60 protein-coding genes (1 of these 60 running past the window's edge) are annotated in these 56,852 nt (G+C 46.5%); 22 read left to right on the forward strand and 38 right to left on the reverse strand.

All coding sequences use genetic code 11. The features are described from left to right. The 3 genes from FC652_RS11850 to FC652_RS11865 all read right to left on the reverse strand — a co-directional run. Positions 1-173, reverse strand: a 173-nt coding sequence (locus FC652_RS11850; RefSeq protein WP_176298736.1) for an NUDIX domain-containing protein, incomplete at its 3' end; no start/stop codon positions are given. Positions 174-311: 138 nt separating this feature from the next. Next, positions 312-809: a DUF2867 domain-containing protein gene (locus FC652_RS11855; RefSeq protein WP_176298737.1), complete on the reverse strand. Its 498-nt coding sequence runs from the start codon at positions 807-809 to the stop codon at positions 312-314. A 135-nt stretch (positions 810-944) separates the two neighbouring features. Beyond that, positions 945-1,184 (reverse strand): hypothetical protein, encoded by a 240-nt coding sequence (locus FC652_RS11865; protein WP_176298738.1) that lies wholly within the window; start codon positions 1,182-1,184, stop codon positions 945-947. Between the two features lie 3 nt (positions 1,185-1,187). On the opposite strand from FC652_RS11865, the gene FC652_RS11870 reads away from it, so the two are divergent. From FC652_RS11870 to FC652_RS11890, 5 genes are all read left to right on the forward strand, one after another. Beyond that, entirely contained in the window at positions 1,188-1,724 is a 537-nt protein-coding gene (locus FC652_RS11870) for a site-specific integrase (RefSeq protein WP_255199162.1), read from the forward strand. Between the two features lie 274 nt (positions 1,725-1,998). Further along, positions 1,999-2,235 (forward strand): AlpA family transcriptional regulator, encoded by a 237-nt coding sequence (locus tag FC652_RS11875; RefSeq protein WP_011080322.1) that lies wholly within the window; start codon positions 1,999-2,001, stop codon positions 2,233-2,235. Continuing rightward, a complete protein-coding gene (locus FC652_RS11880; RefSeq protein WP_085761036.1) occupies positions 2,228-2,479 on the forward strand; it encodes a hypothetical protein in 252 nt (83 codons plus the stop codon). Before FC652_RS11875 ends, FC652_RS11880 begins: the two co-directional genes overlap by 8 nt. Then, positions 2,476-4,020, forward strand: coding sequence for a replication endonuclease (locus tag FC652_RS11885; RefSeq protein ID WP_176298739.1), 1,545 nt, complete (start codon positions 2,476-2,478; stop codon positions 4,018-4,020). The genes FC652_RS11880 and FC652_RS11885 overlap by 4 nt, the downstream gene beginning before the upstream one ends. 121 nt (positions 4,021-4,141) lie before the next feature. After that, the gene (locus tag FC652_RS11890) at positions 4,142-4,966 is read left to right on the forward strand and encodes a restriction endonuclease (protein ID WP_176298740.1); all 825 of its coding nucleotides are present in this window, start codon (positions 4,142-4,144) and stop codon (positions 4,964-4,966) included. A 409-nt stretch (positions 4,967-5,375) separates the two neighbouring features. Here FC652_RS11890 and FC652_RS11895 read toward each other — a convergent pair whose 3' ends face one another. After that, the gene (locus FC652_RS11895) at positions 5,376-5,666 is read right to left on the reverse strand and encodes a hypothetical protein (RefSeq protein ID WP_217904601.1); all 291 of its coding nucleotides are present in this window, start codon (positions 5,664-5,666) and stop codon (positions 5,376-5,378) included. A gap of 131 nt (positions 5,667-5,797) precedes the next feature. Next, entirely contained in the window at positions 5,798-6,616 is an 819-nt protein-coding gene (locus tag FC652_RS11900; RefSeq protein WP_176298742.1) for a tol-pal system YbgF family protein, read from the reverse strand. Positions 6,617-7,174: 558 nt separating this feature from the next. Between FC652_RS11900 and FC652_RS11905 the strand changes: the two genes are divergently transcribed. From FC652_RS11905 to FC652_RS11920, 4 genes are all read left to right on the forward strand, one after another. Further along, complete coding sequence (locus FC652_RS11905) at positions 7,175-7,639, forward strand: DUF2846 domain-containing protein (protein ID WP_176298743.1); 465 nt, start codon at positions 7,175-7,177, stop codon at positions 7,637-7,639. A 171-nt stretch (positions 7,640-7,810) separates the two neighbouring features. After that, positions 7,811-8,458 carry a glutathione S-transferase family protein gene (locus FC652_RS11910; RefSeq protein WP_176298744.1) on the forward strand — a complete coding sequence of 216 codons (648 nt, stop codon included), beginning with the start codon at positions 7,811-7,813 and terminating at the stop codon, positions 8,456-8,458. Between the two features lie 13 nt (positions 8,459-8,471). After that, positions 8,472-8,789, forward strand: a complete 318-nt coding sequence (locus FC652_RS11915) for a YceK/YidQ family lipoprotein (RefSeq protein ID WP_176298745.1) — start codon at positions 8,472-8,474, stop codon at positions 8,787-8,789. A gap of 202 nt (positions 8,790-8,991) precedes the next feature. Continuing rightward, complete coding sequence (locus tag FC652_RS11920; protein ID WP_011080522.1) at positions 8,992-9,129, forward strand: hypothetical protein; 138 nt, start codon at positions 8,992-8,994, stop codon at positions 9,127-9,129. 84 nt (positions 9,130-9,213) lie between these two features. Here FC652_RS11920 and FC652_RS11925 read toward each other — a convergent pair whose 3' ends face one another. Further along, positions 9,214-9,849: an outer membrane beta-barrel protein gene (locus tag FC652_RS11925; RefSeq protein WP_176298746.1), complete on the reverse strand. Its 636-nt coding sequence runs from the start codon at positions 9,847-9,849 to the stop codon at positions 9,214-9,216. A gap of 241 nt (positions 9,850-10,090) precedes the next feature. On the opposite strand from FC652_RS11925, the gene FC652_RS11930 reads away from it, so the two are divergent. After that, a complete protein-coding gene (locus tag FC652_RS11930; protein ID WP_176298747.1) occupies positions 10,091-10,471 on the forward strand; it encodes a VOC family protein in 381 nt (126 codons plus the stop codon). Positions 10,472-10,564: 93 nt separating this feature from the next. Here the strand turns inward: FC652_RS11930 and FC652_RS11935 are convergent, their stop codons facing one another. Then, a complete protein-coding gene (locus FC652_RS11935; protein WP_176298748.1) occupies positions 10,565-11,053 on the reverse strand; it encodes a hypothetical protein in 489 nt (162 codons plus the stop codon). 340 nt (positions 11,054-11,393) lie between these two features. Here FC652_RS11935 and FC652_RS11940 point away from each other — a divergent pair, with 340 nt between their 5' ends. Together FC652_RS11940 and FC652_RS11945 are read left to right on the forward strand one after the other, a co-directional pair. Next, on the forward strand, positions 11,394-11,597 hold the full coding sequence (locus FC652_RS11940) for a DUF1289 domain-containing protein (RefSeq protein WP_158123322.1): 204 nt from the start codon (positions 11,394-11,396) through the stop codon (positions 11,595-11,597). Positions 11,598-11,702: 105 nt separating this feature from the next. Then, a complete protein-coding gene (locus FC652_RS11945; protein ID WP_108654313.1) occupies positions 11,703-12,095 on the forward strand; it encodes an ATP-binding protein in 393 nt (130 codons plus the stop codon). Between the two features lies 1 nt (position 12,096). On the opposite strand, the gene FC652_RS11950 is transcribed toward FC652_RS11945, so the two are convergent. The 18 genes from FC652_RS11950 to FC652_RS12035 form a co-directional block, all read right to left on the reverse strand. Next, entirely contained in the window at positions 12,097-12,738 is a 642-nt protein-coding gene (locus tag FC652_RS11950) for a sugar transferase (RefSeq protein WP_176298749.1), read from the reverse strand. After that, positions 12,735-13,955, reverse strand: a complete 1,221-nt coding sequence (locus FC652_RS11955) for a glycosyltransferase family 2 protein (RefSeq protein ID WP_255199163.1) — start codon at positions 13,953-13,955, stop codon at positions 12,735-12,737. Before FC652_RS11955 ends, FC652_RS11950 begins: the two co-directional genes overlap by 4 nt. A 29-nt stretch (positions 13,956-13,984) precedes the next feature. Continuing rightward, positions 13,985-15,094, reverse strand: a complete 1,110-nt coding sequence (locus FC652_RS11960; RefSeq protein WP_176298750.1) for a glycosyltransferase — start codon at positions 15,092-15,094, stop codon at positions 13,985-13,987. 327 nt (positions 15,095-15,421) lie between these two features. After that, positions 15,422-16,852 (reverse strand): GNVR domain-containing protein, encoded by a 1,431-nt coding sequence (locus FC652_RS11965; protein WP_176298751.1) that lies wholly within the window; start codon positions 16,850-16,852, stop codon positions 15,422-15,424. Next, positions 16,849-17,982, reverse strand: a complete 1,134-nt coding sequence (locus FC652_RS11970; RefSeq protein ID WP_176298752.1) for a glycosyltransferase family 1 protein — start codon at positions 17,980-17,982, stop codon at positions 16,849-16,851. The genes FC652_RS11965 and FC652_RS11970 overlap by 4 nt, the downstream gene beginning before the upstream one ends. Then, positions 17,975-18,799: an acyltransferase gene (locus FC652_RS11975; RefSeq protein ID WP_176298753.1), complete on the reverse strand. Its 825-nt coding sequence runs from the start codon at positions 18,797-18,799 to the stop codon at positions 17,975-17,977. Before FC652_RS11975 ends, FC652_RS11970 begins: the two co-directional genes overlap by 8 nt. 137 nt (positions 18,800-18,936) lie before the next feature. Continuing rightward, positions 18,937-20,253, reverse strand: coding sequence for an O-antigen ligase family protein (locus FC652_RS11980; protein ID WP_176298843.1), 1,317 nt, complete (start codon positions 20,251-20,253; stop codon positions 18,937-18,939). A gap of 47 nt (positions 20,254-20,300) precedes the next feature. Beyond that, positions 20,301-21,767: a lipopolysaccharide biosynthesis protein gene (locus FC652_RS11985; protein ID WP_176298754.1), complete on the reverse strand. Its 1,467-nt coding sequence runs from the start codon at positions 21,765-21,767 to the stop codon at positions 20,301-20,303. Continuing rightward, complete coding sequence (locus FC652_RS11990) at positions 21,764-22,951, reverse strand: glycosyltransferase family 4 protein (RefSeq protein ID WP_176298755.1); 1,188 nt, start codon at positions 22,949-22,951, stop codon at positions 21,764-21,766. Before FC652_RS11990 ends, FC652_RS11985 begins: the two co-directional genes overlap by 4 nt. Then, positions 22,948-24,141, reverse strand: coding sequence for a glycosyltransferase (locus tag FC652_RS11995; RefSeq protein ID WP_176298756.1), 1,194 nt, complete (start codon positions 24,139-24,141; stop codon positions 22,948-22,950). Before FC652_RS11995 ends, FC652_RS11990 begins: the two co-directional genes overlap by 4 nt. A gap of 102 nt (positions 24,142-24,243) precedes the next feature. Beyond that, positions 24,244-25,383 carry a glycosyltransferase gene (locus tag FC652_RS12000; protein WP_176298757.1) on the reverse strand — a complete coding sequence of 380 codons (1,140 nt, stop codon included), beginning with the start codon at positions 25,381-25,383 and terminating at the stop codon, positions 24,244-24,246. Then, positions 25,376-26,884 (reverse strand): sigma-54 dependent transcriptional regulator, encoded by a 1,509-nt coding sequence (locus tag FC652_RS12005; protein ID WP_176298758.1) that lies wholly within the window; start codon positions 26,882-26,884, stop codon positions 25,376-25,378. Before FC652_RS12005 ends, FC652_RS12000 begins: the two co-directional genes overlap by 8 nt. Positions 26,885-27,022: 138 nt before the next feature. Further along, positions 27,023-29,332, reverse strand: coding sequence for an ATP-binding protein (locus FC652_RS12010; protein ID WP_176298759.1), 2,310 nt, complete (start codon positions 29,330-29,332; stop codon positions 27,023-27,025). Between the two features lie 22 nt (positions 29,333-29,354). Then, positions 29,355-30,167, reverse strand: coding sequence for a phosphate/phosphite/phosphonate ABC transporter substrate-binding protein (locus FC652_RS12015; protein ID WP_176298760.1), 813 nt, complete (start codon positions 30,165-30,167; stop codon positions 29,355-29,357). Positions 30,168-30,184: 17 nt separating this feature from the next. After that, positions 30,185-30,877: a chromosome partitioning protein ParA gene (locus FC652_RS12020; RefSeq protein ID WP_176298761.1), complete on the reverse strand. Its 693-nt coding sequence runs from the start codon at positions 30,875-30,877 to the stop codon at positions 30,185-30,187. Beyond that, positions 30,877-32,976 carry an SLBB domain-containing protein gene (locus tag FC652_RS12025; protein ID WP_176298762.1) on the reverse strand — a complete coding sequence of 700 codons (2,100 nt, stop codon included), beginning with the start codon at positions 32,974-32,976 and terminating at the stop codon, positions 30,877-30,879. The genes FC652_RS12020 and FC652_RS12025 overlap by 1 nt, the downstream gene beginning before the upstream one ends. Continuing rightward, positions 32,973-33,818, reverse strand: coding sequence for an OmpA family protein (locus tag FC652_RS12030; protein WP_176298763.1), 846 nt, complete (start codon positions 33,816-33,818; stop codon positions 32,973-32,975). The genes FC652_RS12025 and FC652_RS12030 overlap by 4 nt, the downstream gene beginning before the upstream one ends. A 36-nt stretch (positions 33,819-33,854) precedes the next feature. Beyond that, a complete protein-coding gene (locus tag FC652_RS12035) occupies positions 33,855-34,175 on the reverse strand; it encodes an STAS domain-containing protein (protein ID WP_176298764.1) in 321 nt (106 codons plus the stop codon). A 296-nt stretch (positions 34,176-34,471) separates the two neighbouring features. On the opposite strand from FC652_RS12035, the gene FC652_RS12040 reads away from it, so the two are divergent. After that, positions 34,472-35,320 carry a DNA ligase gene (locus tag FC652_RS12040; RefSeq protein WP_176298765.1) on the forward strand — a complete coding sequence of 283 codons (849 nt, stop codon included), beginning with the start codon at positions 34,472-34,474 and terminating at the stop codon, positions 35,318-35,320. A gap of 71 nt (positions 35,321-35,391) precedes the next feature. Here the strand turns inward: FC652_RS12040 and FC652_RS12045 are convergent, their stop codons facing one another. Then, on the reverse strand, positions 35,392-36,765 hold the full coding sequence (locus FC652_RS12045) for an MATE family efflux transporter (protein ID WP_176298766.1): 1,374 nt from the start codon (positions 36,763-36,765) through the stop codon (positions 35,392-35,394). A 234-nt stretch (positions 36,766-36,999) separates the two neighbouring features. Between FC652_RS12045 and FC652_RS12050 the strand changes: the two genes are divergently transcribed. After that, positions 37,000-37,620, forward strand: a complete 621-nt coding sequence (locus tag FC652_RS12050) for a riboflavin synthase subunit alpha (protein ID WP_176298767.1) — start codon at positions 37,000-37,002, stop codon at positions 37,618-37,620. Between the two features lie 36 nt (positions 37,621-37,656). On the opposite strand, the gene FC652_RS12055 is transcribed toward FC652_RS12050, so the two are convergent. After that, positions 37,657-37,860, reverse strand: a complete 204-nt coding sequence (locus FC652_RS12055) for a CPXCG motif-containing cysteine-rich protein (protein WP_176298768.1) — start codon at positions 37,858-37,860, stop codon at positions 37,657-37,659. A gap of 223 nt (positions 37,861-38,083) precedes the next feature. Next, on the reverse strand, positions 38,084-38,950 hold the full coding sequence (locus FC652_RS12060) for a fructosamine kinase family protein (protein WP_176298769.1): 867 nt from the start codon (positions 38,948-38,950) through the stop codon (positions 38,084-38,086). Between the two features lie 227 nt (positions 38,951-39,177). Here FC652_RS12060 and FC652_RS12065 point away from each other — a divergent pair, with 227 nt between their 5' ends. The 3 genes from FC652_RS12065 (at position 39,178) to FC652_RS12075 (ending at position 41,603) form a co-directional block, all read left to right on the forward strand. Continuing rightward, the gene (locus FC652_RS12065) at positions 39,178-40,143 is read left to right on the forward strand and encodes a response regulator (RefSeq protein ID WP_176298770.1); all 966 of its coding nucleotides are present in this window, start codon (positions 39,178-39,180) and stop codon (positions 40,141-40,143) included. Further along, a complete protein-coding gene (locus FC652_RS12070) occupies positions 40,140-41,102 on the forward strand; it encodes a diguanylate cyclase (protein ID WP_176298771.1) in 963 nt (320 codons plus the stop codon). The genes FC652_RS12065 and FC652_RS12070 overlap by 4 nt, the downstream gene beginning before the upstream one ends. A 156-nt stretch (positions 41,103-41,258) precedes the next feature. Further along, entirely contained in the window at positions 41,259-41,603 is a 345-nt protein-coding gene (locus FC652_RS12075; protein ID WP_176298772.1) for a DUF3802 family protein, read from the forward strand. Between the two features lie 58 nt (positions 41,604-41,661). Here FC652_RS12075 and FC652_RS12080 read toward each other — a convergent pair whose 3' ends face one another. Continuing rightward, complete coding sequence (locus FC652_RS12080; protein WP_237287397.1) at positions 41,662-42,072, reverse strand: NlpC/P60 family protein; 411 nt, start codon at positions 42,070-42,072, stop codon at positions 41,662-41,664. A gap of 185 nt (positions 42,073-42,257) precedes the next feature. Between FC652_RS12080 and FC652_RS12085 the strand changes: the two genes are divergently transcribed. Then, positions 42,258-44,285 carry a methyl-accepting chemotaxis protein gene (locus tag FC652_RS12085; protein ID WP_176298773.1) on the forward strand — a complete coding sequence of 676 codons (2,028 nt, stop codon included), beginning with the start codon at positions 42,258-42,260 and terminating at the stop codon, positions 44,283-44,285. Positions 44,286-44,291: 6 nt separating this feature from the next. On the opposite strand, the gene FC652_RS12090 is transcribed toward FC652_RS12085, so the two are convergent. After that, positions 44,292-45,083: a sterol desaturase family protein gene (locus FC652_RS12090; RefSeq protein ID WP_176298774.1), complete on the reverse strand. Its 792-nt coding sequence runs from the start codon at positions 45,081-45,083 to the stop codon at positions 44,292-44,294. A 144-nt stretch (positions 45,084-45,227) separates the two neighbouring features. Between FC652_RS12090 and FC652_RS12095 the strand changes: the two genes are divergently transcribed. Then, positions 45,228-45,977, forward strand: coding sequence for a tRNA-uridine aminocarboxypropyltransferase (locus FC652_RS12095; protein WP_176298775.1), 750 nt, complete (start codon positions 45,228-45,230; stop codon positions 45,975-45,977). A 181-nt stretch (positions 45,978-46,158) separates the two neighbouring features. After that, the gene (gene nagK, locus FC652_RS12100; protein ID WP_017420132.1) at positions 46,159-47,070 is read left to right on the forward strand and encodes an N-acetylglucosamine kinase; all 912 of its coding nucleotides are present in this window, start codon (positions 46,159-46,161) and stop codon (positions 47,068-47,070) included. A gap of 94 nt (positions 47,071-47,164) precedes the next feature. On the opposite strand, the gene FC652_RS12105 is transcribed toward nagK, so the two are convergent. The 6 genes from FC652_RS12105 to FC652_RS12130 form a co-directional block, all read right to left on the reverse strand. After that, complete coding sequence (locus FC652_RS12105; protein WP_011080421.1) at positions 47,165-47,431, reverse strand: DUF2960 family protein; 267 nt, start codon at positions 47,429-47,431, stop codon at positions 47,165-47,167. A gap of 63 nt (positions 47,432-47,494) precedes the next feature. Next, a complete protein-coding gene (locus tag FC652_RS12110) occupies positions 47,495-49,273 on the reverse strand; it encodes a bifunctional molybdopterin-guanine dinucleotide biosynthesis adaptor protein MobB/molybdopterin molybdotransferase MoeA (RefSeq protein ID WP_176298776.1) in 1,779 nt (592 codons plus the stop codon). After that, positions 49,270-49,857: a molybdenum cofactor guanylyltransferase MobA gene (gene mobA, locus FC652_RS12115; RefSeq protein WP_038963150.1), complete on the reverse strand. Its 588-nt coding sequence runs from the start codon at positions 49,855-49,857 to the stop codon at positions 49,270-49,272. The genes FC652_RS12110 and mobA overlap by 4 nt, the downstream gene beginning before the upstream one ends. Next, the gene (locus FC652_RS12120; protein WP_176298777.1) at positions 49,835-50,554 is read right to left on the reverse strand and encodes an energy-coupling factor ABC transporter ATP-binding protein; all 720 of its coding nucleotides are present in this window, start codon (positions 50,552-50,554) and stop codon (positions 49,835-49,837) included. The genes mobA and FC652_RS12120 overlap by 23 nt, the downstream gene beginning before the upstream one ends. A gap of 8 nt (positions 50,555-50,562) precedes the next feature. Further along, complete coding sequence (locus FC652_RS12125) at positions 50,563-51,261, reverse strand: ABC transporter permease (RefSeq protein WP_011150304.1); 699 nt, start codon at positions 51,259-51,261, stop codon at positions 50,563-50,565. 6 nt (positions 51,262-51,267) lie between these two features. Then, a complete protein-coding gene (locus FC652_RS12130; protein WP_176298778.1) occupies positions 51,268-52,086 on the reverse strand; it encodes a substrate-binding domain-containing protein in 819 nt (272 codons plus the stop codon). Between the two features lie 314 nt (positions 52,087-52,400). Here FC652_RS12130 and FC652_RS12135 point away from each other — a divergent pair, with 314 nt between their 5' ends. Both FC652_RS12135 and FC652_RS12140 read left to right on the forward strand, forming a co-directional pair. After that, positions 52,401-53,855, forward strand: coding sequence for a sigma-54 dependent transcriptional regulator (locus tag FC652_RS12135; protein ID WP_176298779.1), 1,455 nt, complete (start codon positions 52,401-52,403; stop codon positions 53,853-53,855). After that, positions 53,845-55,878, forward strand: coding sequence for a cache domain-containing protein (locus tag FC652_RS12140; RefSeq protein WP_176298780.1), 2,034 nt, complete (start codon positions 53,845-53,847; stop codon positions 55,876-55,878). Before FC652_RS12135 ends, FC652_RS12140 begins: the two co-directional genes overlap by 11 nt. 85 nt (positions 55,879-55,963) lie before the next feature. Here FC652_RS12140 and FC652_RS12145 read toward each other — a convergent pair whose 3' ends face one another. Beyond that, positions 55,964-56,845, reverse strand: a complete 882-nt coding sequence (locus FC652_RS12145; RefSeq protein ID WP_176298781.1) for a mechanosensitive ion channel family protein — start codon at positions 56,843-56,845, stop codon at positions 55,964-55,966. Position 56,846: 1 nt separating this feature from the next. Further along, positions 56,847-56,852 carry the 3' portion of an ATP-binding protein gene (locus FC652_RS12150; protein WP_176298782.1) on the reverse strand. 2,340 nt of this gene lie beyond the right edge of the window, so the window shows 6 of its 2,346 coding nt (coding positions 2,341-2,346); its start codon lies beyond the right edge, outside the window; its stop codon occupies positions 56,847-56,849.

Genomic DNA, 56,852 nt, shown 5'->3' on the forward strand with positions numbered 1-56,852 from the left:
TCTTCTTTCAGCTCTCTAAGCGCACAATCCTCTGGCGTTTCGTTCCCTTCACGACCGCCACCAGGTAAATCCCAGCAATTCGGATATGAAATGGAAGAAATATTATCTCTTTTATAGGTAAGAATTTGCTCGTTACAATGAACAACTAATTTGCATCCCTTAAAATGTTGCACACTGTCTCTCCTAAGATTGCTAACGCCGCGTTAAGGGGCGCAGGCACGCAATACAAAAGTGACCGCATCACACCTTAACCACTAAACCCAACGCAAACCAAAAATGCCACGCGTGCCAAGTCCCTCTTTAACGCTTTGTTATGCCTGTGCCAAAGTTTTCAATGAGCTTGGGACAATAACTTTATGGAGAGGCGCTACGACAAGCATGTATGCTTTGCCAAACAAGTTGTGGACATGCACTACCGTTGTCGCATGAACAGTGACTTTGTCACCTTTCACGTCCAGCAGAAACGACACTCTCACATCAAGATGCTTATCGCAGTCCTCAAGAACAATTTCATGCTCTTCGTTACTTACGAGCGTGAAAATACCTATCCGATCGCCCACTTTGACATTATCTACAACGGCCTCCAAAGTGGCATCCTGAAATCGACCTAAATGCTTCAGGCCAAACATGGATACAATACGGTTTCTCATTTCCATTAAGATAGAAACCCAGCGCGGTGTTTGCTTGGCGATTTCAAGATAAACATCGAAAGCTGTCTGATTCGTGTATGGGATCTCGCGAGAAAAACTGTCAGCAAAATAAGAGCCTTGCGCGTAATCATAAAGCTTGGAATGCTTTGGGATAGTCATGTATTTCTCCTAAAAGGCATAACGCCCGCTTAAGTGGTGAGCAACGCAATGCGATGCTTCCGCATACCACCTAAATCACTAAATTTACCGCAAATCACAAATGCCACGCGTTGCGAATCCGTCTTGAAGCGTTTGTTATGTTTGTTTCTCGGCTTCGATTACTTCCTCCGAGCAATCTTTTACTAAAACAAACTTATAACCACCAAACGACTTCCCAACACAACTTTTAATTATAAAAAACGATACACTTACCACCGCAAGATAAGACACAACGCTAGCGACATTGTTGGATGCATCAGCCGATAAACCAATGCCAAGAGCAATCCCCACGCCAAGCATTCCGCCTGCAAACCCTACAAACAATCCAATCAACATAGTTTGCCAAGTTATGCTCCACCACAACAAAGATACGGTAAGCGCGCCCAAAGGCTGGTGTCACAGCGCTATGTGGATTTCTTAGAGCCGTTGATTGTACTGGCACTCAATACAGGTATGCGCAAAGGCGAAATGTTGTCGCTTAAGTGGTCACACATCAACATGGAAGACAGGTATTTGACCATTCGCTCTGAGAATGCCAAATCGAAAAACAAACGCACCATTCCACTCAATAACACGGTGTATACCATGTTACAGGCTTGGCATGAGCAAAATCCGGATACCGAATTGGTGTTTGAGCGAAATGGCAAACCGCTCGACTCTTATCAGTACCAGTGGGAGTCGTTACTCAAAGAAGCAGGAATAGAGAATTTCCGTTTTCACGACTTGCGCCACCATTTCGCCAGTAAGTTGGTGATGAAAGAAGCGGATTTGAACGTGGTTCGTGAATTGTTGGGCCATGCGGATTTAAAAATGACGCTGCGCTATGCGCATCTGGCTCCTGAACATAAGGCCAGTGCGGTGAATCTCATCGGTTAAATGCGTGATGATTTTTAGAATGTTGCTCTATTGGATTGGGTATCTGTAGGGATTTTATTTAGAAACATTGTGAACATGATTTAGAAAAACGTCTGCAATCCGCAATCTATTTGGTTTTTTATGCTGACATAGTGCTTTTGGGAGCCCCAAAAAGGGTGTTTTGTGATTGGCTTAACAAATCGAAACACGCGATTCTAAATCCGATTTCAAATCCCTTTTTTAAACTGTGTAGTTTCAATGTCACTTCCTAAACAACAAAGTAGGTGACACACATATGAAAACACTTGATAAACGTGCATACACAGAGCAAGAAACCTCGATTTACATTGGCATGAGCCGTTCTTTCTTACGTCAAGCCCGTATGGAAGGGCAGCGTAAAAATCGTACTCTCGCGCCACCGTTCATTAAAATTGGTCGTGCGGTTCGCTACCTCAAAGAAGACTTAGACGCATGGCTTGATAGCCAAACCAAACTTAACCACCTTTCTCAAGGAGGGTGGCTGCATGGTTAATTTAACACCGGAGCAAATCACGCTACTGAAATGGATGAGAGCAGGGCGCACCTTTGAGGTGTGCTCGGATTACTGTCCCCATAATGGCGATGTGCAACCGAAATCCCTTTTACCGATACAGGTGCATCACAAAACCATCCATAAACTGATGAAAGAGGGGCTTATCCACTATACCCCACAACAGTTCAACGGTTTGCGTTGGGATGTCTTTTCCATCACTGAAAAAGGGAAGGGCATTCGATGAGCACACTCGACCTTTCTTGCATTGACCGTGACGACAGAGCCTTTGTTCAGCAAAGGCTTTTGCCATTTCCGGACGTCATTCAGCGTTTGCTACTTAAAGAATATTTGAGCTATCCGACCAAGTTTGAACGCAATACCTACCTTAGAACTGCGGTGGAGGCGATTGCGGCCAAGTTGTCGCTGCCGATTGGCAAAATCACGCTCGACGTCAGTGAAGAAGACTTGCGCGCAAAAGCCAAAATGAACGCTGCGGAAGTGTTGGAGCGCCGCCGCCGTTTTCGTAATGACGAACGCGCCTTGAGCGTGCTGCGTGAGTTTGTCGCCCAAAAAGGGTTAACGCCCTATGAGGGGCAATATTCACTTAGAGGTGAAGTAGCTCGATACAGTGACCGCAAATGGTGGCTGCGAGGATTGCGCAAGGCGTTACGACGTAACATCGAGCTGGTGTTGCATCACCTCAACCAAGTGAACAAACACAAAAGCCTCTATTGCTCGATGCCCACACTGATGGCAAGGCGTCAGCAGAAAGCCTATCAAAAGGCGTATCTCGAAAACACCATCGCCACCAATGAGCTAGGTCAGTCGTTCTCTTTACTGGAACTGTCACAAAAAGGCGTTTCCGACCCAACCATTCGCAAAGGCGAGCTGATGGTCAGAGCCAGAGGCTTTGAAGACTTAGCCAAAGAGCTCGGTCATGTAGCAACCTTTCTCACCATTACTTGTCCGTCAAAGTACCATCGCAGTTACTCCACATCGGGACAGGTGAACCCCAAATGGGCAGGGCATACCCCGCTGGACGGGCAAACTTACCTTAACGACATCTGGAAACTGATGCGCTCAATGCTCAACCGTTTGGGCGTGCGTTTCTACGGTTTTCGTGTAGCAGAGCCGCAACATGACGGTACACCGCACTGGCATTTGCTGCTGTTTGTTGAGCCCAAACACTATGACCTGATGGTGCAAACCATGCGTGATTACGCCATGCGCGAAGATGGGGAGGAAAAGGGCGCAACGGAGCATCGTTTTACCGAAGTCAAAATCGACCCCGCCAAAGGCAGTGCTACCGGATACATTGCCAAATACATCTCGAAAAACATTGACGGAAGTGATCTTGATTGTGGTGTCTATGGGGAAGACCCGAAAGACGCCGCCGCAAGAGTGGACGCATGGGCTTCATGTTGGGGTATCCGCCAGTTTCAACAGCTCGGCGGCTGCTCTGTGACGGTATGGCGAGAGCTGCGCCGCCTCAAAGAAATGCAAGATTTACCCGTAGTGGCAAAAGAGATTGTGGAAGCGGCAGATAAAGGCGACTGGAAGCGATTCACGCAGCGCATGGGCGGTGTGTTCAGTACACGCAAAGCGCAAGTGTTTAAGCCGCACTATGCGTTTTCAATCGACACGGAGACCGGCGTTATCAAAACCACGTTGTACTGTGCCAGTGAGCTGGTTAGAGCGTTGAAAGGGGTTGCCATTGAAGGGCGTGAAATCATCACTCGTCTGTTTAAGTGGCGCATCGAATCTAACATGCGTCACGCTTTTTAACTTGGAGTTCTGTGAATAACTGTATTTATGAAGTCCAAAAAGAGAAGTGAGCGATAAATCAAAGTAAGAACACCGTTGATATGGTCTAATGCTCATATTAAATCAATCAAATCAAGACAGTATGGCAAGAAAGAACGATGGGCTGCTATGGCATCTTATGGATGCCCCTTGGTGGGTAAGTGTGCTTTTCGCAGCAATAGCCTACATTGGCTTGAGCTTTGTGCTACCTGCTTTAGCCATGAGCTCAGAAAATTTTATTTTTAACTCTGTTGCGCCAAATCTGCCGATACTCGCGCCCTATGTCGCGTTTACTCTACTTATTCCGGCTCCTGTTGCACTCTTCAAGCAATTAAGCAGACAGCGCCAGTATTCTACAACAACCAATGAAATAGCCAGCCAAGGTACGACCGCCGCTCTAAACAACCTGTCGTGGTTAGAATTTGAAAGCTATATCGGCGAGTTCTTCAAACAACAGGGCTACGAAGTCAAACAAGCCTTTTCGCAAAAGCCGGATGGGGGCGTGGACATCTGGATGAGAAAAGACGGCCAATTAACGCTCGTTCAGTGCAAACACTGGAAGGCTCGCAAGGTGGGGATCCAAATCTTACGCGAAATGTACGCCGTGATGATAGAACACAATGCCAGCAAAATGATTGTAGTGACTTCGGGCGACTTTACCTCAGAGGCAATCAAGTATGCGCTCGATAAACGGCTGTGGCTAATCAATGGTGGTGAGCTGGTTCATATGATTGAACAAGTGCGCAATCGTCCAGCAGAGCAAGCCGTGGAAGTGACACCACCCAAAAGCGCCACTCCGCTTTGTCCAAGTTGTCATGCGCCATTGATCATGCGCACCGCGAAAAGAGGGCAGAACAAAGGCAATCAGTTTTACGGCTGCTCTTCTTACCCTCGATGTCGGTATACCAAGGATATCAGTGCGGCGTAATGGGTGAGAGGGTGTCGTCTAGCAAGTGTTTGCCCCAAAACGTGTTTAGCCGAGCGTCGCAAATGAGCGAATAGAAGATCTTTGGTCTTTATATTGAGAAGCACTGCAATTGAATATTTACCATGATTCCATTGCTCAGCTTTTTGTCGCATTGGCGCCGGCAACTAAAGAGGGGCTTCTGGACTCTCCCTGCGCCCCTAAAATCACGCTTAATCTTCAAATAATCGATTGATGTGAACATAAACGGCGACATAGGCCATGTATGGCTTAACCCGTCCTTCATTTTTCATGTGAAACCAATTGCTACTAAGTTATTTATTTTCGGGCGTGATAAAAGGGGGGGCGCCTGTTGGTTTTTTTCAATGCTGCAAGTTGCAAGAGACGATCCCACTTATCACTTTCATGTAATCTATTCACCGCTACCTTTAAGCTCTTGCTGATAGTGGACCCACTGCTGTTCAACGATTTCACGGAAGGCTTTGTCTTGTTCTATAGGATGGATATCGAAATCCTTCAGCGTGCCTTGGTACAAGGTTTCACCGCCATCCACTTCTGCTCGTAAAGCCTTCGCAAACACCTGCTCTGGACCTGCAAATTGACCTAATAACGCTAAGGCGTACGCCTTGTTGCCAATATAGATACCAGAGGCATGCTCGCGAATCGCCAATTCAAATTTTTCTAAGGCTTGATTGAGGAGCATGTTAGCTCCGTCAAAATCATTATTCTGCATTAGTGGCTTACTCTGGCATAGCAAGGTAAACCCAACTTGATTAAGAGCCATAGCAACCTGCTCTCGCAAAGCCGGCGTTTGGTCGTCACCCACGTAAGCGATTAAACGTAAGCGATTAAGTCATTGTAGGTTTGGATGGCTTGCTCAGACTGATTTAGCTGGCCTTGGGCTAGGCCTTTAGCAAATAACGCTCTGCAGGCGAATTCTTTCAATCTTGGATCAGTATTAGATCCGATATAACCCAATACCTTTTCAAAAGCTGAAAGTGCAGAGTCGTAGTTTTTGTCATTAAAATCTTCACGTGCTTTATCAAAAATAGTTTGCACATGAATAAGCTTTCCTTGGATTTCTTGTTGCTCGTGGAGCTTTTCAAAGTTAGTCGAATGCTTTTCTAGCTCGTCTTTGAAATTTTGTTCTTGTGCTTCAAGAAGACTCCGACTTTCTGTTTTGATGTACTTTTGCGCTTCTTTTTTTGCTTCTGCAACCGCACGATTTTTAGCCGTAAAACCTAAAAAGATAGCAGCAACTGTAATGATAGTGCCAAAAACAGTCAGGATGAGACCCCACATATTGGTATTCCAACTAACGTCGCCAATCCTACGGTCATAAGACGCCAGTTCTTTAGCTTGGTTTTCAGTCTGTGCGGTTAGCTTTTCTTTCACTTCAACAAGCTGAACTTGCAGCCTATTTAGCTCTGCCTCGACATTTTTTAAATCGCTTCTGCTTACATTCTGTAGCTGTAACGTCGCTTCAAGTTTTGCGCTTTTAGCTTGCAGCTCGATAAGCTGACCAATCAGCCACGATTGGTCTACTACTGTTTGAGATTGTATTGCGGCTTGATTAGCTGCATCAGAAGCAAAACATGTTGAGGGGCTGAGCAATCCGATAGAGAACGTCAAAAATAAAATTACATAGCGCAAGACGAGCATCCTTGTCCGACTACTGATACATTGAAAAAGCGTTAAACGCGCAAAATACGCAGCTCCAATATACAGTAGTTAGGTTTCTTTAAGTCATTGAATTATATAGTTGGTGCATTGACTAAAACAAGCAGTTTTTAGTCTCTAAAAAACCAATAGGTAATCATGGGGTCCATATTAACGAGGTAAGTTGGGCTTTCTTATCATTCTTGTCAGGTGGCGTGTTTTCGCTACTTACCTGACCAATGTAGTTTAAAAAGTAGCATTAAAGAGCCGCTTCTGGCACTGAGCCGTCCTTTCGGCTCAAACTCATTTCTGTCCATAAATTAGTTAGTTGAAGAGATAAATTGCAATGCTACATATGCACTACACATAAGAATGGATTTATCTGTATGATTTGGTTTAAGTTATTGTAATTATGTATATAATTGTTTTTGTCATATCCCCTTAACGCAGCGTTATAGCGCTATATGAGTCGCAATCCTGACAGATCAATTAATCTCTAAATATTCATGCGTAGTATGGTTTGCTTGGTTTTATTATGTATAGGTCAATTTGATGAAAAATAAACTAATTTTATGCTCTGTACTTTTGTTGGGGTTATCAGGTTGTGCGTCTGTGCCTACAGCTGATAGCTCAATATCTAATCAGGCAAAAGCATTTGAAGCACCCACAACAGGTAATGCAGGTATTTATATTTATCGTGAAGATACATTAGTTGGTGCGGCACTAAAGAAATATGTTTACGTAGATGATGAATGTATTGGTGAAACGGCCCCAGGTGTTTTCTTTTACCATGAAGTTGAGGGCAATAAAGAACACAAGATAAGTACTGAATCTGAGTTTTCTGAAAATGATTTGACTATCTATACAGAGGAAGGACGAAACTATTTTATTAATCAATTTATTAAAATGGGCGTATTTGTAGGTGGGGCAGGGTTAGAGCAAGTGGATGAAAACAAGGGTAAAGCAGAAGTTCTTAAAGTTGATATGGCACAAAAAGGAAACTGTACTGTCAAGTGATTATGTGGCAGCGCTATAACAAACGCCTCAAGAGGGACTGTCAAAGCGTGGCGTTAACAGTCCCATTTAGACGCAGTGGTTAGCGTTATTGTTTTGCGCTTTTGGTCATGCGTTACCAGCCCCTTAAGGGGGCGTTTGAGCATCCGCTAGTTTCTAGATAAGGAGTCAATTTTGTTTAAACTCTACTATTATCCGAACAATGCGAGCCTAGCTCCTCATTTCTTGCTTCACCACCTAAATGCAAGGTATGAGTTAGTGTTGGTCGATAAAAAATTGAACTCACAGAAATCGGCAGATTATCTTAGGCTCAATCCAGCAGGTCGCATACCTACGTTAGTTATCAATGACCAGCCAATTTTTGAAAGCCCTGCGATTTGTATTCATATCTGTGAATTGCACCCAGACTCAACGTTAATGCCCTCTGTTGGTGACTCAAAGCGACCTTTGTTTTATCAATGGTTAGCTTTTCTTAATAATACGCTGCAAGCAGAACTCATGGTTCGCTATTATCCACACCGACATACCAACGATGAAGCTAGCATCCCCAATGTTGTGTCTGCGCAAGATGACAGGATTGCTGATGCATTATCAATTATCGACAACCAACTAGCGCACCAAGAGTATTTACTTGGCGATACGCTCACAGCATGTGATTACTTCTTATTTATGCTCGCTCTTTGGTCGTTACCAATAGAAAGGTCACCACTGACTTTCAAGCACCTAGCGGCGTACTTGAAGCGACTTTGCTTAAATCCAACGATTCAGGCGGTTTGTGACATTGAAGGTATAGATATTACCCCTTTTAAATCATACTCATAACTAGGCGGTTGTTATGAAATTAGTTAACATACTTATTTTGGTCATTCTACTTTCAGGTTGCTCTTCAATTGTAGCACGCAGTAATGGCGGTGAGTTTGGTCATCCTTTTTCAGGTCCAATACAATCAATTCTACTTCAACCGTGTGGGTTTGTAGCTTCTGGTGCTGGATGGTTTATTCCATATCCATTGGTTTTAGCTGATATACCGATATCACTAGTGACTGATGTGGTTCTACTTCCTATTGATTTGGTCATGATGTCAAGCGCCGGACCCGCATATAGTAATATCCAGTATTACCCTGCATCGGACTGTATGTTTGGCGGCCAATAAACATAATTGAAGCCAGCTTTTTTCATTTTCAGCTATCTACGCCCCAGAACTCATCCTATAATTAGCGTGCATATGGAGGATGTTTAATATTTAAACATCCTCTATTTTTTGAAACCGCCAACATGGAGTCGATTCGTTTGTGAGTCGATATTGTTAAATGCTTACCGGGAAGGTGATTTAAATTACAACCGAGGTTCTTAAGATGACTATTAATAAGTACTTTGTATTTGTTCCACAAGCAGTTGAACAAACTCAGGAAAAGGAAAATAAAGTGGTAACAGATAAGGAAACTCAACGTCAGGCATTAGTAAAGCAAGCTCAGCAGGAAGGCGGGCTATAACGGCTAGGTTTCATAACGAGAGAGCACCCATCGAGGTGCTCTTTTTTTGTCTGTCGCGTGCGAAGAGTGCGTTGGATCTTGCCGCTAAAAAGCAAATTTTACCGCGGTTTGCCCATTAAACTGTTCAGAATCTCGGTAGGTATTGTAACCGGCAGAAACTTCAAGAGAGAAGGTTGAGCCAAACATAAACTGTCCAGTAAGTTTGTAGTCATTCATCACATCTTGGTCAAGATAAGAAATTCGATATCTTGGCGTGAGAGCAAAGAATGGGGCGAGCTGAAAGCTGACGCCAAGATCGGCAGCCGGGCCAAACTCTCGAAACCTCGCAGAACCTTCACGGGAGCTGTATTCACGCTCTACGTCGTATTTACTGACACCAAGTGTGTAGAAAAGCGAAGTGGTATTGAAATTATTGTAACCGCCTAAGCCAGCAAACGAGCTGGAGATGTCGGTATTTCCTGATGTGGTACCTTCAAACTCGTATTTGACATAAGCATCCATGGTAACGGGTGAATAGCTACCAGTGAAGTTAACACCAAAAAGATCTCTTGAGCCTTTACCATCGAACTCAGAGCCTAGAAATGATCCTAGACTGTCATTTTTCTGCTCGCTGTATTGCAGACCGACACCGATGTAAGAGTATTTGCCAAAAGAGTTTGCGTGTGCAGCTGCGCTAAGAGTCAGTAGCAGTGCTACTGTGGTCAATGTTTTTATTTTCATTGTACTTTCTATTAAGATGGTGAATCGAGAAGGCGACCTTAACAATTAATAAAACGATGTTCAATTGCAATATTCATAGCGAGCGTAATTGTTCTAAGCAGCGCTTTGTTGATGATTATATTAGTTTAAGTGAAAGTATGAATGTAATAGGCGGGATGCTCATTCTTAAGACGTCGAAAACTGGCAATTAGGCCCTCATCGACTAGTGTTATGGCGAACATAACAACGTGTAGGAGGCAGAATGGATAAGAATCCCATTGGTTGGTTTGAGATCTATGTTGATGATGTAGAGAGAGCCAAGCATTTTTATCAATCGGTTTTTCAAGTCACTTTTGAACAAATGCTGGATCCGACAGGAGCAGATATAGAAATGTGGTTCTTCCCATCGGATATGGAAAGCTATGGCGCAAGTGGAGCATTAGTGAAAATGGACGGCGTTAGCGCCGGAGCTGGCGGTACGCTGGTGTACTTTTCTTGTGAAGACTGTGCGGTTGAACAGGAGAGAGCAACGCAACACGGTGGCGTTGTCGTTCAAGCGAAAATGGCCATCGGCGAGTACGGCTTTATCTCGTTAGTGCAGGATTCAGAAGGCAATATGATCGGCTTACATTCTATGCAGTAGTGGAATTATTTTGCGTTCTCTTTAAATAGAAAAGGCATCTAACAAGATGCCTTTTTGTCTTTGTGATTCGTTTATTGACGAATAAGGCGTCGCTTAAACACCTGCACGTTTAAGTAGGCCGGCCATAAGCGCAGAGCTTGAGCGCGCTTGTTTGCCTTTGCCTTGTAGGGATTTTGCTAGTGAGACGTTATCAATGCTCTTAGCAATGTACGCCATTGAGTTGTACAAATCCGTTGCGGATTTGATCTTTGACTTGTCATTCATAGGCGCAAGCAGTTGCACCATCTGAGTACCACTCATCTGTTTCTCTGTTGCGTATTCCTCAACGGCATCCAAAAGAAGATCAAGGTCGACCATGGCTTCTGCGCTTTCGATACCTTGTTTTTTCATCTCTTTTTGGTTGCGTCGACGCATTTGCTTAATGATGAAAGCAGGCTTGTTGAGCTTTTTGAAGCCGAAATAGCCGATCAGCGCGACAACCGCGATACCGCCAATCACATAACCCCAAACTGAACCTGCAGATTCAACAACAGGTTGAACAGTTTCTACTGCGTATTCAACGGTAGTAGGTGCATCAGACATAAAATTTACCTTTGAAAATGGCTTCTAAAATGAAGCGTAATACTAAATCTGGCTAGCGAAGCACCGCATTGCGGTGAATCAAAAATCGTTGGATAAGCTACTTTTACTCAAGTAGACAATGCATTTGTTTTATCTCGCTTGCACATGTTATTGGGGCCACATACTGAAATACAAGGCATGAGGAGACGCTATCTTTTAAAGTGCAGCCATTGATCACACTTTTATTGAGCATTGAGACAGTATTTGAGCAATGGCTTAGTTCGAACTGGTGGATGAAAAAGACGTGGTGCCAAAATTGAACGATACTTTAGTGAGGTTTTGCAATTGAGGTGGCGCGCATATGGAAGAGCGACGATTCGATAATCCATGCATTCGGCACTGTTGTTTGAATGAGGAAGATGTCTGTTTAGGTTGCGGTCGACACCTAAACGAGATCTTAGGCTGGACGCAATCGAACGCAGCACAACAGCAGGAAATATTGGCGCGCAGCCAAGCGCGTTTAGCCGCACTGAAGGCGCGCGTTTATCTCCATCACCCCAAATGAACTTCACAGCGGTACGCTCTCTGCTTGTTAACGAGAATACCGCGACAAAAACTGATAATATGTCCGCCTTATGCTTTATTTCTACTCTCTGTATCTCTAGTCGCTATGTCTCAACAAGCCAAATTGACACTCATTCGCGGATTACCTGGTTCTGGTAAAAGTACGCTGGCGCAACAACTCGCGAAGCAAACGCACGCCGTTCATCTCGAGACAGACATGTATTTTGTCGATCAGCTAGGCCGCTATCAATTTGACCCAACGCGCTTAGAGCAAGCCCATCGTTGGTGTTTAAACAAAGTGTGCCAATACCTCAAACAGGGCAGAGCGGTGATTGTGAGCAATACCTTTGTTCAGCACTGGGAAATGAAGCCCTACTTGCGTTTTGCAGAGCGTCATGGATTCAGCGTGGCGATTCTTGTCTGTACGGGTGAATATGGCTCGATTCATGATGTGCCAGCACAGACGATAGAAAAGATGCGTCAGCGCTGGCAAAACTAGCTCAACGACCTCGTCCATCTACCATCACAATGATGGTTTTGACGATAATGGCTATGTCTGTTTGGAGCCAATTAGAGAAGGAATTGAGGCTCAACGCATAGCTATGATCAAACCCCACTTTTCGGCGCACATCTTCAATACTGGTGTCGTAGCCTTGATTGATTTGTGCAAGCCCTGTTATTCCGGGTAAGACCCCATAGGTGCGATCGGCAAAATAGGGTATCTCTTGTTCAAGGCGCTGATAAAAATCGGGTCTCTCAGGTCTTGGGCCAATCAGAGACATCTCACCTTTTAAAACATTAAATAGCTGTGGCAATTCATCTAGGCGCGTTTTGCGTAAAAATCGGCCCACAGGGGTAATTCTTGGGTCGTTTTCCGTTGCCCACACTGCGCCAGAGCGTGATTCTGCATCGCAGTACATGGTGCGAAACTTCATGATCTCGAACAGTTCCATTTTCTCGGGGGTCGAGCGTCCGACACGCAACTGTTTATAGATGATGTTGCCTTTCGAGGTGATTTTAATAGCCATCGCGATCAGCGGGAAGAGCGGAAGCGTGATGAGCAGTGCCAATAACGCGAAGAGGATGTCAAACAGACGTTTTGCTCGGAAGATATTTGATTCAAACAAGCCATAGTGTTTCATAACTGTTCTCCATTTTGATTGATGCGTGACCACTGGCCATTTTCCTTGCCAAGCAAATAACGAAGACCACCGGTGAGGTTGGCAAAATGGCCAACGACAAGATAGTGAATCAGGTTTACCGGTTTAAGTTGCTTGCTTTTTGGCCAATAGTAACCAATAAGCGCAGTACCATAGAGTGCCCATTGAGCAGTAAGCATCAGCGCAAAGAAAAAGTAGTGGCTAAGCAGCAGTGAGCTTAACAGGCACAAAAGCATTAGATACGGTGTCAGCAGTCGCAGCCCTTTCCCTGAAAACAAGGTGAAAGCCGTCCCACCAAATTTAGGGTTCAATAGTGAGGCAAGTTGAATCAACTGCTGCATGTTTCCCGCAGAAATGCGCAGACGGCGAGCAAAGTCTTGTTGAGTGGAACTTGCTTCGAGCTCAATCGCAACCATCCTTGTTTCATAGTCTGCCTTGTGTCCTTTCTTAACAATTAACATTGGTAGGACAAAGTCATCATTAATGGTATTGAGTGCAAGTGGCGTAAACAGTTCGGTTCTGAACAGGTAGAAAGCACCATGCGAGCCGATGCTGGAGCCGATTGATGCTTCAGTGGCTTTGATTTGAGTTTGGTAACGCCAATACGCTTCTTCCGATGATCCACCGTTACACAACATGCGGTAGCAAGCATTTACCACACCGGTTTTAGGGTCATCAAAATGTGCTGCCGCGAGCAAGAGGGAATCCACTGATATCAAAGCCGAAACATCACTGATCGCCGTAATGTCGCTACAAATTGACGCCATTTCATGATTAATGACCGCAACCTTTCCTCGGTTAATCGGGTGGTCGTGAATCTCAAACAGAACTTCAGAACAGATGGCTTCTTGGATCGTATCTTGCGCAATCTCTACGGTATTATCACAGCATCCGTCGCACGCGATCACCACTTTCAGTTTATCTGTAGGGTAATCTAACGCGGCAAGATTGCGTATTTTTTCAGCTATCCATGCGGCTTCATTGTAAGCGGGCACTAAAACGGTAATAGTGGGCAAATCAGCATCACCCAGCTGATCTCGATAGTGTCGCTGGCTTTTGGATTCAATGTGAGCGCTAAACCCCGTCGATTGCTGTTGTTGGCGTTTTGCCAGCCATTTGAGCAAGAGCGGGTAACCGGCATGGTGATAAACAATCAGCACCGAGGAGATGACAAAGGTGAGTAGCAAAGTTAACTCCATCGTGTTCATCGAACCAACCAACGCAACGTTCATAATAAAACCCCCAATGTCAGTTGATGATATTGTTCAACCACATGACGAATATTGTGATGACGTACCACGTAGTCACGCAGTGAGTTGGGATACAAGCTCTTGTCCAGTTGCAGAAGTTCACGGAGTTCTAAAGCCAATGCGTGTTCATCTCTAGGTGGGCAGAGCCGGCTCAAGTGAGGACACAAAGTTTCATGTGTTCCTCCTACGCTGGTTGCAACAACCGGAATGTTGCATGCTTGCGCTTCTAAAGTTGAGAGTGGAAAACCTTCATTGAGAGAAGGGAGACAAAATAGATCCAGTGATTGGTAAAATTGAGGCATGTGGTTGCACAAACCCAAGAAGGTGACGCGCTTGGTCAGTTTAAGCGTAAACACTAAAGACTCTAAACTCTGTCGATGAGAGCCATTACCCGCGATGACCAAATGAACATCTTCGGGAAGGTGAGGCATTGCACGAATCAACCACTCTTGCCCCTTAACGTACTCTAATCGTCCAGCGCAGCCTACGATGCGCCTGTCGAGGGGTAGACCGAGTTGCTCACGAGCGGTGTGCATGTTACCTGGAACAAAGTAGTCGCAGTCGATACCATTTTTAATGGTCACGATGTTTTCTCTATGAAGATGTCGCTGGATGCTCATTTTCACTTCGGTTGCATCGGCAACCAAAATGGGATTGATCACGTTCAATGCCGCTGCTTGAAGCCATGCATTTTTCTGTTGAGAGAGGTGCCAGCCGTCGTGCTCAGTGTGAATGCGACATCGAACCCCCGCAAAACGTGCAGCCAAGCCCGCGTAAAGTAAGGGACCAATATGATGTGTGTGGACGACATCCGGTTTGAACTGTTTAAACAGGCGTACCAAGTGGACGAGAGCGTGCCAATCCGTGCCATCTTCCTTTTTATCGAGGAAAACACATTGTCTGGCGTATTTTCTCAGCTTGGGCCAGCGCATCACGGCCTCCTGTTTATTTCCTTCCAAACTCACGATGTACACCTCGTGTTCAGCGGAGCAAACCTTCACCATATCCAGCACTAATGTTTCTAACCCACCAGGAGCAAGGTGTTGTACAACATGGAACAGCGTTTTTCTCTTCTTCTCTGTACTCATTTTCTTATCTCGCTACTGTGATGGTCTAAAATCCACCATTTGGCTACCACATACCCATACATCATGGACGAATGGACCTCTTTGAATGGGATAAAGCAGAAGCCGTGCCAAATAAATAATTACTTTAAATCAATGTCTTGAGAGTGCTTTTGTTCTGGTCAGGTCCGATTCTCAATATGAGAATCGGATTGAATCCCAAGCGTGAACCACAAAAAGAAAGCCCATTTTTTATACGGAAAAATGGGCTTTTCGGTTTTCAACAGTTGGAGCGTTGCCTGAGCGAGGTAAAAAGTTGTTCAACCTCACTTAACATGAGAGGCACACCTCTTAGGGCTCTTTGATCCTAGGAATCACGGTCAGTACAGGGGTGTTGAGTAACGTCCTTAACTGTTGTTGACTGCGAATGGTCGAGTCAAATATTTCAAAGAACATCGCTAATCCGGCCCCCAATGCAACGCCAGCAACAATCCCAACCAAAATGAAAAGGATCACAGGCAAGTTGGAGGGGGCTGAGGGAGTGAACGGCACGTCAATCACTTTTACGCGTTTGTTTTGTTCAAAGATGCCGAGTGAACCCGTCAGTTGCGCCATTTCGTAGCGTTGAACGAGCTCTTCGTAGAGTTGACGTTTTACTTTGACTTCACGCTCTAAGCGATTGATGTCTTTCGCCGTGTTGCCAAATTGATTGGCTTTTTGTTCTAACGCATCAATCATGGTTTTTAAGCTCACGGTTTCTTCATTCAATGCCTCATAGCGGCCGCGAATGACTTGCAACTGTTGCAGTTGGGTAACGAGTAGCGGCTGGTTGTCACTGCTGTCACCTAATGTGCTACTGCTAGCGATATCCCAAAGTTGATCAGTGTTTAATGTGGTTGTGCGATTGCTTAGCAAACTGTGTCGTTCTTGTTCTAAACGAGAGAGTTCACGTACTTTGGCTTGTACAGCGCTGTGCTGCTCAGTGTACTTAGCACTCAAAAGTGCCAGTTCGCTGCGTATGGAGATGATTTGTTCTTCTATTTTGCCGATCACAGGGTTGGTTTTGGAAAGCTGTTGATCAAGCGAACCAAGCGTTTTTTCCACCCCAGCTAATTCAGCCTCTTTTTCCGCTAAGCTTTGTTTGAGTGATGCAAGACGGGTGAGATTTTGAGCTTGCATCGCGGGCGTGTCGGCTGAAAATTCATTTTGAAAATCGGCCAGTGCTTGCTCAGCGACAAACAGTTCTTGGCGTCGTTTTTCGATATGCACAGTTAAGAACTCACTGGAGTCACGGATCGATGAGCGTTCTGGTGCGAGCAGTTGTTCAATAAAATGATCGCTCACTGCAGACAATAAGGATGCCATTCCTTTTGGTGAGCTTGCAAGGAGTTCGATTTGAATGAAATCTTTGCCAAGTTGCTGGACGTTAAGTTTGCTAGCCAGTTGATGGATGACACGATCTTGTTCAGCCACGCTCATTTCATCGGTGATCAGGCCTTCTTGTTTGCCGACAGAGTAGAGCACATGACGACTTTTTAGCAGGGTACTAAGGGCGCTTAAGCGATCTTTGAGCATGGTGGAAACGGCAATGTCTTCGAGGAAGGGATTCATTTTCGCCGTTTCTTGGATCAGCATACTGGTGTGAGAGCGATAGACAGGCGTTGCGCTCATGCCAATCAAAGCGCCGACAACCGGCAGAACCAAAATCGGAACAACGATGACATAACGTCTACGCCACGCTGCGACAAGAATCGAGTAAAGCCTCAGTTTCAAACCCATCATAATCGTTCCACCAATTGTTCAACGTAATCGGCACGAGCATCCCAACTTTGCTGCGAAAGATCAGGCGCCTCCAATCTGCTAATCGTGGCAAAATTTTGCAGTTGTTCGATCATCTGTTGCGAGTTCTCAGCAATCAAAACATTTGAACGAAACGGCTCCAAGGCCGGAAAACGTTTGGTTAACACAGGCCGACCCGCCGCTAGATATTCGAGCAACTTGAGCGGATTACAAAATTCAATTTGTTGGTTGTTAACAAATGGCAACCAGCTCACCGACCAATGTTGTGAATAGCTAGGCAATAGCGCATGTGGCTTTTTACCCAGATAGAACACATTGCTAAGTTTGGGTAGTGGATTACGGTCAAACTCACACGGCCCAATAAAGACGAACGCCCATTGCGTCAACTGTCGCGCTACGGTTTCAATCATCTGGTAATCGAGCCAATGAGAAAGTGACCCGTAGAAGCCGCAAACGTGTTGGTAATCATTCGGTAGATCGTGTGCTCTTGAACAGGGTTGGGAGAAGAGTTCAAGGTCAACCCCATGGGGTACAAAATGTGTTTTTTCGGCAGGAAACTTATCCATTAACCGCTCGCTTGCGACCAAAACACAGTCAGCTTGTTGAACCAGCTTGGTTTCATGGGCTGTAACCGTTTGATGATCAACACCGGCTAGGGAAGAGAAATCGTCGCCACAGTAATAAACCGAACGCCAAAGCGGGAAGCTGTCGAGCAGATCAGCTGTGGTTGGCAGTGAGCTCCACAACACGGGGTCATGCATACCTAGCTCCCCAATTTTTCTTTTGAGCTGCAGAGAGAGCATTTGTTTAGCCAACCAGCGAGCGAAACGGCTTGAAGGCGCAGGAATAGTCAGCAGTGTGGTGATGTAGATGTTAGCTGGTGTTTTGTCGCTATCTGGCAATTCAAATTGAGTGACAACGTTACGTTTACTAGTCAGACACAGTAGTTTGCTGAGCAGGCGTTTCGCATCTTTAAGCGTCCATCTTGGTTGACGCAAGCCAATGGAGTTGACCCATAAAATACGATGTCGCTTAGCCATACGGCGAATAAGATGTTGGGTTGATGAAGGCAGCCCGCCAAAGTCCTCTGCAAATACGATCAGGTCACTCATCGCGTTCTCCTTTCTTGTTATGAATCTCTTGCTCTTCAGCTGTTTTTAGCGTTGAGAAACGAGATTGAGCATTGGCCGAGATTGAACGAATCACGCGAGCGGGATTCCCCCCTGCAATCACCCCTTCGGGTATGGTTTGGGTGACCACACTGCCTGCGGCAATCACACTGCCTTCACCTATGGTGACGCCAGCCATGATGGTGACGTTGCTGCCGATCCAGCAGCCTCTTTTTAACGTGATCGGGCGAATTTGTGCGGGGTCGTCCCCTTCGCCTGCCGCTCGTCTCTTCGGGTCGAGTGGGTGCCCAGAGTAACCGAAGAACATGCATCGACCAGCAATCGCGACGTCATCTTCAATCGAAACGAGGTCACCAACGGCGATGGTCGTTTGCCAACCGATGGAAACGCGACTCCCAATGTTTAAGGTTGGATTTCGCACTGAGCTACAGCCGGTGATGGTGGATTGACCGGAAATATTGCAAGCGTCTCCAATGCAAATCGCGACATTATCGGTGACTAGGGGCAAACCGCCGTATAGGTAGAGTTGATTGCCACAATGTTTCACCCGACCTTTGAAGGCTGGCGTAGTAACAAAGGTTCGCAGCAAAAATTCGCCTAAGTTACGCAAACCGACAACGAAGCGGTAAAGGAGTAAATTGAACCAGTAAGGAGTCGGAAGGTTGGCGCTTCGTGCACGTTTTAAAAACTGGAAAAGCCCTCTTAAAGCGGGATGGCGGTGATGTTTTAGCCAAGACTTTAAATCGCTTCGAGCAAGGTACCGATTGCTTTTTAGCTCCGTTCGATTCTTTACCAACATAACGCCTCCAAATTCTAATATCTAAAAGAGATTGTCTGAACTTTATGGCTCACAGGTCGCCCTATCGATTAGTAATCAACATGCGTGCCACGTTAAAAAGCCTGAAAAATCATTGTATTAGAGAAATCATTACGAAATTAAGAAGTGGTTTTCTCAATTTGAGAATCAGATTTAATGATATGGCTGATGGCGATAGTCAGCGCCGTGAGGATGTAGATAGGCCAGGTAAAACCTTGTGTCAAAAAGGTTCCCGAGACAATCGTACCCAGTAGACCCGCAAACACCGCGTTGGCAGCGATGTCGATGGCGACAGGCATGTCAGGGCGAATTGCAGCAATAGAGCGCAACGACGTTTTGATTAAACAGACGATAAGCGTGACAAACACCGTCAAACCAAGAAAGCCAGTTTCCGCCAGCACGCCGAACCAAGTGCTATGAACCGCATGATTGAGGCCATCCCAGTGAGGGCTATAGAAGAAATAGTTGTAGTAAAAGTTTTGTAAGCCAACCCCCAGTAGCGGGTGGTCCAGCGCCATTTTAAACGCCGCTTCCCACGCGTAAAGCCGCCCCATCGCAGAGGCATCGATACCTTCTTCACCAGCACCGCCAGATGCGCGATCAGAAATCCCAGCGACCGCATACAGAAGCAGACTGCCTACTAGGCCAAGAAGCATAAGCAGCGCCTTGTTGCGAATTGTCTTGTTGGCAAAATAGCCAAGCACAGCCATGGAACCTAATAAGCCACCGCGGCTTTGCGTCTCTAATAAGGCGAGAAACAGCACCAAGCAAGTGACGATGGCAACAGTGCGTGCAACAAAACGACTTTGACGGTGGAAACCGATACTGACACTAAATGCGAATGGGAACATCAGTACCAACGCAAGATCGTTTGGATCACCCAGCATAGAGCCTAACTCTCGTCCAATGGTGACGCGAGAACCTTCAACAAGTCCGATACCTTGAGCTGCATTACTCAGTGCCACGGTGCCAATGAGTAAACCAGCCAATGTGATCACCATGGAAATGGCATTGAGATGTCTTGCCGTGGTGACAAGCCAGGCGATGGCCAAGGTCATCACCATGATTTTCCAGTAAACCCCTTTAAACGCGTCAAAGGCAACGCCTCGGTTTCCGGCAAAGAATAGGCCGATAAAAACGATCGCCCAAAACAGCGTCAGCCATTTCATTGCCGGGTGCCAGTAAGGTTGAATTTGCTTGGTGATCACCAAATGCCAACTCAAAGCGGCCAATGCACCAAAGGAGAGTAACAATGGAATTTTAAGTGAATAGAGTTGCGGTATCGCTTCATGAATACGGAAAAAAGAGAACACCACAAACAGAAGCACCAACCAAAACGTTTGGTTGAGGACATAAAGAATCGCGATGGGGAGAAAACACAGAACCAATATGACCAGCGGATTGGGCTGAAAATACCAAACCACGCTCAACACCATGCATGCGCTGGCGATAAAAACGAGGTGAGGGTATTTCGCTGTGGTGTTCACGCGATTTCTCCTTGTATTTCAGTTTTGCGCGATGACGAGCTCCAATTCAACATCGGGTATGCTAACCAAGTCATGACCATCAGCGTGATTAAGGCAAGAAATAGAGAGGCGAACTCGTTCGCGTTAGCATCCTGTCTCGTAAGGAGATATTGCCCAGCGATCCCCAATAAAGCCGTAGCATAGACAGCAACGAGTCGTCGGCGTTGCCACACTAATGGCAACGCTTGCTGGCTATAATAGCTGATGAACGAAAGTCTCGCGGCTTGGGTAAGGGCTAGGGCCAAACAAATCCCCATCACGCCAATGGGTGACAAGAGGGCAAACAGCGAAAGAGCGATAACAGCGCTCAATAGGTTGATCTTGAACAGCAATGCGGTTTGTTGGCGAAATAAAACCCCGAGATTGAGCAGTTCGTAGCACTCTTTAAACATGGCAGCTGGGATGAGCAGAGCGAGGAAATGGATTGCAGGGGAAAAGCTTTCTGGCAAAGCATGAAGAACAAACACTTTGCCCAATGCAAAGACGATAACGCCAAGGAAAGCGATGTAAACAAGGCCAATTTGAGAAATCTGTGCTGCCTCGCTGTATCGCTGGCTCTGTAAATATTCAAAGCGTTTCGGCATCCACCACATACCAAAAGGTTGCACCAGAATACACATCGCTAAGGCAAATTTAGCGGCAATTGCGTAGATCCCCAATTGTGTGAGCGATGTGTAGCCACCAATAAACCAACGTTCTGCGCCATTTAAGCTAAACGCTAATACACCCGAGAACATCAGCGGAGCGGCATAGTGAAGCCAGCTTTTGAGCTGAAGCCACGAAAGTGTCATCCACTGATAGCGATGTATGACGTGAAGGGCCAGGCACTGGTAAAGCGCACTAATTAGACTGCAAGCAATAATCGCCTCAACTGCCGGGAAAAAGCGCAACACGATCATCACCGCACTGAGTTGTAGCACTAAAGCACTGACGCTCACTTTTACCAAGGTTTTTGCTTTGTCTTCTTGCATCCTTAGCCAAGCAGTGCCAATGGCAATCAGGCACTCTAGGCAAACACAAATAAAAAGCAGCAACAGGGAAACCCTTGTTACCGCTCCATCCAATGCTCGTAACGGTAGGGGCAAGTACATCACGGCTAAGATGCAAAGCATTAGCGACATGCTGGCAATCAATAGAGCAAAACTGTAGATCTGATTGACGATCTGCTTTTTGCCATCACTTGTGGTGTATTGCGCGGCAAAGCGATAAAGCACTTCGTGCAACGAGAAGGAGATCAGGAGAGCACTGAAAGTACCGATAGAGGCGAGCAGTTCTAAAGAGCCCATTTGCTCTGCAGTGAGATGATGCGCCATGATAGGTAACATGATCAAGGCCGCACCTTTTTGCAGTAACAAAGCAACACCAAACAAAGAGATATTTTGGACAGATTTTGCTCGTAGAGCGCTCGGCCATTTGATGGTCATAAGGCACCTTTTTCACTCGTTTTGACGCGGTGTATTTCTTTTGAGGCTGATGCTTTTATTGGGTTGGTTTGGCTTAGCGATTCAACGATGGCTTTGTAACACAGTTCCGAACGATAAAGGCGTGCGAGATTTTTTGCGTTTTGAGATAAACGCTTCCGAGTTGCCGGGGAAGCGAGTAAACGTTCTATTTTGAGTCGTAAATCGCGTGCGCTGTTGGGTTGGTACTTAAGGCAATGTTCACCGTCGACCAATTTTTCAGCCCAAAACGCGCCGTCGTCAGGGATGATCACCGCCATGCCCGCGGCTAAAGCTTCCAGGATGGACAAGCCGAAAGGCTCATTGTGACTGGTAGAAACAAAAATTGAGCAGCGCGCACGAATCTCATCAAGATTACTCGGCTGTTGATACCAATGAGAATAAGGCAGCGAACGGTCCGGCTCACTGACTGGAAGTTGTGTTTGTTGTGGCTGAATGTAACAGATGTGGGCATGTAAATCTTGAGGCTGAATTTTCAGCGCTTCAACAAAAAGATCCAAACCCTTCCATTTCAAAAGCGAAGCTGCCCAAAACAGTTTGCTACCATTGGGATTACAAGGTGTGGGCCATTTTTCTTGGCTGAGTCCGTTGGTAAAAGCAATGAAGTTGTGTCGCTCGAACAGTGCTTGCGCCATCTCGCTATTTGAACGGATGTTTGGCTGTTTTTCGTAGTAACGACACAAAGCACCGAACAGGCTTTTTTTGGTACAGGGTAAGTAAAACACCTTCTCTGCAATGGACAGACAGTAGCCGATCGAACGAGAGCGGGCGACGTTGCCGTGAATCACCTGAACGATAGGTGTATCGAACAGTGATTTGTACAGATATAAGGGCATATCAACCCCTGGGCCAGAAATGCCCATCAACTGATGGATCTTTGGCAAGCGTAGGGCAATGATCATCAACATGAGTAAGTAGAAACCTTGCATGGCCCAATATTTCCAACCTTGCTCAGAGATAAGAAAAGCCATGGTGGGAAGCTTGAAAATGGTGCAGTTGTTTCCTTGTTCGCGCCAATTGTCTGGATTCGCACTGATGATATAGAAATGCATCGGCTGGTTTTGCCCAACTTGAAGCATCTCCAATGTCGCGATTTTTGACCCGCCCATGTAACCAATGGGATCGAAGATAAGAATATTACGTTTCATAACCAGACCTCCGTGCGGCGGACAAGTTGCAGCAGTGGCTTAAGCGCGAAGCTCCATGAAGGGCTAGGATGGCGCTTTAGTAGCAAACTGTCGTATTCGGCCTGCAGAGCTTGAGTATTGGATTGGATCGTCAAGTAGCGCTGTGCGTCTTGCTCTCCTTGTTTGGCGAGTTGGATCGCTAGGGATTCGCAATTCATCATGCTTTCCATTGCTTTAAGGAGGGAGAAAAATGCATTGGATTTGTAGAGAAGGCCGTTGTTGCCGTGGTTAACGAACTCTGGAATACCGCCGAGATTGGGCGCGATCACGGGCAACCCCGCCATCATTGCTTCTGCTATTACTAAGCCAAACGCTTCCTGATATGCGCCGCTGACAAACGCATCACCATTAGAGGCTAGCCACGCGGTCGCGTCGCGGCGTTCACCCAGAAAATGCACGCGATGCTCAAGATTGAGCTTTCGGCATAGCGTCGTTAGCGGCATGCGCATGGGGCCATCACCAATGATCACCAAATGCGCAGGCGTTTGACTGTTGCGCAGAAAATAGAGTGCTTTAAGCAGCCGATCGATGCCTTTGCGTTGAATCAGTGAACCAACGGTGACAAAGGTGAAGTGGTCGTTGGGAATATTAAGGGCCTGCTTGAGTGATGCCGTCAGTTGAACATGTGACAACGCAACACCGTTATGGACAACACTGAGCTGGTTGGATTGCAACCGGTCTTTTTTTAACTCACGGCTGATGGCCTCGCTGACGCAAACAATTTTGTCGGCAAGATGAAACCCCATTAAGAAGCGCTCGCGCAATGGGTAGTCACCGTGCAACTGCAACAACAGTGGCACTTTTGTCAATCGAGAGGCTAAGCTCATCCATTGGCACGGGGCGCCACTATTCACGTGGATCAGTTTTATTTGATGCTGCTTGATGAGTTGTACGGCGCGAGAGACAAGGGATAAAAATGGCACAATGCCCCACTTGTGCTGCCCAAGCACAGCGAACACCGAGAAAACATCACAGTAGGTCGCAACCCCTAGCTCAGTCAATTTCGCATTCAATGGTTTGCAGTTGGACCATACGATTGGTTGGTAGCGACGCTTATCAAGGGTTTCGATGAGTTGAAACAGCGTGGTTTCACTACCACGAATCCAATTATCGCCATAGTGTACAAAGAGAATCGGTGTCGTTGTTGTCATCTGCAATCCCTACCCACGAGTGTTTGAATGGTAAGGATTGCAATGGAAATGCCAGAGTGAATATGTTTCTAAACAATTGAAATTAAAACACTCTTGCTTTTGTTAATGGTGAGGCGTCAAATTGATTCCCAAATTGAGAATTTTTCTATCGATATGATAAGCCGATAGCAGTTGCGGTAATACAGCCTGAGGAGAGTAGTTGAGGGCTATGGTCTCTCGAGCTGTAGCAAGCAGCGCTTGGCGCTGGTGGTTGTTCATGCCGAGCCAACGATTCAGTGCTTCAGCGAGCTGCTGCTCGTTATTGGCGAGAAAGCCATTGTTTCCATCGTCAATTAAACGACCTAAATCACCCACTTGCATTGCAATGACCGCGACACCATTCGCCATTGCCTCCAGCGCGGCCATGGGGAGGCCTTCAAATCGAGAGGAAATCACCAACACTGACAGCGTTGGCCAAACAGACCTCATGTCAGAAGTAAAACCATGAAAGTGCACATTGTCGTTGGCGAGTGTTTCGAGTGCTTCCCGTTCCGGCCCATCGCCAAACAAATGGAAGTGTTGTGAAGGAAAATGCTCCGCCAGCTCAACAAAACGATCCGGCGCTTTTTCATAACTGAGCCGGCCAACGAAACCAATCTTCTCTTGTATTTTTGGTAGCGCTTCACTGACCGAAACGAAATTGTTGGTTTGCTCTCCAGCAAAAGGGAGGGTAGACAGTATTTCTTGGCTAACGGCAAAACGGTGATCACTAATAAAACTGGAGTAGCGGTCCAAAAGATCATAGAGCCACAGTTTACCCGACTTTTTCTCTCCAGCGTGGTAGGTACTCACCAAGCGCAAATTGGGGAAACTCATCATTCGAGCTAACCGTGCGTAGATATTTGCTTTGTAACCGTGGGTGTGTAGAACGAGTGGTTTGTAACGCTTTAACGCTACAGCCAATTGCATGACGGGCATTGGATGGTTGCCAGACAGTTGAGAGACGTAATTGATTTGAACACCAGCATGACGCAAGTTCTTCATAATGTCGGGGCGTCGTTTGTACTTGTTGGTCAGCAATACACGCACCGCGATATGTTGTGCTTTTAACGCACGAGCCAACTGCTCCACGTGACTTTCAATTCCACCGTAAACCAATGAATCGAGCAACAACCAAACCTCTTTCCGTTGGCGAGCTTTCTCCACTTTATTCGCCTTTGTCGAAGGAGATGAACGGGTTTGAACAATAGGGCACTCAGACATTTTCCTCTGTCTCCCACGCCTGTTTTTTACGATAAACCGTAGAAGGACTCAGCTCTAACATCACAGCAGCGCTAATCACATTCCCATCACAAAAGGCAATGGCGTTTTGGATCGCTTCGCGCTCAATTTGCCACATGGGGCGAATGGAGCCATCACTGTTGTGAAAGGCATTTCTGTTAAGTGATTGACCATGGCCATCATTCGATCCCGTTACGTTGACGGGGTGGGTTGGAGAGTGATCATGCATTGTGGCATTGGTGGCAAGCGGAATCGAAACGGAGGGGTTGGAAGTGGCAACCTGTGCTCGACTTTGTTCCACTTTGTTGCTCTGTTTAGCCGTCAATTGCGCAGGAAGTAGCTCTGGAGTGAGTTGAGTTTCGTTATTCAGCACCACAATGTTGCGGATGATGTTTTGCAACTGTCTCACGTTACCGGGCCAGTGGTATTTTTTTAAAATCGATTGTGCCTCTCTGCTGATCGAACTGAATTTTTTGTTGTCTTCCTTGGCATAACTTTTTAGAAAATGGCTGGCCAGCTCCACAATGTCGTTACCTCGTTCACGTAGAGGGGGCATTTCAATTGGCACAACATGTACACGATAGTAGAGATCTTCACGAAAACGGCCTTCTTCTACTTCCACTAACGGATCCCGGTTTGTCGCACAGATGATCCGAACGTCGACCTTCAATTCTTTGCTTCCGCCAAGGGGGGTAAAGGTACCGGTTTGCAAGAAACGAAGGAGTTTTTTCTGCATTTCCAACTCCATTTCGCACAACTCATCCAAAAAGAGTGTGCCACCGTTAGCCAGCATTGCAGCACCTTTTCTATCGGTCGTTGCTCCGGTAAATGCCCCTTTGAGGTGGCCAAAAATCTCGCTTTCCATTAGATCACGTGGAATAGCGCCACAATTGATGGCGATAAAGGGCTGATCTTTGCGCAAGCTCTGTTTGTGAATGGCTTCTGCACACACTTCTTTACCAGTACCACTTTCGCCACAAATGAACACACTGGCGGTTGTCGGCGCAACCGAGTCAATGATTTTGTATACCGCTTGCATCGGCAAGCAAGAGCCAAGGAAACCATGATAGCCGGGGCGATCAAATTTCTGCTGCATATCTTCAACGAGATGTTCTAGTTTGGCTCGTTTGAGATGAACGGCAATGGAGGTTTTTAAACGATCGGCTTTTATCGGTTTTTCGAGAAAATCTTCGGCGCCTTTGTTCATCAGGCTGACGGCGATATCAACAGAGCCATGTGCTGTCGCTATGATGACGTTAGTTGGAATGTCGTTTTGATTAATCCAATCGAGTACTTCTTCACCCGACATATCGGGCAGTTTGAGGTCAAGAATGACCAGTTGAGGCACGTTTCTTTCAATGAAACGCATCGCTTCTCTACCCGTTTCGACGTGGAAAATGTCGTAAGGCTCATCTTTGACATACTGCTTGTACAAGATGGCAAGAGAGGTGGAATCTTCAACTAACAACACTTTTGCTCGCATGGCATCTCCTAAACGTTCTTATTCTTCTGGTTTCTTATATAGGTTTAGCACATGAGTTCAGCTTTGCTCTGTTAAGCACCTATTTTTTATTACTATTTTCTCTTTTTATCGTTTTGAGCGGTGCTGAGATTGACGTACCTACTCATGGTCGATCGCGTCCGGCTCTTCAAAACCCTGTAGTTTGCGCTGATGGAGTGCCTGCAAAGAACGCTGTGCAAGTTCGGGAAGCGTTTTGGCGAGCTTAAGCGCGTCCTTGAAGGAGTGCGCGAAGCAAAATCGCTCGGCTTCTCTGGCAACGTTCGAGAGGTTGCGATTGCCTAGTGCCAGAGATGAGCTGCCTAAGGTATGCAGTTCAAACTCGAGCTGCGCAAAATCTTCAGCCTCAATGGCTTGGGTAATCTTGCCGATTCGTATTTCCGACTCTTCGATGTAGTGCTCAATAAGCATTGGCATAACCTCTGCGCTGGTATCACGAATCATCTGTTGAATGATGAGCTCATCCACCAGTGGTACCTGAGCTTTGCTATCAGAGATCAGCGTGACAGGTGCAGGGGCTTTAACTGGCTGAACTTGAATGGAATTGTTTTCCACCATATCTCCTTGTGCGGTTTTGTGTTTCTTTAGGTGCGCCGTTATCTCATCAATTAAATGACGGCTACGCAGTGGTTTAGAGAGATAACCATTCATCCCGGCACGAAGAAATTTCTCTCTATCGCCATACAGCGCATGTGCGGTGAGGGCGATAATTGGCACGCCAGCTTGCTGGGTATCGGCAAGTTGGCGAATTTCTTTGCACGCCTGCATGCCATCTTTTCCGGGCATGGATATGTCCATAAAAATCAGGTCATAGTGCTCGCGAGAGGCCATTTTCACTGCTTCGTAACCGTCCTTGGCGAGATCGATCTCGCAGCCGAGACGTTCAAACATCGCGCGAATCACCATTTGGTTCGCGGTGTTATCTTCGGCCACGAGAATACGCGCATCCTTAAGTAATGTTTCAATATCCGGCTGAGTGTCAATATCCTCAGTCGCACTCATATCGGCATCGGCCAACGGCATATCTACACTGAATAGAAAGCTTGAACCTCGGCCCACTTCACTCTCGACACGGATTTCTCCGTCCATTAATTGAGCGAGCCGTTTACAAATGGCTAAACCCAGTCCTGACCCTTCACGAGTACGTGAGTAGCTTTGATCGACCATAGTGAACTCTTCAAACAAAATCGCCATAGCGTCTGGTTCGATTCCGATACCGGTGTCACGGATCTCGCAACGGATGTTGAGCGTATCGCCATCCATTTGCGTCTGCACTGTAATCGTCACGCTGCCCCGAGGGGTGAACTTCACAGCATTGCCAATCAGGTTCAGTAATACTTGTCTAAAGCGGTTAGAATCGCCGATCACACACGTGTTTTCATCACCATCAAAGCGTGCCGACAGATAGAGTCCTTTATTTTTGGCTAATGGCTCAAAACTGTTGACGATCTCCTCTATGCAACTTTTTAAAAGAAAAGGTCTTGGGTAGAGGATTAAGGTATTGGCTTCCATACGCGAAAAATCAAGAATGTCATTGATGATCGAGAGCAGCAGTTCTCCCGATTCTTTGGCGGTGTGAACCAAATTTTGCTGGTGATGGTCGAGCTTGGTTTCGCCCAAAATGCCCAGTAAGCCCAAAACGCCATTCATGGGAGTGCGGATCTCGTGAGACATAGAGGCGAGAAAGCGACTTTTGGATTCATTGGCTTGTTCGGCTTGGTGTCTTGCTTGTTCTAACTCTTGATAGCTGGTGGCAAGATTTTTCGACATATCATCAAAGGCATTAGCAACTTTCCCGATTTCATCAGAACAAGAAAGGTTGAGCTGATATCCAGGACCATCATTGGACACACGCTCAACTGCGCGGGTCAGTTTGTAAAGGTTGGTGCTTAGATAACTGCCAAGGAAATAAGAGAAAAGTGCGACCAGCAACACTTCTAAAATCGCAATCAAAACAAACAACTTGCTCGCTTCGTCAAGGGCGGCTTGTACCGTATTGGTATCAAAACCCAATCGAATGTCGCCATAGACGACACCATCGACCATGATCTCCTCATGGACATCAAAGATGCGATCGCTGAGGATGAGTTGCTTATCAGATTCTACAGACAAACCTTTGCTGGGTAGATTGCCAGCAGAGGCCAACTGCTGGCCGTTGGCATAAATGTCAACATAGCTCACACCGGGCAACGCGTGAATTTCTTTAGTCAAATCTTCTAGGGTGGCGATATCGAACGATAAGAGAGCGTCTTTTGATGCACGAGCGAACATGGCGGAGGTAGAAAGTGCTTTTTGGATAAACTGGTCTTCGTTTGATTGCCGCATATAGTTCATAGCACTAAAAACCAGCAGCATCAGCATGACCATTTCGATGCACCCGATGCCGATGATGGTTTTGATTCTAAAAGACATCTGATACCTCCTTCTTTTTGCTTCAATGCTCTAACACGTTGATATTCAATGCTCGAATGTCATTCCAGTCTTGATCTAACGCGGGAAGAAATGCATGAATTTTTAAAGGGCTTAGAAGCTCTTTACCATCGTTGCGTTGGTGCAAGTTTGTCAGCGCAGTTTGGATGGCGAGCTGAGTGTCGCGATCGATCTGTGCTTTCACTGCGATCGGGTGTGGTGTATAACCAGCACTGGTCCACAGGACTCGCAGTTGCTTGCGGACTTCTTCTGGCGCAGCGTTGAGTGTGCGTTCTATGCCGCCACCTGCCGCGATAAAACCCTTCGCGACATTGAGATAAACCGAATCGTGTGACGAGACATATTTGGGCTGAAAGGAGATGCCTTGTTGGTTTAGATACCCCTGAGTCAGGATGGTTGCGGCGAAAGCAGCAGGGGAGGGAAACGCGAGTGTTTGACCCGAGAGTTGCCGGACATCATGAATATCGCTCTCTGCGTTAACCACAATCAGCCCATGAATACGAGTGTCTTTCGCTTTGGCAATGGCTTGATAGCCAGAACGCTCGTGATAGACGACATAGTGATACGGGTTCATGTAGGCGATGTCGTAATCGCCATTCGCGAGGCGTTGCTCGAAGGTTGGAATGTCAGGTGCGGTGGCAAAAACAATCTCCAAACCGGTTGTTTCACTCAACGCTTTAATGACGGGCGTCCATGTTTCTGCAAGGCGACTGGCCGATTGTTGTGGGACGATACCAAATACCAATGGTTTGGCGATGCCGAACGACGAAAAGAACAGCAATGCAATTATCAGCAAAAGTGAGCGTTTTGTTTTCATTGTCATCTCTCCGATTGTCAGTAAGGCAAATTGAGAAATTCATTACGGTACAACCAAATTTCTAAGCGCTTTCTTAAGCTTAGTGGAAGAAAGCGGAACTTATTCAGTTGTCGGACAAGTTCTTCTGAAAAACTGGGGGCATTTTTCATATTGAGAATGGTGCCAATCAAATGGATAGAACTGGCACTGAGTAGATTTTGCGCCTGTAGGATTTGGTTTTCCGTTGTCGTGCCATAACAGGCGACTAAAATGGTGGCATCGCACGCACTGGCGACGCTTTGAGCGGGTACATTGCCTTTGTTGAGATTAAGCAGTGGTGAGGTATCTATCACGATGCGCTCATAATGGCTTTGCCATTTATTGACCGCAGCGCACAAGTTAGCGGGATCCTTATAGCTTAACTTGATGGCGGTTTGCTGTGGGACAGGTAAGCCCACCAATACTTGATGCGTTTCGTTGTGCTCAATCAGAACCCCGGGTTGCTCTTCATGCTCAAAACTGTGCACATGGTGAAAGGCGGGTTTAAACAGATTCAAGTCTACATAGAGCGTGTTATGTCCCGCCAGAATAAAACGTTCAGCGAGCGCAGTGGCAATTGATGTGACACCGTCACCTGAGCAGCAACCAGTTAAGCATATAGTGCGAATTTGTTCGAGTTCAGCCTTTAAATAAATCTGCTCAATTTCAGCATGGGTTGCAGGAATCGTCATTACAATGCTCCTATCAAAACAAGTGTGGTGGTGATTTGCAGCACATCACGCAATCCAGCGCGGGCCTTTTCCAACAAACTTTCATCACGGCTTGGAATGTAAATAGTGTCACCTGCACGAATAACGGGGAGATGATAAATGTTGGCGGTTTTACTGAAGCTGACTAAATCGAACGTGCGCGCTTGGCCTTGACAGCATGACATGTTCACCACACTTATCTTTTCTAGATAGGCACTCGAGCTTGGGCCACCAGCCTCAGCAAGTAAATCTAAGATCGTCATGTTGTCATTGAACGCGTAGCGCCCGGGTTTGTTGACAGCGCCCAGCACTCGCACGGTGGATTCTTTACTGGTATCAAGCCAGTTTTTCTCTTTTTCGGGGATATAGATCGTATCACCGGCTTTGACTTGCGGCAGCAGCGACTCGTCACCAGTTTCGAAATAGAGCGATAAGTTTAGTTTGCTCACCAGTGAGTAGCTCTTATCACGATGAGTCACGCGAATGTTGTGGATATCGGCGTCTTTGGTTGGTCCATCGGCAGCAGACAAGATATCAAGGAAGTGCATTTCGTTGGTAAAGCGATAGCGGCCTGGGGCGTTAACTTGACCGAACACGTAAATTGAGGAGTCAGAACTTTGTCTCACCCACTGCGATTTGTTGTCTGAAGGATCCTGTGGCAGATCGTGCACGCGAACAATCGCGCCTGCTTGGATTCTCGGTAGCGATTGGCTTGGTGCGCCTTTACGAATAAACGCATCCAGATCAAACACCTGCATTTTCCCTTGATTGACGACTTCAATTTTTGTTGTGTCAGCGCGCAGCGTCGGGCCGCCAACGTGAGCGAGAAGATCCATCAGATCCATTTCATCAGACCACTCTATGCGGCCGGGACGAACGACTTCTCCCATCACTGCCACCGCGCGATCGGGCGCGACTTTGAGCCATGACTTTTCGTTCATGTCGGTTTTTTCTGGTACGAAAATTGTGTCACCCGCTTGGATCTGAGGTATCTTGCTGTGGCCTAAACCTTCGGTGTGAGCGGTTAAGTCAAAACGAATCACACGGCCATCCGCTTTTAGCACGCGGATTTGGCGCGATTCAGCAAAGCGCGTTGGGCCACCTGCATTGGCAAGAATATCCATGAATGTTGCGCCAGGTTTGCCCTCATAGGCGCCCGGTTGCGCCACTTCACCCATAATGTAAATCGTGTTCGCACCCGATTTGATCTCTTCTTCTTGGCGAGGCACAAAGACGGTGGAACCTGGTGCAATTTCAGGAAGTAACGAGGCATCGCCACTGTCTAGGTATTTTTTTAGGTTGAAGATTCGCGGCTCATTGTTCGAGATAACACGGATCTGCTCAACGCCAGCGTAGCGAGTAACACCGCCAGAGCGCATTAGAATATCCACCAAATTGGTGTCCGCTTTGTAACTGAATGAACCCGGAGAGTTGACCTCGCCGAACACTTTTATTCCTTTCGCAGAATCAGCGCTGTCACCACTGTCGGCCAGTTTGGCAGGATCGAACGTCTGTTCGATGTTGCCAACAAGCGGAGAGGCAGGCACAAATAGGACATCCAGCGATGTAAGCGCTGGCAGTAACTCATCGTTACCCGTATCAAGAAACTGCTTATAATTAAACTCGCTGCGATCACTTCCTCGTTTGAGCTGCATTTTGTCGAGCTGAGCGCCTGAACGGAGTCCGCCTGCGGCATGAAACGCCATCTCGACACTGGCACCTTGGGGTAGGGTATACTCACCCGGTTGGGTAACATACCCCTGCACTGAAATGAGCATTTGTTGCTGTTTGATGAATACGGCGAGGTTACTCACATCGCGAAAAACGGTGGACAGCGACTGTTTAACCGCATTTTCAAGCTGTTCTGCTTGATAACCCGCTACATAGATAGGGCCGATTTCTGGCAAGGTAATGCGCCCACGCTTATCGACTTGAAACCCACGATTGAGACTCCCCTCACCCGGTAGGTTAATTTGAATTAAATCGCCGACTTGGACACGTTCTTCTATCGCCTTTGCTTTAAAGGGCGCCAATACAACGAGCAACAAAATCAGTAGCAAATAATGTTTGGCTAAGCTCATGGTCGGCCTCCTGAATTTACTTTTTGCTCGGTTTGGGCAGGCGATTGCACTTCGATACTGACGCGGCGATTGGTGAGTCTTACCGCGGCACTGTCACCGTCAAATAGGGGCAGTTTTTCGCCCAAAGATTGAGTGGTGATACGCTCTGGCGAAAGTCCAAATATGGTGAGGTAACGTTTCACTTGTTCCGCACGATCCATGGCAAGTTTTTCGTTGTACGACTCGTTGCCAGTGGCATCTGCATGACCAGTGACCGCCAAAGTGAGCCGCTCGTTTTCACGCAATAAGTTCGCCGCTTTGGCAAGGTGTCCCATGTATTTAGGGTTGATTTCCGCTGAGTTAACGGCAAATTGATTGTCTATATTGAGTAGCTGATAAATATCGTTGACCACATCCAACTGCAAGCGGAACTGATGTTCATCGTTGGGTGGTACACAACGGGTTTGAGACAGCACGTAATCTAACTGCTGTTCCAATTGGTGAAGGCGCTTACGTTGAATCACTAAATCATTGGCCGCATCGAGCAACAAGCCACCTTGCAACTCACGAGCGATCCGATTTTGCAACTCAAGCGCTTGCACGACAGATGCAGGGAAGCACCATTTGGCGCCTTCTCTGATTAAAGAGTCAAGGTGCAACTTGGCGATTTGCCAGTCAAAGCGCATACCGTGTTCAGGACCTAAAGGCTCATCAGGCATCACGGGAGAGAAGTCGGCATTCTCGTAATGAATGTTTTGGTAGCTTTCCGCCATCCCTCCGCTGCCTTGTTCAGGGTAACTGGCGCACCCCGATAGAAACAGAAGTGTGATGCTTAATAGTGATGATATTCCGTTCGATTTCATGCCAACCTCCGTTCTCTTCCAGAGTATTTTTTATGGTTAAAACTGCTTCGAGTTGACCGGGATCGCGTGGTCTATACGCAGTAGGCTGATGATTTCTAATGGCTGACCGCGAACATTTTCAATGCGCATGCTTCGGTCACGTTCAATCAGACGTTTGTAAAGGTAAACAATCGCGCCAATGCCTGAAGAATCCAAAAATTCGACACCCGCCATATCAACCTCGATGTCATGGTGAGCATCGTTGTTGATCAGGTTATCGATGTGGATTTGGGCTTGACGGCTGCCATGGGCGTCAAAGTTTCCAGTGATAGATAGGGTGAGTGTGTGTTGATTAATGTCGAGTGTGCAAAGTTCCATAATATCGTTCTCCGTATTGGGATGATGTTATGGGAGCAGGTTGTATGCCAAAAATATAAATCACAAATTTCAATATGTTACCCAACACATTACCGCCATTCTCAATTAGAGAGGACGAATTCTCAATTTGAGAATCATCAAAAATTCGGTGTGTCGCATGAAAATGGTGCAATTTTTAGATCGCAAAGACGGTTTTTGACGATGAAAATCGCACATCGTTTATGAACCCATGTCGAGTTAATGAATCAGCGCAGCAAATACAGTACAAGAGGAGCAGATGACGAATTCAAGGATGAGTGATGATACGTTTAAGCCTGTTGTCTATAGCCATGCTAGCAACATCGACTGCCCAGGCAGAATACGAACCAATACCTTTACCTGAAGTGATGCTCGCTCAGTCGTACCAGCATGGCATCCGGGTTACGGACTATTGGTACAGTGAAAAACTCGATGGTATTCGGGCTTACTGGACTGGAGAGCGCTTTGTCACGCGCAATGGTAATCCAATTTATGCGCCTAGTTGGTTTACTGATGTCTTACCGAAGATGCCTCTCGATGGAGAGTTGTGGGCAGGACGAGGAAATTTCCATCTTGTGCAGCAAACTGTGCTCGACCACAAGCCATCGGACGAGGCCTGGCTACAGCTTCGGTTCATGGTGTTTGATTTGCCCGAATCAGCGGGTGACTACCAAAAACGCTACTACACCCTGATTGATTTGGTGAAGAATATCGACAAGCGACATATCCGCTTTGTCGAACACAAACCGATCCATAGCGAGAAAGAGCTGTTTGAAAAACTGGATGCGATTACCGGCTTGAGTGGTGAAGGGGTGATGTTGCGTAATATCACCAGCCGTTATCAAGCTGGGCGAGGAAACGATCTACTCAAACTGAAGAAGTTCAATGATGCAGAGGCGACCGTGATTGGCTATAAACCGGGAAGTGGGCGATTGATGGGCATGCTCGGTGCGCTATTGGTTCGGCTTGAAGATGGTACTGAATTTTATATTGGCAGTGGCTTTACCGATGAACAACGTAAGAGACCGCCCGCAATCGGTGCAACCGTCACTTTTCGTCACAATGGCTTCACTAATTCTGGTAAGCCAAAGTTTGCGCGTTACATGAGAGAACGACAGGCGGAATAAAAAGTATAACGACTTGGTAAATATGACGACTTAACGCTAAGCCGCCACAAACATGAGACCCTCGTTAAAGACTAGGGTCTCAAATCATAGTTCAACTGAATCTCATCACGCTGGCGATGCAACCAGTGTAAGCGAGCGCCAAGCATCACAGCCGCAGACGAAAGTCCAACAATAAAACCTATCCAGAAGCCTTGAGCTCCCATAGGCTCGACGATCAAATCGGTCAATCCAAGCACATAACCCGTGGGTAAACCCAGTAACCAATACGCGATGAAGGTGCGATTGAAAATTGCTTTCATGTCTTTATAACCTCTCAGTGCACCCGCAGCGATCACTTGAATGGCGTCGGTACATTGATATACGGCCGCAAAGATAAGCAACTGCATAGCGAGAGTGATCACGACTTGGTTATCTGTGTACAGCAGAGCAATTTGCTCTCTTAGCAATACGGTAATCAGCGCAGTGATCACAGCGGTAGACAGACCAACAAGAATACCAACATGAGAAGCGATTCGTGCACCTTCCGTCGATCTTTCCCCCAACATGTGTCCCACACGGATACTGGTTGCCGCACCGATACTCATAGGTAACATAAAGACGAGAGACGAAAAGTTGATGGCAACTTGGTGAGCCGCTACCACCGTTGACCCCAAAGGAGCGACCAACAAGGCGACAACTGCAAATAAGGTCACTTCGAAAAACAGTGCCGCAGCGACTGGAAAACCCAACTTAAACAGGGTGACTTGAGCGGCTAATTTCGGTGCGTGAAAAGTCGCAAACAGCTTGATCGGCTTCAGTCTTTGTGACGTGGTCACATAAAGCAACAGCAGTAAAAACATCACCCAATACACAATGGCGGTTGCAACACCACAGCCAACCCCCCCTAAGGCCGGAGCCCCAAGTTTGCCGTAGACGAACATCCAGTTAAGAGGGATGTTAAGCAAAAGCCCAATAAAGCCAATGACCATGGCAGGCTTAGTGAGCGATAGACCATCGGTCAGGCTTCTCAACGTTTGAAATAGCAAAAAAGCAGGAACAGCAAAAATAACCGCATGGATGTAACCCATCGTTTTCTCGGCCATTTCAGCCTCGACGCTCATAAAACCAAGAATCCATTGTGTTTGAAATAGGACCGCGATAATAGGAACGCTAATCAATAGTGCCATGACAACACCTTGCTGGATCTCAAATGGCACCCGTTCACGCTTTCCTGCTCCGTTGAGTTGGGCGACAATAGGAACGAGGGCCATCAGTAAACCAATTCCAAACAGTATCGAAGGCAGCCATATACTCGCAGCAACAGAAACTGCGGCCATATCGGTAGCACTTACCCCACCGGCCATGACAGTATCAACAAATCCCATTCCCGTTTGAGCAACAGAGGCAATTAAGACTGGAGTTGCAAGTTTAATTAAGCTAGACGCTTCTTTCTTATAGCGATGCACGATTGACTCCGAAGCTAAGCAGAAGATTGAAAAGACGCATATATCCTACGCGGTAAACGCACATGCCTATCCGACGTCAGGCCTTTCGACGTTTTCAACGCATTAATGCCGTAGTTGCACAACGGAAAAGAAGGAGGCAGTATGGAAATCCGGTAGTGTTACCGCGCTAGGTATATTCTACTGGGATAATAATGGAATCTTACATTTCAATCTATAGAAAAGAAGGCTGGTTAGATGTTTACAGGCATAGTTCAAGGTACGGCAGAGGTTGTTATCATTGAGGTGAAGGAGTTATTTCAAACTCATACCATTCGCTTATGTGGCGAGATGCTTAGTGGCTTGGCCATTGGTGCTTCAGTGGCACACAATGGATGCTGTCTGACGGTGACAAAGATAGCCGATGATCTTGTCAGCTTTGACTTAATGCAAGCAACACTCAAGTTAACCAACTTAGGAACGCTTCGTGTTGGCGATCGAGTCAACATCGAAAGAGCGGCAAAGTTTGGGGATGAAATTGGTGGTCACTCAATGTCGGGCCACATCAGTACCACGGCAAAGATCGATCAAATCATTGATACACCAAATAACCGAACCATTTGGTTCAAACTGCCTCACGATGATGCGATGAAATACATATTGGTGAAAGGCTACATAGGCGTGGATGGCTGCTCGTTAACGATTGGGGAAGTCGAAGCAGATCGTTTTAGTGTGCATCTTATTCCAGAGACGCTAAATCGAACTCTGTTTGGTCAGCGTAAAGTTGGGGAAAGCGTGAATATCGAGTTTGATCCACAAACACAGGCCATTGTGGATACCGTTGAACGAGTGTTATCAACTAAAGGTATCACCATTTAGGTGATACCCAGTTAGCGATATAGACACATCTTTTGGTCAAAATACTTGTTCGTCGTCTGCATCAGCGGTGAGATGGATGGTGTCATGAAGCTCGTCAACCATCATATTCAAATGTATCGCATGGCAACACGCTGGGCAGTCATCATAAAATTCTTGGTCGCCATTGGTTGCATCTAGGGTAATGCCAATATTGTGTCCACAGTGTGGACAAGCAAATCGCTTCTCAGTGTAGTTACGCATACATCATAATCCTTACGTCTATCCTGTTTCCATCTAGAAGGGGGAATGCAAAGGAGGTTGTCTCTTCTAGACTTATCTCAATTTCGCTCTAAGAGCTTACTTTCATAGTAGGCAGATAAGTTGCTATTTGGGACGAATTAAGTACAAAACATGACTATCCGCTCACTATAGAAACGACAGGTTTGAAATTGAGGTGATGTGCGTCAAAAAGACGCACATGCATTCAGTAGGATAGAATGTTGTCAATCGACTTCTGAGCCTGCTCGAGATAGTGACCGCCGAACAAATTACAATGATTGAGAAGATGGTAGAGGTTATACAGCTCTTTCCTTTCGCTATATCCGCTGGGAAGAGGGGCGATGGCTTCATAACCGCGATAGAAGTCCGCATGGAATCCGCCAAATAACTCAGTCATTGCTAAGTCACATTCTCTATCTCCCCAGTAGCAAGCAGGGTCATAGCAAATGGGTCCAAAAGCGGAAAGTGCGACGTTGCCGTGCCACAAATCGCCATGAATGAGTGAAGGCCGTGGATTATGGTTAGCAAGAAGTCTCGAAAATACTTCAACAATGTCGTCTACTGACGCAAATACAACACCTTTCTCTTTCAGCAATTGAAGTTGCCAGCCAATTCGCTGTTCAGCGAAAAAGGTCGACCACTTTTTGTGCCAAGAATTGGGCTGCAATGTTGCACCAAGGTAGTTATCTTGATCGCAGCCATACTGTTTTTGCTCACCCCACAAATGAAGTTTTGCCAATTTTTGTCCAAAGGCGAAACTGTTTTCATTATCTTCAAGAGGTTTAGTGGCAAGGTAGTTAAGAATGATAAAGGCATTTGTCTTGCTCTGCCCAATCAGAACGAGCTCAGGTAACGCAACGCTATCTGTTTGACGCATCAAGCGAAGATTTTCTGCTTCGACTTGAAACTTACCCAGATACTCCTTGGAGTTCACTTTAACGAAGTAACGTTGTTCTCCATCACTGATCATGTAACATTCGCTGATATCGCCACCCGATAGATGGACTTTTTCAACGATGTTAAATGAAAACATTAAGGCTTCAGAAAGTTGTTGAGAAATCGCTTGCCACATAATCTTCCTCTCTTCTAAATCACCACACACCTAATAGTTTAATTCATAACTCAATTTCTGATTTGGTTAACTGACAAACTTTGACAACATCATAGCGAGTTGGAGCTAAAAATTAGCATAAATGTGAATCCAGTCGCTTAGTGATCACGAGTTTAGTGGTTTGAGCACTAGAGCATTTAATAATCGCCAAGTATCATTCAGTTTTTGATGTTGGTTCCAATAGTAGTATGAAAATCCTAATTTGTGACGATTCGGCATTTGCGAGAAAATCAATCAGTCGTTCCATTGTCTGCGACAACTCAATCCACATTTTGGAAGCGCAGGATGGCTACGAAGCTCTTCAGATTATGATGGAGCAAAATATTGATCTTCTTTTTCTCGATCTCACCATGCCTATTATGGATGGATTTGAATTACTTGCTAACCTTCCGGTCAGCCAATATCACACTGATGTTATTGTTGTCTCTGGGGATGTACAGCAAGAAGCAAAACAACGTTGCTTAGAGCTTGGTGCGATGGCGTTTTTGTGCAAACCTTTTGCCAGAAATGAAATAGAGCCTCTATTCGCTCAGTTCGGTTTGCATTTCGCAGAGCCGCATCTCAAGCCCGCTGCAAACCCTGAGCCCAAACTAAGCGCATTTGCAAAATTCAAAGAAATTACCAACATCGCCTTGGGCAAAGGGGCTGCCATTATGGCGGACCACCTCAATGAGTTTATTCAGTTGCCAGTCCCTAGCGTAGGCCCACTGACATATGGTGAACTGTGTATGACCATGGCCGATGTCATTAAGCGGGAAGGCGCAGTGGCCGTGTCGCAGCGCTTTGTTGGTGGCGGAATCCACGGCGAAGCGTTAGTCTGTCTTTGGGGAAATGACATTGACAATATCGGGCAAAAACTTGGCTATCTTCGCGACTTTTCTACCCACAATGAAATTATACTAAACGTCTCAAATTTATTAGTTTCCTCATTCCTCACTTCGCTGGGGGGGCAATTAGACAAACAGTTTTCACTTCGTCAGCCCGCAATTATCGATAGCTTGAGCTCCCAATATGACAGTGCACGAGAGTCAGACGAACTGTTTACGGTTGAATATACCTATTTTGCTGAATCATTAGACTTTGAATGCGAAGTCCTGTTTTTGATTGATAAACCGTCAGTCAGCATTATCTACGAAATTATGGAGTCAATATGAGTTCCGATTTAACCCTGAACATCGCTGACTTTCATTGGATCACACAAATTCTAGACACGATGGATTCCGGATTAGTCGTTATCGACAGAGAATACAATGTCTGTGTCTGGAACAGCTTTATGCAATCTTACAGTGGCGTACTGAGTCAGCATATTCTTGGTAAAAATCTTTTCGACTGTTTTGTCGATTTACCACGCGCTTGGCTGGAGACCAAAGTTAACACGGCAAGCGTCTTAGAGACACGGTCATTTTCTAGCTGGGAAAATCGCCCTTACTTGTTCAAGTTCCATAACTTTTCCCCCGTGTCAAACAGCAGCACCTACATGTATCAAGATATCGTGATCACACCGCTACGTTCACTTAAAGGTGAGATCAGTCATGTTGCAATTCAAATTAATGACGTATCTGAAATTGCACGAAGCAAAACGCACCTTAAAGAAACAAACCATCATCTTTCGGAAATCAGCCGACGTGATGGCCTTACCGGTCTACTAAATCGAGCCTTCTGGGAGCACTCTCTAAAAGAGGAGTTTGCTCGCATGCAACTTCAAGAATCAATCAGCTCTCTCGTCATATTCGATATCGATCATTTTAAAAAAGTAAACGACACCTATGGACACCATGCTGGGGATGAAGTCATTCGGCGAACAGCGGCCTTTTTGCGTAAAACTGCGCGCAATAGTGATCTTTGTGGACGATTTGGAGGGGAAGAGTTTACCGTCTTGCTGCCCAATACCAGTGCAGACCAAGCGCGTTACTTTTCTGAGCGGCTAAGAAAACGTATCGAACAGGAAATGGTATGCGTAGAAAAGTTCGAAATAAAATTCACAATTAGTTTGGGTGTTTGTGAGTTTAGGCCAAAATTTGCCTCTCACACCGAGTGGCTAAAAGCCGCTGATGACGCTTTGTATCGCTCCAAAGAGGGGGGACGAAACCAGGTTACCGTAAACGAAGAGTGATCTTTGTTCATTTTTGATGCAAATTTGCCGTTTCATCAAATAATGGCAAATATAATCAAATAAGGGGATGAAATTTTCTCTAACTGGCTTAGTATTAACAAAGAGAACAACGATGTAAGCTTACGTACTAAGTAAGCGTTCAGACGGAGAATTAGAGTGGTTGTTAACACCGATGGATACTTAGCGCTCATTGAACACCTTGCCTTAAATTTAGATGTGTTTGCATCTGATGTTGGCGACACAGGTACTGAAACCGTTGAAGATGTCGTCACGGATATGATCGCCTCAAATATCATGGCTATTTTTGAGCAGAATCCAGAGTTACATTCAAGCGTTCGCTTTAAGCTGCTAAAAGAGGCGGACTCCGTAGCGGAAGACTTAGGTGAAGTGCTCGCGGGGGTTTGGTATAAAAAAGCCACTAATGAACAAATTAATTTTTTGGACGAATACATCGCGTTAGTGAAAAATTTGTTCGACACCGCCGTTGCAAAATACGATTAGAAAAGAAGCCATTTTTCCTCCTCGTAGAGTTTCAGCTTCAAACCAACCTTCCCAAGGGTTACATTGTAACCCTTCTTACTTGCCAAAAAGTGCTTGCCCAATATGGGTTATCCAGTCTCGAAATGATGACACCCTTCGACGTAGAAGCATGCATAAACTGTTTGTCCGTTAAGTAGATGCCTACGTGGTAATCGGATTTGCTCGTTTTAAAGAATAACAAGTCACCTAATTGTTTTTCGTCCCACCGAATTTCAACTGAATACTGTACTTGCGCTTTGGTTGTTCTTGGCAACGAGCGTTGATAAGCGTGAGTAAAAGCTTGCTGGACAAATGCCGAGCAATCGATGCCCGATTTGGAGTCGCCACCGAATAAGTAAGGTGTACCCTGCCAATCAAGGAAAAATTGCTGCAGTTTGTGGTTTCCGGACCAAAGCTCCGGTGAACTGGGCGATGTTAAATCGCTATTCACACTTTGAGTGGGGCTCTGAGCACACCCCGTTAATAAGAGGTAAAAAGTAAACGCTATTAACCACTTGCACTGAGTCACTTGTCATCTCTCTATCGCAAAACTGTCACATTACAGTCATATGCCAACTCTAGACTCACTTGAAATCACTACGCCGTTTTCTTGTGACGTCATCGACTGGTTAACCTATGACTACTATTAAAAATCGTTCTATTTCGTTGATTCAAGCAATAAGTGGGCTTTTTGTCACCCTGATGTTGTTTGTCTCTTTGCTTTCATCATCAAGTTACATCAACGTGAATAAACTTGGTGAACAATTTGATTCATTATCCGAATCTGCCTTACCAATGGCGTTCAATAATGCCAAACTCACTCAGAGCATTCTGCAACAGATAAAGCAATTAAACTACGGTGTTACGCTGTTCGAAACGGATGCCTTAGCGCAAGTTACACAAAAAGTGAGCGAAATCGACCAGCAAAATACTCAACTGGTGGAAACTCTCGAATTGCTCAGCGCCCAGCTGGGTGGTTTACTCTCTGCCGAGCAAAAAGACTTGCTAAATGAGAACATGTCGCAACTCTCGCAAGTTAGCCATTCAATTTTGGCGTCACAAGCGAATGAGATCGAAATTCAGGCCTCGTTGGAACAAGCGATTTCAACTTTTCGCTACGGGCTAAGTTCTATTGGCCCAGAAATGACACGAATTAGTTCATTTTTGGCAATGGATAATCCTGATTCTCAAGATGCTTCAAACCGCTTTAGCGCAGGGGCCAGTTCGATGGAAAGCACCTTCCTCATGCTGCTAATGCAAAATGATATTAGGGTAGCGGATAAACACTACCAAGAGATGAAGAACCGCATCGCAGGGATTGAGCTCGCGTTTGATGACTTTAAAGAGTGGCACCCAGATGTAACGAATTTTACCAGCCTGACTGCACCATACGATATCGTACTCACCGGTTTTCAAGAGAGCGGGGTGCTTGCAGAAGTCATGCGTAAAATTGAACGTCAGCAACAAAGACAGTTGCAGATTCATCGCGTTACTCAGTTAGCCAACACCACGTTAACACTATTAGATGATTTGTCCGCAACGGCGAGCTTACTGATTAAGCAAAACGAATCTTTGGTTCACAATACGATTGGCCAAACCAAAAATACCGTTGTTTATGGTGGCGCGGCCTTCTTATTTACGTTGCTTGCCTCTTGGTTTTCTTTCAAGCGTTGGGTTGAAAGTGGCCTACGTGGCATTCTTTCTCGGCTTGATGCACTGACAAAGCACGATTTTCGTCACCAGGCGGTCGCTTCAGGCCCAAGAGAAATGCGAGAGATCGCAGAGAATTTGAACTTAGTGATCAGTGCGACACAGCAATCTCTTTCGTTGGTAACGCAAAACTGTGAATCCTTATATCAGAGCTCAGAGATAAGCCATGGTGCAGCCGAACAGGCTAGCCAAAGCTTAACGAGACAAAATCGCGCGTTATCATCCATGGTCTCCACGATTGTCGAGCTAGAAAGCTCCATCAATCAGATTTCGCAGGTGACGACAACGTCACTTGCTGATGCTGAACGAGCTGCAGAGAACACCAAACGCGGTGTCTGTGTTGTAGAGGGAAGTTTAGAGCGGTTAGAACGCCTTAAGCAGTCGCTGAATATGAATGATGATGCGATGAAAGAGCTTGATAGCCGAGTTGAGGCAATTCTGGAGATGGTGGATATGATCAGCGGCATCGCAGCAAACACCAACTTACTTGCGTTGAATGCCGCCATTGAAGCCGCTCGAGCGGGCGAGCAGGGGCGCGGTTTTGCTGTGGTGGCAGATGAAGTACGTAAACTGGCCAGTGACACATCCCAACAAACCACCAATATAAGCAGCATGATGAATGAACTCGTTCTTGCAGCCGAACGCAGCCGTCAATCGGTGGATGAGTCACGTGCAAGCATGTCGCAAGCACTGGCATCCAGTGATGAAGTGCGCGTGGTTTTTGCAGATATTGAATACGCCGTGCAGCATATTCGCACCAAAGTGGAACAAATTGCACAGGCCACTCTCGAACAACAAAGGGCAACAACCGACGTATCGAAATCCATTACCCACGTTTCTGATCAAGCAAAAGAATCACAGCATCAGCTTTCAGCCATGGTAGAAAGCTCTAAGCAAGTTTCTCTCATCTCAGAGCAGCAACAAGAGATGCTACACAAATACCAACTCGCTTAAACTGATTTATGGCGCAATCCGAAAGGGTTGCGTCAGCATTTTATCGAGCCGTTGCTCGTCGGCATGACGAATCTCTGGAACACCGATAACAACCGCATCATGGCCCGCTTTTGGCTGTGCGCGATAAGTACGAAAGCACCGATCCCACACAGAAAGAAAAAAACCAAAATTGGAGTGGGTCTCTTTCACTTCCGTTGAGTGATGTACTCGGTGCATATCTGGAGTCACGATTATCCGGCGCAGCCAATGGTCTACCTTCAACGGAAGCTTGGCGTTACTATGATTAAACATCGCACTGGCATTAAGAATGATCTCAAATACCACCACGGCTAGGGGAGAGACACCAAGCACAAAAACGCTTGCCACTTTAATGCCCATCGAAATCAACATCTCCAAAGGATGAAATCGGGTTCCGGTGGTCACGTCAATATCAAGGTCGGCATGATGCATTCTGTGTAGTCGCCACAATGGTTTGACACGATGGAACAGCAAATGCTGCCAGTAAATGATGAAATCGAGAGCAATGACTGAAAACAATAGGTTCCAAGTCGCCGACATATTCAATGCATGGAACAGTCCGTATTGATGATGCTGCGCTTGTAGTGCTGCTTCAAAGGCGACTACGGGTACGAGCAGTGCAACCAATACGCTATTGAGTGCCACCAAAGAGAGGTTGTTGACCCAACGAAACGAGCGAGAAACGGTCAGTGTTTTACGCGGGCATCGATTCTCCCAGACAAAACAGATCAAAAGAACACCAAGGAAAAAACTCAAGCGAAGCAGGGAAGGGTCCGTCATGCTATCTCATCCATATTTAATCATTATTCTATTATTAAGGCCTCGCAGACCAAGATTCTCTTATCAGCAAATGCATTGAAGGTTGTCGCCTCACTGAACTGACATTAAAATCGTGCTCCTTTTGACTTCATTCGACGCGACATCATGCGAGTACATGCTTTCCATCGGTTATACCAGTACCGACAGTCTATCTCAACCAAGCCTTTCAATGCGCGTGGCTGTAACGTTATCCGCTGCAACTACTGTCACGTTGCGCAACAACATTGCATTTGTGGCTATCAACCTGATATCGAGTCGAATATCGCCTGCATGCTGATTGTCTCTGACAACGAAGTGTTTAAGCCAAGTAACACTGGTCGATTGATCGCAGACACCATAAAAGAAACCTACGTCTATCAGTGGAACCGCACCGAACCCGATAACGACATGTTGCGTTTGCTAGCAAGTAATGAGTACCAACCAGTGGTGGTGTTCCCCGCGGACTATGTAGACGATCCTAAGCGTCTGCTTGAAGATTTGCCCGGTTTAGCTCGAAGCCAAGCGACCGAAGCGAATCGAAAATGGTTGTTTATTTTTATTGATGGCAGTTGGCGTGAGGCGCGTAAGATCTTTCGTCGCTCCGATTTTCTAGCATCACTGCCAGTATTATCGATTCATCCAGAGGCTCTATCCGCTTACCTGATGCGACGCTCAGATAACGAGCAGCATCTTTCAACGGTTGAAGTGGCATCACTGGTGCTTAAACAAGCGGGTGAAACACAGGCCAGTCGCTGTCTACAAAGCTGGTTTGAAGTATTTCGTGAAAGTTACTTACTCACCAAAAGCCGTGGAAAAGGCGACTTCGAACGACCAGTACTGAAACGTTTCATCGCGGAGTTCAAAAGCGAGAGTTAAGTCTAAGCTTTACTTCTCAGTTGCTGGCAACTTGCGCAAACAGACGTCATGAAAAGATAAATCCTGCCTGTGTCACGGTTTGCAGGTGTAGAGATATGGATAATGGCGCTAGTTTTTATAATTTACGCTTATTTTAGGGGCTCATTTTTGGCTCCATGCAGCAATTTCAGGAGAGAAATTCATGTATTACGGCTTTGATGTTGGTGGCACTAAAATCGAATTTGGTGCGTTTAACGAAAAACTAGAGCGCGTGGCAACAGAACGTGTTCCGACACCAACCAACGATTATCCGTTATTGTTAGAAACCATCGCAGGTCTTGTCGCAAAATACGACCAAGAGTTTGCTTGTGAAGGCAAAATTGGCCTTGGTTTACCAGGCATGGAAGACGCTGACGATGCAACGGTACTGACGGTTAACGTACCCGCGGCAAAAGGCAAGCCGTTACGTGCGGATCTGGAAGCCAAAATTGGTCGTAGCGTAAAAATTGAAAACGATGCGAACTGTTTTGCACTGTCTGAAGCATGGGATGAAGAATTGCAAGACGCCCCTTCAGTGATGGGATTGATCTTAGGTACGGGCTTTGGTGGTGGTTTGATCTACGAAGGCAAAGTCTTCTCAGGTCGCAATAACGTTGCTGGTGAGCTTGGTCACATGCGCTTGCCATTGGATGCATGGTTCCATTTAGGCGACAACGCGCCGCTGCTAGGTTGTGGTTGTGGTAAAAAAGGCTGTCTAGACAGTTACCTTTCTGGCCGTGGTTTTGAACTGCTTTACGCCCATTACTATGGTGAAGAGAAGAAAGCCATCGACATCATCAAAGCCAATGCAGCAGGTGATGAGAAAGCCGCAGAGCATGTCGAGCGTTTTATGGAACTTCTTGCGATCTGTTTTGGTAACATCTTCACCGCTAATGACCCGCACGTTGTTGCTCTCGGTGGTGGCTTGTCGAACTTTGAACTGATTTATGAAGAGATGCCAAAGCGTGTGCCTAAGTATCTGCTTTCTGTCGCTAAGTGTCCGAAGATCATCAAAGCAAAACATGGTGATTCAGGCGGTGTACGTGGTGCAGCGTTCTTGAACATCAAAGGCTAACGCGCTGCAAAACCCCTTGATGAAAAAGGCTTGCATCTTGCAAGCCTTTTCTTTTAGCCCCATTCCATAATGGGAAATACGCAAGCAAAGCGAACTACTTATTCTTCTTACCTACGCCTAGGTTCTCTTTCTGTTTCATCGTGATCACGCCAAAGCCAAGCTTTTTAAAGTGATTGTCACGGTAGTTGCGCACGGCTTTCGTATCAGAAATCGCTTCAATTTGCTGTTCCATTTTCAGATAGTCGCGAATATCAATTCCTTCCGCTTCTGCAACCGCTTCATGAATATTACGGTGTTTTTCGTAAGAAAATGGCAAAGTTTTTTCAACACCTTTATAGGTGTAAATAATGGTACGAATCATGAAATCTCTCAAAATAAAAGGCCAGACGCGCTGACCTTGTATCTGTTTCTAACAACAACAGGGCTAGATTCTGCCTTGAAGTGGAATAATTGTCACGCTTTCTCCCGTTTTTACGCTATCCACCGCGGGAGAAATTTCAATCAAGCAGTTGGCTTCACTCATCGAACGCAAAATACCAGAGCCTTGTTTCCCAGTCGTGCGAACGGTTAGGCGGCCAGTTTCATCCAATTCATAGATACCACGGCTAAACTCCGTGCGGCCTTGGCGAGAACGCAAATCTTCTTTGGCAATCGCACTGACTTTCAGTGGTTTCCAGCCTAGTTCGCCTTGCATTTTACGCACAGCAGGCTCAACAAAGTTGATGAATGACACCATCACGGCAACAGGGTTGCCCGGAAGGCCAAAAAACGGCTTTTCATTGATCTGACCAAATGCTAATGGGCGTCCAGGACGCATATTGATGCGCCAGAAATCAATTTGTCCGAGCTTGTCGAGAGCCAGTTTGATGTAGTCGGCATCGCCGACGGACACGCCACCCGAAGTAATAACCACATCCGCTTGCTGCGCTGCGCTTTCTAGTGCGTCGATCATCGATTGCTCGTTATCTTCTAGAATGCCGAAGTCCAAGATGTCGCAGCCGAGCTTCTCAAGCATGCCCATAATAGTAAAACGGTTTGAATCGTAGATAGAGTTCGCTTTTTGTTCTGTACCAGGCGCCTGAACTTCGTCGCCGGTGGAGAAAACCGCCACTTTCAATTTGCGTAATACATTGGCATGTGCAAAGCCAAGAGAAGCCATCATGCCCATTTCAGGCGAGGCGAGGCGAGTCCCTGCGGTAAACACGCTACTGCCGATGGCTAAGTCTTCACCCGCTTGACGGACGTTTTGTCCGGCTTTGATGTTGGCACCATTGAAAGTGACCTTGTCACCGTCTTGATGCGTTTGCTCACGCATGACCACCGTATCTGCGTTGATGGGCGTTGGCGCACCGGTCATGATTTTGACCGCTTGTCCCAATTCTAACGGGTGTTCGTAGTGGTAACCGGCCAGCACTTCAGCCACGATCTGGTAACTTTCTCGCTGTAAGTCATCACCTCGAATAGCGTATCCATCCATCGCTGAGTTGGTGTATTGCGGCACATTCACCGGAGAAATCACGTCGTGAGCCAGCACGCGCCCATAGGCGTGTTGTATCGGGCACGATTCAATATCACCCACAGTAGAGACTAGGGAGAGAATTTTCTCTTGCCCTTGGGCAACAGAAAGAAACGCCGGAGAAAGCGTATCGCAACATGCGGCAGGTGCATTTTGCGTGGCCACTTGCTGATGTTGGTGAACATAATCGAGGACAAATTGGCAAATCGCATCCAAATCATTGATGTTGAGTTGGGGCAGTGCGCTTTCTAACGGGCCACTGTCTGAAGCGATGGCGATAATGTTCTCATCATTAGAGTACAACCACGGTTTTCCGACTTCTTCACGATGCAATTCGATTTTGGGAAACGCAATGTTCTTGCAGCCTTCGACCAAAATGACGTCGATGGTTTGCTGATCAAAGCGGCTAAGCAGGTAATCAAATTCCGATTCAGCTTCTGGAGTTTCTGTCATCAAGGCAAAACGATTTCTCGAAGCAATCAGCATTTGTGAGGCACCCGCTTTGCGTAAGCGGTAGCTGTCTTTGCCTGGTTTATCGACGTCAAAATCATGATGAGCGTGTTTCAGTAACCCAATTCGCAGACCTGCTGCGGTCAATTTGGGCAACAAGGCTTCCAGTAGGGTGGTTTTTCCTGTTCCTGAATAAGCAGCAAAGCCAAGTAAAGGCAAAGTGATGGTGTTTCTCATGATTCTAGTTGTCCAAATTGGGTGAGTTCTTCAGGCGTGTTGAGGTTGACGAAACAGTCTGGAGAATCACTAAAATCCACATACTGTGTGTGACACTCTTTGTAGAGTAGGATGATTTTACGGTCACCGCGTTCTAAAAACGCCGTCAGTTTAGGCAAGACTCGTTTGTGATACAGAGTAAAGACAGGTTGCTGATGGTCGCCATCATGGGCAACCAAAATGTCGGTTTCATCCGTCACCGCACGACAAAAGCGCTCCACCAAGTCTTCATTGATGCGGGGGCAATCACAAGGAACAAAACCAACCCAGTCGGTACTCGCGTGCAGCAATCCGGCATGAATACCGCCCATAGGACCTGGGAAATTTTGAAAATGATCGCCAAACACGGGACCATATTGTTGGTAATCATCCTGATTGCGGTTGGCATTGATCAGAATGTTTGAAGTTTGCGGCGTTAGCCGATCAATGACGTACTCAATCAACGGCTTATTATTTAAGGCGATTAAGCCTTTGTCTTTACCGCCCATTCGGCTAGCTTGGCCGCCAGCTAAAATAACCCAACTAGTGAGTGTTGGTTGTAGCATAGGTATTCTCTTGGGATAACTCTTTTGTAATGACATACAAGAGTGGCGACTCTACCAGAGTATTGTTTTTGATCCACCACTGTTTTTTACACAAATCGGTCAGCGCGTTGGTTTGATGGCTCGTGACCACAATGCTGGAACCTCTCGCTAATAAATCTTGCGCTAACACCACTAAACGCTCGATCGACTCTTGATCAACCGACGCGCTGGGTTCATCCATCAGCAAGATTGAAGGTTTTAGGATCCACGCTCTAGCCATTGCAACCCGTTGACGCTCGCCACCAGACAGCACAGACACATGCTCATCGGCTAAGGTTTCTAAGCCTACCATACGCAGCGCGTGAATCACTTCGGCTCGTTTCTCCTTTGTGCTGCCACCATCATATTTGATGCCGTAAAGGACATTTTCATAGACGGAGCCATCAAACAGATAAGGGGACTGATGAAGATAAACAACATCACGACGGCCCAATGAAGTAAACCAGCGGCGAAGCCAGCCATTATTTTGCGCACACACTTTACCGCTCGTCGGATGCACCAAACCAGCCAAGATCTTCAACAAGGTCGTTTTGCCAACCCCATTGTCCCCCTTGAGGTAAATGGCATCGTTCGGGCCGATTTGAAGTTGAGGAATGTGAAACAGCACTCGCTCTTTAAAGCGCATGGAAAGATCTCGAGCGGTAATTTTAATCGTCATATCACTTCCTAAGTTCGCAAATAGCCTTTGCCACGCATACTCGACAGCAAAAAGTTCAACACGAGTGCCAAGGTGAGTAGCACAATACCAAGCGCAACACCTTGAGCAAAGGCGCCCTTGTGACTCTCCATTGAAATCGCGGTGGGGATGTTTCGCGTCAAACCCATAATGTTTCCACCCACCATCATCGAACAACCCACTTCGGTCACAATTCGAGAAAAACCGGTAATGGTAGCCGCCATAAGAGGAAAACGGGTTTCCCAAATCATCGTCGCGCTTAATCTTGGCAGAGACACACCAAGGGTTAATGCGGTTTCTAACGCGCGGCGGTCGCTCGATTGCAACGCGCCATACATCATCGAAACCAACACAGGAAAGCAAATCAGCATTTGTCCGAGGATCATCGCTTTTTGGGTGAACAGCATCTGCCAGTCACCGAGCGGACCTGATCGCGAGAGGAACATGTAAAGCAGCAAACCAATCACCACCGTGGGTACCGATTGCAACGTGTTCACAAATGAAACCAACAGCCACTTGCCGCGAAAATTGGTGTAGGCGAGGAGAAAAGACAAAAAAGTCGCAGGCAACAGCACCAACAATATGGCGGTAAGAGAAACGCTAAAGGAGACCGCAACGATCTCCCATAGTTCTTTGTCTAAGCTAAACAGTAAGGCAAAAGCCTCTTGTGTTGTTTGCCAAAGGCTCATTGATGACTACTTCTGATCTGCATTGGCCACAAACAGCTGCTTGCCATTTAAGAGGAAGCTGTTGATCAGCTGTTGACCACGCGGATTGACTAACCAATCGCTGAACGTTTTGGCACCTTGATAATTGATGCTCGGGTAGCGCTCGGGATTGACCAAAATCACTTGGTACGGGTTGAAGAGTTTTTGATCACCTTCGAACAGTACCGCAAGATCCAACTTGTTGTTGTACGCCAGCCAGGTGCCACGGTCTGTTAACGTGTAAGCTTGCATTTCGGCTGCCATATTCAGTGTTGGCCCCATGCCTTGGCCGACAGAGCGATAGCCACCGAAGTTGGGTTCCATCTTAGTTTGTGCCCAAATGCCCAGTTCTTTCTTATGCGTACCCGAATCATCGCCACGTGAAATAAAGGTGGCATTGTTATCCGCGATGGCTTTAAACACCTCAAGCACGCTGTTGTCTTGAGCGACTTTCGCTGGGTCTGCTTTTGGACCCACCACAATAAAGTCGTTGTACATGAGCTTGCGAGGTAACACACCGTAACCTTTTTCGACAAAGGTCAACTCGGCTTTTGGCGCATGTGTCATCACCAAATCCACATCGCCATTTTCACCCATTTTCAGTGCTTTACCAGTGCCAGCGGCCAGTACATCCACTTTATAACCGGTGTCTTTTTCGAATTCGGGCAGTAGGTAATCAAGCAGGCCAGAGTGATAAGTGCTGGTCGTGGTTGCCAAACGCACACGGTGAACATCATCGGCAGAGAAAGAGGAGAAACTCACCAGCGTAATCGACGTTGCCGCCAAAGTAAGAGCTACTTTGTTCATTGTATTTTTATTCCTTCAAATCATTCTTGGGCAAATAGGCCATTGCCGTTAAGCACACTGACACACAAACCGCGTCACCACTCGGTCAAACCTCATCGGCTAGCGCTGTTAGATATCAGTTTGCAATTGCATATGGGCCTATTGCAAACAAGATGCCAACAAAACACCAGTACTAAATTGAGAAAATAAGCCTTATATCATGCAGTTAAACATCGAATAGTTTGATGTGAGACAAAATGTCGCACATTTTATAAGGAGATTTAATGATTCATTGGTACACTATGTCCTATACGTCATTCTGTCTCGAGGAAAGTATGTCTATTCAATTGGATCCCAACTCCGTATCTCAATACCAAGCGTTTTCCGTGTTAGTTGTCGATGATGAAGTCGGCATGCAGGCCATTTTGAAAAAAGCGCTGGGTAAATGGTTTTCAAAAGTGGATGCGGTAGGCAGTATCGAACAAGCTGAAAAGCTCAGAGTGACCAACCATTACGACCTGATAGTGCTCGACATCAATTTGCCAGGGCGTTCGGGTATCGAATGGGAAGAAGCGTTTAATGATCCCGAGCGAAAAGCCGATGTCATTTTTATGACCGGATATGCCGATCTCGAAACCGCCATTACCGCGTTAAAACTGGGCGCGACGGATTTTATTCTCAAGCCGTTTAATCTCGAGCAGATGCTGCAAGCGGTAAAACGTTGCATGGATCGTCGCCTCAATGCACGAATGCAATATGCGCTCAAACGCGATTATCAGCGCAATCATATCTCTGAAATGGTTGGGAACTCCGACAAAACCCGCCAACTAAAGCACATGATCACACAGTTTGCCCCATCAAAAGCGTGTGTGCTGATTGAAGGGGAGTCGGGTACTGGTAAAGAACTGGTGGCTCGTGGTGTTCATCTGGCCAGTGGTAGAACCGGTCCTTTTGTGCCACTAAACTGTGGCGCGATTGCGCCGGAACTGTTGGAAAGTGAACTGTTTGGTCATACTTCTGGGGCGTTTACTGGGGCGAAAAAAGCACGTGAAGGGCTTTTCCGCGTTGCCATCGGCGGCACATTATTCCTCGATGAAATAGGTGAGATGCCACTCGCGATGCAATCGTCCTTGCTGCGAGTGCTAGAGCAGCGCAGCATTCGCCCTGTTGGCAGTGAAAAAGAAATTCCAGTCGATGTACGCGTGGTCGCGGCAACCAATCGCGATTTACAACAAGAAGTTGAAAAAGGGCGTTTTCGTAAAGATCTCTATTACCGACTCAACGTGCTGAAGATTGAAGTACCACCACTTCGTGATCGAAAAGCCGATCTCCATGATCTGGTCCCATTTTTTACTCAGCGATTGATTACCGAACTGGCCATGCCAGCGCCACTGTGGGCACACGAAGATATTGAAGCGATGCACGACTATAATTGGCCTGGTAACGTGCGCGAACTCAGGAATCTAATTGAGCGCTGTATTCTGTTGGGTAAGCCACCAGCACATTATTGGCGTGAGCTCAATGGCGTTGCCGCTCTTCCTAATGTGTCGATCACCGTTTCACATAGTATGGAAGTGCCAACGTTTAAAGAAGGGAAACCTGAGTTTTCCGGTGCCGGCTACCCCAATGATTGGACATTAAAAGAGGTAGAAAAAGCCCATATCCAGCAAGTGGTGCACTATTACGATGGTAATAAATCGGCGGCATCGCGTGATCTTGGCGTGGCACGCAAAACGTTGGAGCGTAAATACAAAGAGTGGGAAACTGAGGAAGCGGATTATGCAGAGTGATCAAACACTTTGGTCAACTTGGCGCTATCGCTTTAAAAGTATGGTGCGCTATCGGTTGCTGTTTCTAACCTCGGCGCCAATTTTCCTCACCTTGATTGCACTGATCGGCATCTCTGTCTATTGGTCGATTCATTACACTTGGAGCAGTGCACTGATTGATGTTTCTGAACGCCTAGGAGTTGCCAATAACAGCATTACACTATTGCAACAGAAGCAGGCTAATTACGTTAAAGCCTTTGCTGAAAGCTATCAGTTTCGCACTCGTATCAATCAGCCAGTGGATCAAGACGATCTTCAGCAATGGGTGCATAAACAGAAAAAACATTATCAGCTCGATTTTCTCGCTTTTCATCGTGTCGACACCATAGAGCAAAAATTCCGTTTTCTTGATTTAACCCAAAAGGAATCGTTTTTCGATGTACTGAGCGAAAAGGAACTAAAACAGCTTGATCAGGATTTGGCCAAACGAGCGGAAGTTCCCATTTTAAAAAGTGGAAAGGTCGAAACGCGCGGCCTAGTAAGTCGCACTGTGATTCCGGTGTTTAACCAAAGTAATGATCTGATTGGTTTTCTAGATGGTGGACTACTGCTCAACAACAGCACCGTGCTCGTCGACCAAATCCGCGACCTGATTTACATCGGAGATGAGGATTCTCTCAGGCCAATTGGCACCGTGACGCTGTTTATGGAAGATCTCCGCGTCAGCACCAATGTGCCGTTAGACAGCGAAGATCAGATTGGCCGTGCGATTGGTACTCGAGTGTCGAGCGAAGTGCATAAATCGGTGCTGATCGAGGGCAAGCAATGGGTCAATCGCGCCTTTGTCTATGACGCTTGGTATATCACAGCCTATCAACCCATTCGCGACCAGTACAACAGTACCATCGGCATGCTCTACACCGGCTATTTGATGTGGCCATTTGTTAAAGCGTATCTCACCAACATAGTAGAAATCAGCGTTATCACCTTGACCTTGCTGGTGGTCTCTGGGCTTTTGGTTTATAGAGGCTCGCGGGATCTTTTCCGTCCGATTGAACGCATTCATAAAGTGGTAAAACTGGTGCAACTGGGCAAAGACAAGCGGATTGGTGCGTTAGGACTAGATGAAAACCACGAGCTGGCGCAACTGGCCAAACAGTTTGACAACATGCTCGATCTGCTCAAGACGCGCGAACAGCAGATCAAACAAGCGGCCAATGAACTGGAGCAAAAAGTGTTGGAGCGCACAGCCAGTCTTAATGAAAAAACCGAGCAGCTTGAGCACCACATTCGATTACTCAATCAAACGCGCGACAAACTGGTCGTCAATGAAAAGCTGGCGGCCTTGGGCGAGTTAACCGCGGGTATCGCCCATGAGATTAATAACCCAACCGCCGTGATACTGGGTAACGTCGAGTTGATTCGTTTTGAACTCGGTGACGATGCCGCTCGCGTTGAGGAAGAAATAGAAACGGTGATGGCGCAGATCGACCGAATTCGTAACATCACGCGAAGCTTGCTGCAATACAGCCGACAGGGCGGGGTGCAGGATGAGATCATTTGGCAGCACGTCAATCCGATCATCGAAGAGAGCATTACCTTGGTTAAAACCGGCTCTAAAAAACGCACCATCGAATTCGTCACTGATCTCAAGGCGCATACGTCCGTTGAAGTGAATCGCCATCAACTGTTACAGATTTTGGTTAACTTACAAATGAATGCCATCCACGCGATGAACGGTGAGGGCCGATTGAGCATCACCAGTGAAGATTGGTTGGAAGAAGGGGAAAGCGTGGGGGCGGTGATCCACATTGAAGATCAAGGTTGCGGCATTAAGCCCGAAAAACTGAGCCGAATATTTGACCCGTTTTACACCACTAAACGTGATGGAACCGGGCTTGGTCTTTCTGTTAGCCAGAGTTTGCTTAGCCAATCAGGCGGGGAGATCAAAGTGCGTTCACAACTGGGGATAGGCAGCACGTTTAGTGTTTACCTCCCAAGAAAGAACGAAGCCAAACTGCGTGATACCTTGCTGATTCAATAATTGTGTGGATGAGCATAAAGAAATGCTCTGTCGATACGACAGAGCTTTTTGTTTGAAGGACTTATAGATGCTTATTGACTACGGTCTATTGGCCGCTGAATGCAATTCTCGGTGGTTTGATGCCGTGCTTCTTAAACTCTTTCATTACACGTAAAGTAATGTCAGATTCAAACAGTTTTTCATAAGCAGTGTCCACCACATAGGCTTTGCAGGTTAGCTGGATGGCCAAATAGTTGTCCGTGATCGTCTGTTTCACCAGTACCACCACCGGTTTCGGCAGGTGGATGTAACGGCTAGACGAAGCCGCTTCCTGAATCAACTCACGCGCAAGCACAATATCTTCATCCATACCGACATAGAAGGGGATCACCACCTGCATGTCCAGTGCGCCATAGTTTCCGCTGACCGTCACTTCATTGAGAAACTTGTTGTTCGGAATGGTAATAATGTCATCGGTCAGTGTTCTCATCCGCACAGAACGAAGGCCAATCGCGATGATGTCACCATAGTTGCCTTCAAACGTGACGCGGTCACCCACCTGAAACGGGCGGTCAATCATCACCGTCAACCCGGCAATAAAAGACGCGGCCAAGTCTTTCAACGCAAAACCAACCGACACCGCCAGCGTGCCACCGATTAAGGCTAAAATATGGTCGTTGATGCGAAAGCTCATCATAAACACCACAAGGCCGGCGGTTAAGTAGATGAAGAATTGCAAGAACGATTGGGTTTTCTGCAACAGCATTCGATACTGCGCAAACTGGCCGCCAATAGTCTCTACCAGTGAATTCATGAACTTCAACAGCAGCCAAGTAATGGCGATAATGATGACAGAGAAGAACACACCGCTCCAGCGGATCAAGCTGGCAAATTGCTGGATGTTTTCCATATTGGCGATTTCTTCCGTCGCGAAGGCTGGGGCCGAGATCAAAGCCGTGGCGAATAGCGCGTAGAGTTTCTTATTCATATTACTT

It is taken from the genome of Vibrio sp. 05-20-BW147 (assembly GCF_013369385.1).
GTDB lineage: Bacteria > Pseudomonadota > Gammaproteobacteria > Enterobacterales > Vibrionaceae > Vibrio > Vibrio floridensis.

Excerpts from the sequence above, each read along its gene's own strand:
- FC652_RS11855 (WP_176298737.1), bottom strand. The coding sequence starts at position 809 with ATGACTATCCCAAAGCATTCCAAGCTTTATGATTACGCGCAAGGCTCT.
- FC652_RS11865 (WP_176298738.1), bottom strand. The coding sequence starts at position 1,184 with ATGTTGATTGGATTGTTTGTAGGGTTTGCAGGCGGAATGCTTGGCGTG.
- FC652_RS11875 (WP_011080322.1), top strand. The coding sequence starts at position 1,999 with ATGAAAACACTTGATAAACGTGCATACACAGAGCAAGAAACCTCGATT.
- FC652_RS11880 (WP_085761036.1), top strand. The coding sequence starts at position 2,228 with ATGGTTAATTTAACACCGGAGCAAATCACGCTACTGAAATGGATGAGA.
- FC652_RS11885 (WP_176298739.1), top strand. The coding sequence starts at position 2,476 with ATGAGCACACTCGACCTTTCTTGCATTGACCGTGACGACAGAGCCTTT.
- FC652_RS11890 (WP_176298740.1), top strand. The coding sequence starts at position 4,142 with ATGGCAAGAAAGAACGATGGGCTGCTATGGCATCTTATGGATGCCCCT.
- FC652_RS11895 (WP_217904601.1), bottom strand. The coding sequence starts at position 5,666 with ATGCTCCTCAATCAAGCCTTAGAAAAATTTGAATTGGCGATTCGCGAG.
- FC652_RS11905 (WP_176298743.1), top strand. The coding sequence starts at position 7,175 with ATGAAAAATAAACTAATTTTATGCTCTGTACTTTTGTTGGGGTTATCA.
- FC652_RS11915 (WP_176298745.1), top strand. The coding sequence starts at position 8,472 with ATGAAATTAGTTAACATACTTATTTTGGTCATTCTACTTTCAGGTTGC.
- FC652_RS11920 (WP_011080522.1), top strand. The coding sequence starts at position 8,992 with ATGACTATTAATAAGTACTTTGTATTTGTTCCACAAGCAGTTGAACAA.
- FC652_RS11925 (WP_176298746.1), bottom strand. The coding sequence starts at position 9,849 with ATGAAAATAAAAACATTGACCACAGTAGCACTGCTACTGACTCTTAGC.
- FC652_RS11930 (WP_176298747.1), top strand. The coding sequence starts at position 10,091 with ATGGATAAGAATCCCATTGGTTGGTTTGAGATCTATGTTGATGATGTA.
- FC652_RS11935 (WP_176298748.1), bottom strand. The coding sequence starts at position 11,053 with ATGTCTGATGCACCTACTACCGTTGAATACGCAGTAGAAACTGTTCAA.
- FC652_RS11940 (WP_158123322.1), top strand. The coding sequence starts at position 11,394 with ATGGAAGAGCGACGATTCGATAATCCATGCATTCGGCACTGTTGTTTG.
- FC652_RS11945 (WP_108654313.1), top strand. The coding sequence starts at position 11,703 with ATGTCTCAACAAGCCAAATTGACACTCATTCGCGGATTACCTGGTTCT.
- FC652_RS11950 (WP_176298749.1), bottom strand. The coding sequence starts at position 12,738 with ATGAAACACTATGGCTTGTTTGAATCAAATATCTTCCGAGCAAAACGT.
- FC652_RS11955 (WP_255199163.1), bottom strand. The coding sequence starts at position 13,955 with ATGGAGTTAACTTTGCTACTCACCTTTGTCATCTCCTCGGTGCTGATT.
- FC652_RS11960 (WP_176298750.1), bottom strand. The coding sequence starts at position 15,094 with ATGAGTACAGAGAAGAAGAGAAAAACGCTGTTCCATGTTGTACAACAC.
- FC652_RS11965 (WP_176298751.1), bottom strand. The coding sequence starts at position 16,852 with ATGATGGGTTTGAAACTGAGGCTTTACTCGATTCTTGTCGCAGCGTGG.
- FC652_RS11970 (WP_176298752.1), bottom strand. The coding sequence starts at position 17,982 with ATGAGTGACCTGATCGTATTTGCAGAGGACTTTGGCGGGCTGCCTTCA.
- FC652_RS11975 (WP_176298753.1), bottom strand. The coding sequence starts at position 18,799 with ATGTTGGTAAAGAATCGAACGGAGCTAAAAAGCAATCGGTACCTTGCT.
- FC652_RS11980 (WP_176298843.1), bottom strand. The coding sequence starts at position 20,253 with ATGGTGTTGAGCGTGGTTTGGTATTTTCAGCCCAATCCGCTGGTCATA.
- FC652_RS11985 (WP_176298754.1), bottom strand. The coding sequence starts at position 21,767 with ATGACCATCAAATGGCCGAGCGCTCTACGAGCAAAATCTGTCCAAAAT.
- FC652_RS11990 (WP_176298755.1), bottom strand. The coding sequence starts at position 22,951 with ATGAAACGTAATATTCTTATCTTCGATCCCATTGGTTACATGGGCGGG.
- FC652_RS11995 (WP_176298756.1), bottom strand. The coding sequence starts at position 24,141 with ATGACAACAACGACACCGATTCTCTTTGTACACTATGGCGATAATTGG.
- FC652_RS12000 (WP_176298757.1), bottom strand. The coding sequence starts at position 25,383 with ATGTCTGAGTGCCCTATTGTTCAAACCCGTTCATCTCCTTCGACAAAG.
- FC652_RS12005 (WP_176298758.1), bottom strand. The coding sequence starts at position 26,884 with ATGCGAGCAAAAGTGTTGTTAGTTGAAGATTCCACCTCTCTTGCCATC.
- FC652_RS12010 (WP_176298759.1), bottom strand. The coding sequence starts at position 29,332 with ATGTCTTTTAGAATCAAAACCATCATCGGCATCGGGTGCATCGAAATG.
- FC652_RS12015 (WP_176298760.1), bottom strand. The coding sequence starts at position 30,167 with ATGAAAACAAAACGCTCACTTTTGCTGATAATTGCATTGCTGTTCTTT.
- FC652_RS12020 (WP_176298761.1), bottom strand. The coding sequence starts at position 30,877 with ATGACGATTCCTGCAACCCATGCTGAAATTGAGCAGATTTATTTAAAG.
- FC652_RS12025 (WP_176298762.1), bottom strand. The coding sequence starts at position 32,976 with ATGAGCTTAGCCAAACATTATTTGCTACTGATTTTGTTGCTCGTTGTA.
- FC652_RS12030 (WP_176298763.1), bottom strand. The coding sequence starts at position 33,818 with ATGAAATCGAACGGAATATCATCACTATTAAGCATCACACTTCTGTTT.
- FC652_RS12035 (WP_176298764.1), bottom strand. The coding sequence starts at position 34,175 with ATGGAACTTTGCACACTCGACATTAATCAACACACACTCACCCTATCT.
- FC652_RS12050 (WP_176298767.1), top strand. The coding sequence starts at position 37,000 with ATGTTTACAGGCATAGTTCAAGGTACGGCAGAGGTTGTTATCATTGAG.
- FC652_RS12055 (WP_176298768.1), bottom strand. The coding sequence starts at position 37,860 with ATGCGTAACTACACTGAGAAGCGATTTGCTTGTCCACACTGTGGACAC.
- FC652_RS12060 (WP_176298769.1), bottom strand. The coding sequence starts at position 38,950 with ATGTGGCAAGCGATTTCTCAACAACTTTCTGAAGCCTTAATGTTTTCA.
- FC652_RS12065 (WP_176298770.1), top strand. The coding sequence starts at position 39,178 with ATGAAAATCCTAATTTGTGACGATTCGGCATTTGCGAGAAAATCAATC.
- FC652_RS12070 (WP_176298771.1), top strand. The coding sequence starts at position 40,140 with ATGAGTTCCGATTTAACCCTGAACATCGCTGACTTTCATTGGATCACA.
- FC652_RS12085 (WP_176298773.1), top strand. The coding sequence starts at position 42,258 with ATGACTACTATTAAAAATCGTTCTATTTCGTTGATTCAAGCAATAAGT.
- FC652_RS12090 (WP_176298774.1), bottom strand. The coding sequence starts at position 45,083 with ATGACGGACCCTTCCCTGCTTCGCTTGAGTTTTTTCCTTGGTGTTCTT.
- FC652_RS12095 (WP_176298775.1), top strand. The coding sequence starts at position 45,228 with ATGCGAGTACATGCTTTCCATCGGTTATACCAGTACCGACAGTCTATC.
- nagK (WP_017420132.1), top strand. The coding sequence starts at position 46,159 with ATGTATTACGGCTTTGATGTTGGTGGCACTAAAATCGAATTTGGTGCG.
- FC652_RS12105 (WP_011080421.1), bottom strand. The coding sequence starts at position 47,431 with ATGATTCGTACCATTATTTACACCTATAAAGGTGTTGAAAAAACTTTG.
- FC652_RS12110 (WP_176298776.1), bottom strand. The coding sequence starts at position 49,273 with ATGAGAAACACCATCACTTTGCCTTTACTTGGCTTTGCTGCTTATTCA.
- mobA (WP_038963150.1), bottom strand. The coding sequence starts at position 49,857 with ATGCTACAACCAACACTCACTAGTTGGGTTATTTTAGCTGGCGGCCAA.
- FC652_RS12120 (WP_176298777.1), bottom strand. The coding sequence starts at position 50,554 with ATGACGATTAAAATTACCGCTCGAGATCTTTCCATGCGCTTTAAAGAG.
- FC652_RS12125 (WP_011150304.1), bottom strand. The coding sequence starts at position 51,261 with ATGAGCCTTTGGCAAACAACACAAGAGGCTTTTGCCTTACTGTTTAGC.
- FC652_RS12130 (WP_176298778.1), bottom strand. The coding sequence starts at position 52,086 with ATGAACAAAGTAGCTCTTACTTTGGCGGCAACGTCGATTACGCTGGTG.
- FC652_RS12135 (WP_176298779.1), top strand. The coding sequence starts at position 52,401 with ATGTCTATTCAATTGGATCCCAACTCCGTATCTCAATACCAAGCGTTT.
- FC652_RS12140 (WP_176298780.1), top strand. The coding sequence starts at position 53,845 with ATGCAGAGTGATCAAACACTTTGGTCAACTTGGCGCTATCGCTTTAAA.
- FC652_RS12145 (WP_176298781.1), bottom strand. The coding sequence starts at position 56,845 with ATGAATAAGAAACTCTACGCGCTATTCGCCACGGCTTTGATCTCGGCC.